General features: G+C 59.3%; 50 protein-coding genes. 27 read left to right on the top strand and 23 right to left on the bottom strand.

Annotation, left to right across the window (positions count from 1 at the left end):
• The 3 genes from VL547_RS14615 to VL547_RS14605 form a co-directional block, all read right to left on the bottom strand.
• Positions 1-407: SDR family NAD(P)-dependent oxidoreductase (locus tag VL547_RS14615; RefSeq protein WP_325579049.1), on the bottom strand; the 407-nt coding region annotated here is incomplete at its 3' end.
• Positions 408-472: 65 nt separating this feature from the next.
• Positions 473-1360, bottom strand: coding sequence for an AraC family transcriptional regulator (locus VL547_RS14610; RefSeq protein ID WP_325579047.1), 888 nt, complete (start codon positions 1358-1360; stop codon positions 473-475).
• 9 nt (positions 1361-1369) lie between these two features.
• Entirely contained in the window at positions 1370-1759 is a 390-nt protein-coding gene (locus VL547_RS14605) for a MerR family transcriptional regulator (RefSeq protein WP_325579045.1), read from the bottom strand.
• 77 nt (positions 1760-1836) lie between these two features.
• Between VL547_RS14605 and VL547_RS14600 the strand changes: the two genes are divergently transcribed.
• The 3 genes from VL547_RS14600 to VL547_RS14590 are packed head-to-tail and all read left to right on the top strand — an operon-like array spanning position 1837 to position 4599.
• Entirely contained in the window at positions 1837-2301 is a 465-nt protein-coding gene (locus tag VL547_RS14600) for an acyl-CoA thioesterase (RefSeq protein WP_325579043.1), read from the top strand.
• Positions 2302-2333: 32 nt separating this feature from the next.
• The gene (locus VL547_RS14595; protein ID WP_325579041.1) at positions 2334-3170 is read left to right on the top strand and encodes a rhomboid family intramembrane serine protease; all 837 of its coding nucleotides are present in this window, start codon (positions 2334-2336) and stop codon (positions 3168-3170) included.
• 1 nt (position 3171) lies between these two features.
• Entirely contained in the window at positions 3172-4599 is a 1428-nt protein-coding gene (locus VL547_RS14590; protein WP_325579039.1) for an NAD(P)/FAD-dependent oxidoreductase, read from the top strand.
• On the opposite strand, the gene VL547_RS14585 is transcribed toward VL547_RS14590, so the two are convergent.
• Genes VL547_RS14585 through VL547_RS14575 form a run of 3 tightly spaced genes read right to left on the bottom strand, consistent with a single transcriptional unit; the run spans position 4567 to position 7329 of the window.
• Positions 4567-5715: a glutathionylspermidine synthase family protein gene (locus VL547_RS14585; protein WP_325579037.1), complete on the bottom strand. Its 1149-nt coding sequence runs from the start codon at positions 5713-5715 to the stop codon at positions 4567-4569. The two genes, VL547_RS14590 and VL547_RS14585, sit on opposite strands and share 33 nt — an antisense overlap.
• A gap of 5 nt (positions 5716-5720) precedes the next feature.
• A complete protein-coding gene (locus tag VL547_RS14580; protein ID WP_325579035.1) occupies positions 5721-6071 on the bottom strand; it encodes a hypothetical protein in 351 nt (116 codons plus the stop codon).
• A 31-nt stretch (positions 6072-6102) separates the two neighbouring features.
• Complete coding sequence (locus VL547_RS14575) at positions 6103-7329, bottom strand: hypothetical protein (RefSeq protein WP_325579033.1); 1227 nt, start codon at positions 7327-7329, stop codon at positions 6103-6105.
• Between the two features lie 110 nt (positions 7330-7439).
• Between VL547_RS14575 and VL547_RS14570 the strand changes: the two genes are divergently transcribed.
• Positions 7440-7982: a DinB family protein gene (locus VL547_RS14570; protein WP_325579031.1), complete on the top strand. Its 543-nt coding sequence runs from the start codon at positions 7440-7442 to the stop codon at positions 7980-7982.
• 9 nt (positions 7983-7991) lie between these two features.
• On the opposite strand, the gene VL547_RS14565 is transcribed toward VL547_RS14570, so the two are convergent.
• Both VL547_RS14565 and VL547_RS14560 read right to left on the bottom strand, forming a co-directional pair.
• A complete protein-coding gene (locus tag VL547_RS14565) occupies positions 7992-8390 on the bottom strand; it encodes a hypothetical protein (RefSeq protein ID WP_325579029.1) in 399 nt (132 codons plus the stop codon).
• Positions 8391-8471: 81 nt separating this feature from the next.
• Positions 8472-9515, bottom strand: coding sequence for a phosphatidylinositol-specific phospholipase C1-like protein (locus VL547_RS14560; RefSeq protein WP_325579026.1), 1044 nt, complete (start codon positions 9513-9515; stop codon positions 8472-8474).
• 201 nt (positions 9516-9716) lie between these two features.
• Here VL547_RS14560 and VL547_RS14555 point away from each other — a divergent pair, with 201 nt between their 5' ends.
• Positions 9717-10514 (top strand): lipocalin family protein, encoded by a 798-nt coding sequence (locus VL547_RS14555; RefSeq protein WP_325579024.1) that lies wholly within the window; start codon positions 9717-9719, stop codon positions 10512-10514.
• Between the two features lie 39 nt (positions 10515-10553).
• Here the strand turns inward: VL547_RS14555 and VL547_RS14550 are convergent, their stop codons facing one another.
• From VL547_RS14550 to VL547_RS14535, 4 genes are all read right to left on the bottom strand, one after another.
• Positions 10554-11405, bottom strand: a complete 852-nt coding sequence (locus tag VL547_RS14550; protein ID WP_325579022.1) for an OmpA family protein — start codon at positions 11403-11405, stop codon at positions 10554-10556.
• Positions 11387-12277 carry a serine hydrolase gene (locus tag VL547_RS14545; protein ID WP_325579020.1) on the bottom strand — a complete coding sequence of 297 codons (891 nt, stop codon included), beginning with the start codon at positions 12275-12277 and terminating at the stop codon, positions 11387-11389. Before VL547_RS14545 ends, VL547_RS14550 begins: the two co-directional genes overlap by 19 nt.
• A 240-nt stretch (positions 12278-12517) precedes the next feature.
• Positions 12518-14401 carry a M1 family metallopeptidase gene (locus VL547_RS14540; protein WP_325579018.1) on the bottom strand — a complete coding sequence of 628 codons (1884 nt, stop codon included), beginning with the start codon at positions 14399-14401 and terminating at the stop codon, positions 12518-12520.
• Between the two features lie 32 nt (positions 14402-14433).
• The gene (locus tag VL547_RS14535; RefSeq protein ID WP_325579016.1) at positions 14434-15531 is read right to left on the bottom strand and encodes a helix-turn-helix transcriptional regulator; all 1098 of its coding nucleotides are present in this window, start codon (positions 15529-15531) and stop codon (positions 14434-14436) included.
• A gap of 102 nt (positions 15532-15633) precedes the next feature.
• Here VL547_RS14535 and VL547_RS14530 point away from each other — a divergent pair, with 102 nt between their 5' ends.
• A complete protein-coding gene (locus VL547_RS14530) occupies positions 15634-16449 on the top strand; it encodes a glycosyltransferase family 2 protein (protein ID WP_325579014.1) in 816 nt (271 codons plus the stop codon).
• Here VL547_RS14530 and VL547_RS14525 read toward each other — a convergent pair.
• Together VL547_RS14525 and VL547_RS14520 are read right to left on the bottom strand one after the other, a co-directional pair.
• Positions 16376-19186 (bottom strand): carboxylesterase family protein, encoded by a 2811-nt coding sequence (locus tag VL547_RS14525; RefSeq protein WP_325579012.1) that lies wholly within the window; start codon positions 19184-19186, stop codon positions 16376-16378. The genes VL547_RS14530 and VL547_RS14525 overlap by 74 nt on opposite strands.
• 9 nt (positions 19187-19195) lie before the next feature.
• Positions 19196-20545, bottom strand: a complete 1350-nt coding sequence (locus tag VL547_RS14520) for a hypothetical protein (protein ID WP_325579010.1) — start codon at positions 20543-20545, stop codon at positions 19196-19198.
• A gap of 63 nt (positions 20546-20608) precedes the next feature.
• Here VL547_RS14520 and VL547_RS14515 point away from each other — a divergent pair, with 63 nt between their 5' ends.
• Positions 20609-21757, top strand: a complete 1149-nt coding sequence (locus tag VL547_RS14515; RefSeq protein WP_325579009.1) for a histidine kinase — start codon at positions 20609-20611, stop codon at positions 21755-21757.
• Positions 21754-22446, top strand: coding sequence for a LytTR family DNA-binding domain-containing protein (locus VL547_RS14510; protein ID WP_325579007.1), 693 nt, complete (start codon positions 21754-21756; stop codon positions 22444-22446). Before VL547_RS14515 ends, VL547_RS14510 begins: the two co-directional genes overlap by 4 nt.
• Positions 22447-22499: 53 nt before the next feature.
• On the opposite strand, the gene VL547_RS14505 is transcribed toward VL547_RS14510, so the two are convergent.
• A complete protein-coding gene (locus VL547_RS14505; RefSeq protein WP_325579005.1) occupies positions 22500-22655 on the bottom strand; it encodes a hypothetical protein in 156 nt (51 codons plus the stop codon).
• 33 nt (positions 22656-22688) lie between these two features.
• A complete protein-coding gene (locus tag VL547_RS14500) occupies positions 22689-22949 on the bottom strand; it encodes a hypothetical protein (protein ID WP_325579003.1) in 261 nt (86 codons plus the stop codon).
• Between the two features lie 67 nt (positions 22950-23016).
• Between VL547_RS14500 and VL547_RS14495 the strand changes: the two genes are divergently transcribed.
• Genes VL547_RS14495 through VL547_RS14465 form a run of 7 tightly spaced genes read left to right on the top strand, consistent with a single transcriptional unit; the run spans position 23017 to position 31394 of the window.
• Positions 23017-24429 (top strand): lipopolysaccharide biosynthesis protein, encoded by a 1413-nt coding sequence (locus VL547_RS14495; RefSeq protein WP_325579001.1) that lies wholly within the window; start codon positions 23017-23019, stop codon positions 24427-24429.
• Positions 24395-26008: a hypothetical protein gene (locus tag VL547_RS14490; protein ID WP_325578999.1), complete on the top strand. Its 1614-nt coding sequence runs from the start codon at positions 24395-24397 to the stop codon at positions 26006-26008. Before VL547_RS14495 ends, VL547_RS14490 begins: the two co-directional genes overlap by 35 nt.
• Positions 26005-26976: a glycosyltransferase family 2 protein gene (locus tag VL547_RS14485; protein WP_325578997.1), complete on the top strand. Its 972-nt coding sequence runs from the start codon at positions 26005-26007 to the stop codon at positions 26974-26976. Before VL547_RS14490 ends, VL547_RS14485 begins: the two co-directional genes overlap by 4 nt.
• Positions 26963-28099 (top strand): glycosyltransferase family 1 protein, encoded by a 1137-nt coding sequence (locus tag VL547_RS14480; RefSeq protein ID WP_325578995.1) that lies wholly within the window; start codon positions 26963-26965, stop codon positions 28097-28099. The genes VL547_RS14485 and VL547_RS14480 overlap by 14 nt, the downstream gene beginning before the upstream one ends.
• Positions 28090-29256, top strand: a complete 1167-nt coding sequence (locus VL547_RS14475; RefSeq protein WP_325578993.1) for a DUF1972 domain-containing protein — start codon at positions 28090-28092, stop codon at positions 29254-29256. Before VL547_RS14480 ends, VL547_RS14475 begins: the two co-directional genes overlap by 10 nt.
• Positions 29198-30481 carry an O-antigen ligase family protein gene (locus VL547_RS14470; RefSeq protein ID WP_325578991.1) on the top strand — a complete coding sequence of 428 codons (1284 nt, stop codon included), beginning with the start codon at positions 29198-29200 and terminating at the stop codon, positions 30479-30481. Before VL547_RS14475 ends, VL547_RS14470 begins: the two co-directional genes overlap by 59 nt.
• Positions 30471-31394: a nucleotidyltransferase domain-containing protein gene (locus tag VL547_RS14465; protein ID WP_325578989.1), complete on the top strand. Its 924-nt coding sequence runs from the start codon at positions 30471-30473 to the stop codon at positions 31392-31394. The genes VL547_RS14470 and VL547_RS14465 overlap by 11 nt, the downstream gene beginning before the upstream one ends.
• On the opposite strand, the gene VL547_RS14460 is transcribed toward VL547_RS14465, so the two are convergent.
• The 4 genes from VL547_RS14460 to VL547_RS14445 form a co-directional block, all read right to left on the bottom strand.
• Entirely contained in the window at positions 31384-32151 is a 768-nt protein-coding gene (locus VL547_RS14460) for an AraC family transcriptional regulator (RefSeq protein ID WP_325578987.1), read from the bottom strand. The genes VL547_RS14465 and VL547_RS14460 overlap by 11 nt on opposite strands.
• The gene (locus tag VL547_RS14455; RefSeq protein ID WP_325578985.1) at positions 32152-33231 is read right to left on the bottom strand and encodes an aldehyde reductase; all 1080 of its coding nucleotides are present in this window, start codon (positions 33229-33231) and stop codon (positions 32152-32154) included.
• 74 nt (positions 33232-33305) lie between these two features.
• Positions 33306-34109: a class I SAM-dependent methyltransferase gene (locus VL547_RS14450; protein ID WP_325578983.1), complete on the bottom strand. Its 804-nt coding sequence runs from the start codon at positions 34107-34109 to the stop codon at positions 33306-33308.
• A complete protein-coding gene (locus VL547_RS14445) occupies positions 34106-35587 on the bottom strand; it encodes a radical SAM protein (protein WP_325578981.1) in 1482 nt (493 codons plus the stop codon). Before VL547_RS14445 ends, VL547_RS14450 begins: the two co-directional genes overlap by 4 nt.
• Positions 35588-35673: 86 nt before the next feature.
• Here VL547_RS14445 and VL547_RS14440 point away from each other — a divergent pair, with 86 nt between their 5' ends.
• Complete coding sequence (locus VL547_RS14440) at positions 35674-36753, top strand: hypothetical protein (protein WP_325578979.1); 1080 nt, start codon at positions 35674-35676, stop codon at positions 36751-36753.
• Positions 36750-37757 (top strand): glycosyltransferase family 9 protein, encoded by a 1008-nt coding sequence (locus tag VL547_RS14435; protein WP_325578976.1) that lies wholly within the window; start codon positions 36750-36752, stop codon positions 37755-37757. Before VL547_RS14440 ends, VL547_RS14435 begins: the two co-directional genes overlap by 4 nt.
• Here the strand turns inward: VL547_RS14435 and VL547_RS14430 are convergent.
• Positions 37747-38856, bottom strand: coding sequence for a glycosyltransferase (locus tag VL547_RS14430; protein ID WP_325578974.1), 1110 nt, complete (start codon positions 38854-38856; stop codon positions 37747-37749). The two genes, VL547_RS14435 and VL547_RS14430, sit on opposite strands and share 11 nt — an antisense overlap.
• Complete coding sequence (locus VL547_RS14425; RefSeq protein WP_325579051.1) at positions 38846-39376, bottom strand: sugar transferase; 531 nt, start codon at positions 39374-39376, stop codon at positions 38846-38848. The genes VL547_RS14430 and VL547_RS14425 overlap by 11 nt, the downstream gene beginning before the upstream one ends.
• Between VL547_RS14425 and VL547_RS14420 the strand changes: the two genes are divergently transcribed.
• The 9 genes from VL547_RS14420 (at position 39306) to VL547_RS14380 (ending at position 45786) form a co-directional block, all read left to right on the top strand.
• A complete protein-coding gene (locus VL547_RS14420; RefSeq protein ID WP_325579053.1) occupies positions 39306-39494 on the top strand; it encodes a hypothetical protein in 189 nt (62 codons plus the stop codon). The genes VL547_RS14425 and VL547_RS14420 overlap by 71 nt on opposite strands.
• A gap of 91 nt (positions 39495-39585) precedes the next feature.
• Positions 39586-40149 (top strand): sigma-70 family RNA polymerase sigma factor, encoded by a 564-nt coding sequence (locus VL547_RS14415; protein ID WP_325578972.1) that lies wholly within the window; start codon positions 39586-39588, stop codon positions 40147-40149.
• A complete protein-coding gene (locus VL547_RS14410) occupies positions 40146-41414 on the top strand; it encodes an outer membrane beta-barrel protein (RefSeq protein ID WP_325578970.1) in 1269 nt (422 codons plus the stop codon). Before VL547_RS14415 ends, VL547_RS14410 begins: the two co-directional genes overlap by 4 nt.
• Before the next feature lie 26 nt (positions 41415-41440).
• Positions 41441-41860, top strand: coding sequence for an OB-fold protein (locus tag VL547_RS14405; protein WP_325578968.1), 420 nt, complete (start codon positions 41441-41443; stop codon positions 41858-41860).
• Positions 41861-41865: 5 nt separating this feature from the next.
• A complete protein-coding gene (locus VL547_RS14400; RefSeq protein ID WP_325578966.1) occupies positions 41866-42237 on the top strand; it encodes a hypothetical protein in 372 nt (123 codons plus the stop codon).
• Positions 42238-42243: 6 nt separating this feature from the next.
• On the top strand, positions 42244-42786 hold the full coding sequence (locus tag VL547_RS14395; RefSeq protein ID WP_325578964.1) for a YceI family protein: 543 nt from the start codon (positions 42244-42246) through the stop codon (positions 42784-42786).
• Positions 42787-42791: 5 nt separating this feature from the next.
• Positions 42792-43694 carry a DUF5777 family beta-barrel protein gene (locus tag VL547_RS14390; RefSeq protein WP_325578962.1) on the top strand — a complete coding sequence of 301 codons (903 nt, stop codon included), beginning with the start codon at positions 42792-42794 and terminating at the stop codon, positions 43692-43694.
• 55 nt (positions 43695-43749) lie between these two features.
• Complete coding sequence (locus VL547_RS14385) at positions 43750-44160, top strand: response regulator (protein ID WP_325578960.1); 411 nt, start codon at positions 43750-43752, stop codon at positions 44158-44160.
• Positions 44161-44190: 30 nt separating this feature from the next.
• Complete coding sequence (locus VL547_RS14380) at positions 44191-45786, top strand: acyl-CoA carboxylase subunit beta (protein ID WP_325578958.1); 1596 nt, start codon at positions 44191-44193, stop codon at positions 45784-45786.
• Between the two features lie 141 nt (positions 45787-45927).
• On the opposite strand, the gene VL547_RS14375 is transcribed toward VL547_RS14380, so the two are convergent.
• A complete protein-coding gene (locus VL547_RS14375) occupies positions 45928-46500 on the bottom strand; it encodes a DUF6580 family putative transport protein (protein ID WP_325578956.1) in 573 nt (190 codons plus the stop codon).
• Between the two features lie 45 nt (positions 46501-46545).
• On the opposite strand from VL547_RS14375, the gene VL547_RS14370 reads away from it, so the two are divergent.
• Positions 46546-46766: YraN family protein (locus VL547_RS14370; RefSeq protein WP_325578954.1), on the top strand; the 221-nt coding region annotated here is incomplete at its 3' end.

Here is a 46766-nt window from a genome sequence, read left to right as displayed (position 1 = left end):
AGCGACGCCAGCCCGGAGGTAACCTGGACGATGCGCGGCTCCGGCGATTGCCGCAACAGGTCTAAAAAAGCCAGCGTCGTCTCGATGACCCCGAAAAAGTTGGTATCGAACACCGTCCGGATCGTCGCCACCGGCGTTGCGTCCGGAGGTTGAGGAAAACCGCCGCTGATGCCAGCGTTATTGATCAATACGTCCAGGCTGTCGACCTGCGCACGCGCCGCGGCGATGGAGGCCGGATCGGCGGTATCGATCTGCAAGGCCTCGACGTTGGAAAGACCTTCTGCCGCCGCACGACCTTTGGAGAGGTCCCTGCAACCCAGGTAAACGAAATAGCCAAGCCCGGATAACTGCCGGGCCACCTCAAGACCGATACTCCGGTTGGCGCCTGTCACTAAAGCTTTTTTCATGCGTACATTGTTTGTACCGCAAAGCTACGCGGCTGGCCTGCCAAGGCATGGACGAACGGAAGGATTCAATGGTACATTTCCCGGATAGTAGCGCGATAGATCGCGGGCGTCTGTCCCGTGAGCCGTTTAAAAAACCGGTTGAAATAGGAGGCGTCCTCGAATCCCAGCTCGAAGGCGATTTCCTTGACCGCCCTCTCAGAATGAAAAAGCAGCCGGCGGGCCTCCATGACAAGGCGTTCGTGGATATGGGTAATCGCGGGTTTCCCGCTTTGCTCCCGGACCACGTCGCCCAGGTGCCCCGCCGAGATGTGCAGCAGCTCGGCATATGCCGCTACTTCGTGTCGTTCGATATAATGCTGGTCGATACAGGCCAGAAAACGTTTAAGAAGTAACCGTTCGGAGGACGGCTCCAAAGAGCTGAACTGCTCTGTATACAAACGGCTGAGGAAGATGAGGAGCACCCTGACATAGGCGGACAACATGCCTTGCTGCCAGGATTGCCTGGACCGGTACTCCGCGATGATCTTGTCGGTGATGTCTTCCATAAACGCCACGTCCCCGTCGGACAACCGCAGCTCGTGTCCGTTGTGCGGATTCCGGATCAACGGCAGACCCCGAAGGAATCCGTTTTCCTCGAGGGAAAGAAAATCCTCGCTGAAACCGATCACGGTGCCCGTCATTGGCTTTGCCTCTTCCTTCAGGTGGACTTGTTGGGGGATCGTAAAATACACCCTGTTGGGCAGGAGCTCATAGGGCACCATGTCAACCCAGTGCCGGCTACAACCCTCGCGTACCAGGGCCAGGAAGTAATAATCCTTCCGGTGGGGGGCCAGGAATTCCTTCTGCAGGTAATGTACCACGCGGTCGACCCGATTAACCCTGAACCATGGGTTACGCGCTTCGGGGTCGGGCCGAAACGACACCGTGGGAATATGGATGTCCTTGACCAACATGCCCCAAAGCTACGCCATCGCTTCCAATACCCCCGCCAGCGGACAACGCCCATCCGCCCCATGGGCCACGATCTCCTGGAGCCGTCCCCTGGCTTCCTGCAGCGCCCCGATCTGCCGGTCGATCCGCTCGATCTTGCGCTGGACGAAGCGGATACCGCGCTCGGGCTCGAGCACCCCCTCCTCGAACAGCACGATCATGCCCAGGGTCTCCTGGAGGGTGAAGCCATAGCGTTTGATCTCCCGGATCGCCACCAGGCGGCGGAGTACCGACTCCGGGTAGTCCTTGGACGAGGTCCGGTGCAGCCGGCAATCCCGGAGCTGGATCAGCCCCATTTTTTCGTAATAACGGATCGTGTCCCGGCTAAAACCCGACCGGCGGGAAAGTTCGCCTATCCGCATAAAAAAAACGCAACGTTTTGACGCCTGTGGACCATACTCCAGGGCGTATGTTTGCGCCGGTCACAATATACTTCATAATGGAAAAACAGCCCTTTTCACACTATTGGGTGCGCTTTAACGACTGCGACCCCTTCGGACACCTGAACAACGCCCGCTACCTGGACTATTGTCTCGACGCCCGCGAAGACCACCTCCGCGAACACTATGGGGTGGATTTGAAAGAATGGGCGACGCGGGGTATCGGTTTTGTCGTCAACCGGCACGAAATCCGTTACCTCCGGCCCGCCAATTATAACGAACGCGTGTGCGTTCAGTCCATGGTCATCGGCCTGGCGGATACCTGGCTGACGGTGGAGATGTCGCTGTGGGACGACGCCCACCGGCAGCTCAAGGCGTTGCTCTGGACCAATTTTACCCGCATCGACGCCAGGACCGGGAAGAAACAGGCGCACGACCCGGAATTCCTGGAGCGGTTCGGCCCCCTCGTCATGACCGTCGAAGCGGACCAGGACGCACGGATCGCCGCCCTCAAACCGAGCTGAAGCCTGCGCAAAAATGGCTATATTTACTGGTCATGAGCACCACCGGTTTCATCGTCGTCCTCATCATCGTCGCCAACATCCTCGTATCGTACCGGGGCTTCAAAAGCTCGTTGTTCTTCGAGCAATATTGTTTCCGGGTGGATGCCATTTTCGTGCACAAAGACTACAAGCGGCTGGTCACCTCCGGTTTTTTGCACATCGACTGGAGCCATTTGATCCTGAACATGGTCAGCCTGTTTATGTTCAGCGGCGCCGTGACGCAGACGCTCGGCCCCCTCGAGTTCCTGCTCGTTTATTTTGTCAGCCTGGTCGGCGGGAATCTGCTGGCCTTGCTCATTCACCGGAACCACGGCGATTACAGCGCGGTAGGCGCGTCGGGGGCCGTATGCGGGGTAATGTTCGCCTCCATCGCCCTCAACCCCGGGATGGTTATAGGCTTCCTGTTACCGATCCCCGGTTTTTTGTACGCCATCTTCTTCGTGTTGTACTCCATGTACGGGATCCGGTCCCGGCGGGACAACATCGGTCACGAAGCGCACCTGGGAGGCGCCCTGATCGGCATGGCGGCCGCGATCGCCCTGCGACCCGGGGTGCTCCAGTACAACTATATCACCGTATTGCTGATCACCGTCCCGTCCGTCGTTTTTATCTACTTCATCGTCACCCGCCCCCACCTGCTGTACGTCGATAATTTTTTTTACAAAACCCACAGGGACCAATATACGATCGACCACAAGTATAACGCGGACCGGTACATCGCGCAGCAGGAGATCGACCGCATCCTCGACAAGATCGCCAAACGCGGGATGAAGAGCCTCAACAGCAAAGAGCGCGAGACGCTGAAGATTTATTCCAAAAAAGTGCGATAACATGGACGTAGACGCAGTCGTCGTCGGCTCCGGCCCCAATGGTCTCGCGGCGGCCATCACCCTGCAGCAGGCCGGTTGCCAGGTGCTGGTCCTCGAAGCCAAACACACCATCGGCGGCGGTCTCCGCACCGAAGCCCTGACCCTCCCCGGTTTCCAGCATGACGTGTGCTCCGCCATACTCCCGATGGCCGTTGGCTCGCCCTTCTTCCAAACGCTGCCGCTGGACAAGTATGGTGTTGAATTCCTCTACCCCCCTATAAACGCCGCCCACCCGCTCGATAACGGCAGCGCCGCGGCGCTGTTCTCATCCATCGAACAGACCGTAGAGACGCTCGGCTCGGACGCCAGTGCCTACCGGAGGCTTTTCGACCCGTTGGTAAAGCACTGGCCACACCTCGTAAAGGACGCCCTGGGCCCGCTTCGCATCCCGCACCACCCGCTGGAAATGGCCCGGTTCGGCTTGGACGCGCTCGCCCCCGCGCTCACCGTAGCCAGGCGCTTCCATACCCCGGAAGCCAGGGCCCTTTGGGCGGGGATGGCCGCGCATTCCATCGTCCCGTTATCGTACTGGGGGACCTCCGCCATCGGGCTGGTGCTGACCACCATCGGGCACACGACGGGCTGGCCGATGGCAAAGGGCGGCGCCGTTGCCATCGCCCGGGCCATGGCCGCGTATTTCGAATCCCTGGGCGGAAAGATCGAAACAAACACCCCGGTAAACACGCTCTCCCAGTTACCGGAAACCCGCGCCGTCCTGTTCGACCTGACGCCCCGCCAGGTCCTGGCCATCGCGGGCGAAAAGTTTTCTCCGCATTATCAAAACCAGCTCAAACGCTTCCGATACGGCCCCGGCGTCTTTAAGATCGACTGGGCCCTGGATGGTCCCATCCCCTTTACGAACGAGCACTGCCGCAGGGCCGGTACCGTCCACATCGGGGGGACCCTGGAAGAGATCGCCCACGGCGAACGGGAAACCTGGGCCGGGCGTCACGTCGACAACCCCTTTGTCCTGCTGGCGCAGCAAAGCCTTTTTGATCCTACCCGCGCTCCCGAAGGAAAACACACCGCATGGGCCTACTGTCACGTCCCCAATGGTTCCACTCTCGACCGCACGGCTATCATAGAGCGCCAGGTCGAACGCTTCGCCCCCGGTTTCCACGACCGGATACTGTCCCGCCACGTCATGAACACGGCCCAGATGGAATCTTATAACGCCAATTATATCGGGGGGGACATCAATGGCGGCGCCATCGATATTCGTCAGCTGTTTGCCCGGCCCGCGCTTCGCTTCAGCCCCTACCGGACCTCCGCGCGCGGCCTTTATATCTGCTCCTCCTCCACGCCCCCGGGCGGGGGCGTCCACGGCCTCTGCGGCTATCACGCGGCACTCGTTGCCCTAAAGGATATAATGCGGCACAAACCGGCTTAGGTTGTCCGTTACCAGTCCCCCGGATTCCCTAATCCCGATCCCCGCGGGTTCCTGCCCGATCACCCAGCTCCCGATGACCGGGTACCCGCCCTCGAAGGACGGCAGCTCGAACAAAGCCTGGTAGATATAGCCTTCTTCCCCGTATTCCCCGTCCGTCCGTGCCAGCAAATCGCCCGAGCGCACCAGCTCGATGTTGGCGCCTTCGCGGGATAAGAGCGGTTTGCGCGCATAGCTCCGCAGCGGTCCGGGTTCGAAGAAGGCGGGCAGCAGCAGGGGATGGTCCGGGAACAGCTGCCAAAGGATGGGCAGGATCGCCTTGTTGGAGAGGATCATTTTCCACGCGGGCTCGATGACCTTGACCGGCGACCCCGCGCCGCCGCGGAAGGGCTCCCGCGCTGCCATGAGGTGCTCGCCAAAGGGCTCCCGCGACAGCCATTCCCAGGGATACAGCTTGAAAAGGTTTTGGATGGGTTCGTTGTCCAGGTCCACCAGCGCGCGTCCGTCCCAGCCGATGTCGTCCATGAACAAATGCCGGGTGGGTAAGCCCGCCTGTATGGCGCAGTCCCGGAGGTATTCGCAGTTGGTGAGGTCTTCCAGGGAGTCGCTGACGCAGGCAAAATGGAGCAACCCCGGGTTGAGGTACGGCCGGAGCCCCGACCAGCAGTCGATGAGCTTTTCGTGTATGCTGTTGAACTGGTCCCTGGAAGGGAAAACGTCCTGTAGCCAGAACCACTGTACGATCCCCGCCTCAAAAAGGCTGGTGGGGGTATCCGCGTTGAACTCGAGCAATTTGACCTGGCCGTCGCGGAAACACAGGTCGAAACGCCCGTAGATCGAAGGCGCATCCCCCTCCCAACCGTCGATGACGTACGGAATAACGGGCGCGGGTATGTGGAAAAGGTCGAACAAACGCTGGTCGATGACATAGTCCACCGCTTTCAGACACATGTCCCAAAGACTGGACGTGGCCTGCTCGATCGTCAGGACCTCGTCCATGCCGAAGGCGTAGCAGGCGCTTTCGTCCCAGTACGCGGCCTCGGTGGTGTGAAAGCCGAACCCCAGCCTTTCTACCGTCTCTTGCCAGTGGTTGCGGGGTTGGAGGGTTTGACGGATCATGGGATTCAGGATGCGATGGTCACCGTTTTGGCCGACAGGCCGAAGCCGCCCCGGACCACCGTGGGAGCCGTGACTACGCCCCCGCCGGCCCAGCCGCCCGGATGCAGCCTCGGCGCCCAGGCCGGGTGGGTGTATACGGGCCGGTAGTAAAAACCTACGTTCCACGAGGGCTCGTAGGACAGCTCGTAGTAGGGCTGTACCGCGGGCGCCGGGTTGTCCTCCCAGTCCACGGGCGTCCGGGATAAGCTGGTGTCCGCCAGACAGCTTTGCACCGGCTCGTTGGGGATAACGACCCGGCTGCACGAGCTGAGCGCTGCCGTGATCAGGACCAGCTGGATGTGTTTCGTTTTTTTCATGAGCCGCAGGTTTTTTTATCTCGTACCCATTTTATCTTGTCCCCACGGAAAGATCGACCGTGAAAGCGTTCCCGCCCATATCCGTCCCTCCATGGTTGTCGTAGTTGATGATGTGGTATTTCACCGCCAGGCCGATGTTCAGCTTGGGCCGCAAAAAATATTTGAACCGGACGCCGTTGTTGAAATCGAAAGACCCTTCGTTGAACGAGCCCCAATGGCGCTCGCCTTCGTCGTTGCTCCCCAACCCGTTGGCGATGCTGAAGTAGTCATAGGCAATGGCGGAAACGACCCCGAATTCATATCGTTTGCGGTGGATGAGGTACCGGGTATAATCGAGCCCGATATAACCGCCGTCATAATAGGTGCTGGTGTACGACGTATCGTTCCGGCTGAAGGTATACGGCTTCACGCTGTTCCCCGGCAACCGGAAGGCCCAGACGATGTCATATTCGTTCCGGTAGTTCCTGCCCCCCACATATATGCCGATACTGGGGTGCGATCCCAGCGTGCCCGCCAGGTTACCCGTGGGCAACCACCACCCCGAGATGAACCCGACTGTCGTGCCCCCTTGTCCCCTTTGCGCCGTGAAGTAGTCTTCATAACTCTGGTGGATGGTGCGTTGCAGCGAATAAAGCTCCGTATACGACGCCCCCGCTTCCTTTAGCGTGGTCCTCGGGTAGACGATTTCACCCGCGTAAACTTTGCACAGGAAGCCCTCCGTGGGCGACAACATGGCCCGTTGCTCCAGCATGCGCGCCCAGGACTCGATCCACAGGATCAACGCCCGCGCGTCCGGCGTCGCGTCATACCGGACCCGGTTGGAAATCTTCAGGTAGTAGCGGAACGGCCCATTCACCGTCTTTGCTTCAACCGCATACTGATCCAGCAACGCCGCGTAGTCCCCCGGGAACGACAGGACCGAAAACTTGCGCTGGTCGATGGCCGCCAGCGTACTGATGGCAAAAATGAATTCCTCGTTGGGGATCGCCGCCACCCGCCAGTGGTCCAGGTAATTTTGCACCTGGCCCCATTCCTTCTCGAGAACGAGCTCCGGCAGGAGACAGGGCGCGCCTTGTATCAAGCGTATCTTTGACTTATAATCGAGGTTTATGATGCGGAGCGAGTCCGATTGCTGGCCCCGGGCCGTCAGACCCAGCAGCAACAACACGAGGGTCGCTGGCATCAGCGTCGCGTGTGCGGAAAGCGACGCCTTTTTGTGGTCGGGCAATGCCCGGTGATGAGCAGGCAAAGGTAGCATATCGCAGTGGCTCCAGGCAGGATGTGGTGTCTGGGGTTAACGATATAAATGTAGTGAGCAGAGTTGTTAAGTTTCTTGTAATTAAGGAAATTTAACAGGTAATACCTTTTATGGCTCAAACAAAATGGTTCGAGCGCCGTTTCGACTTCGGCGGCGCACAGAATATATTCCCCTCCGTCCTCGAACGGTTGAAAGGAACGCCCGCCCGTCTTGAGGAAAAGATGCGCTCCATCGATCCGTCGATCCTGACGTCCCGTATCGGCGACACCTGGTCCATCCAGGAGAACATCGGTCACCTAAGCGACCTGGAGACGCTTTGGCAACAGCGGTTTGACGACATCCGTTCGGGCCGCCCGGAGCTCAGTCCAACCGACCTGCAAAATCGCCGCACGACCGAAGCCGGTCACGATGCGACGCCGCTCCCGGAACTGCTCGAACGCTTCCGCCGCCTGCGCGCGCAAACGGTCTCGATGCTCGAGGGGATAGACGAAGCGTTGGTGTTCCGTTCCGCCATTCATCCACGGCTAAAGACACCCATGCGCACGCAGGACCTCTTCGTGTTCGTAGCGGACCACGACGACCATCACCTGGCCCGGATCACCGAGCTGGCGCGGCTCCATCGTCGTGCTGACGAGGCTCCATCGTCGTATTAACACGGCTCCTTAAAAAGCCTTGAAGCCCCGCTCGGAAATATCCTTGTACAGCAGATCGGTGTGCATCCACGACTGGCTCTTCGCCTTGGGCGGCGTTCCGCTGAACGACCCCGTCGCCCAGGCAAAATACAGGACCAGCAGCAGGAAGACGATCCCCGCGTTGACTTCGCTCATGCGCAGGTTCCGCCAGGGCTTTTTGGGGTATACCAGGAGGCCGTTGACAAGGCTTCCCAGCCCCAGTCCCAGCAGGGCGACCAGCAAGGCATACAAAACCGCCAGGGGTGTAAAAGTCAACCAATTGGTTTGGGAAAGACGACTCAGATCGGGGACATTGATGGCGACTAGCACGCCGAAAACCAGCAGCAAGTTGCCCAGAGTAGACAACAACATGATGTTGAACGTTTTCATTCGGATCGGATTTGGTGTGTTATCGATAAGGTGTCCTTAAAGATAACATTTTTTTATTATCCATCCAAAACCATGCCTAACTCATTGCTTCGCAAATACTTTCCCCATCGCACCCGCGTCATCCACCATCGGATTGGCGCGCCAGTACTCCCCGCCCGCAAACCGTATCACGTAATCGGACCTGAACAAGGTACTCGCCCGGTAATAATCGGTAGAGATGATTTGGGCTCCGGACGAACAAGCCGCGTGAAACCGATTCATATCATTGCGCCGCGCTTCGGTCGTGCCCTCGTCCGCGCGTGTGCGTACTATATATCCTTGCCGGACGAGGTCGCGGATACGTCCCTGGTATTTAATGGGGTCGTTGATGATCATGAAAGCCGCTTCGGGCGTGCCGGGGAGCGCGTTGACAAAAAACACGCGGTTGCGTAAGGAAGGGTGACCCGCAATATATGCGTCGCGTTTCCGACCTTTTTCATCGAGGATAAAGACGAACTTGCCGCGCGACGCCGTCACGGAGGGCCAGCGGCCGTCGAGGACCGCACGCTCCAGGGTGGGGGCGGAGCCGCGCACCTCGTCAGGGGTGAGGAGCTTGTCGGCGCCCAGGCCTTCGATCAGCGCCTTATCGAGCCGGTCGAAGACGTCACCGGTAAACTTTTCCGGGCGGGTCAGACCGGGGATGCGGTCGTCCTTGGCGTTGACCGTGATAAATACTGGCGGGTGTCCCTTGTGCGCGTCGGACCAGGCCTTCAATTCCCGCAGGGCACCGGTCAATGTGAGACAGCTGCTACGGAAGTCGACGTCCTGGATGTGCATGATCTTGAAGCCGGGCTGTATCATTTCTCCTTTCGGGTCATAAGGGAAGTCGTGCGCGGCCTTTCCCTCCCAGGACAAACCCTTCGGGTGCGCGTATTTGCCCCCGTGCTCGTCGGCATAAACGTCGATTTCCAGGTTGCAGAGCCCCATCGACAGCTGCTCGGAAAGCGTTAGATGTGTATAGTCCAGGGAGTTAGCAATGGACTGGTCCATGAACCGAATGATGTTGAAGAGCGGCGGGTCGATGGCTTCCTTATAGCTGTTGTGAGAGCCGATGACCTGGATCATATTGAGGGGTAGGTCATCCATGGAGTGTTTCTCCTTCGCCGAAGATAATAAAACCAATAGAATAACGGGAAGAGCAAGGCGGATCCCGGCTGGCTTCATGATAGTAGGGGTTGGTTCCACAAATATTATCAAGTGTTGTGAACTCATGATAAATACATGGTTACATAATTGTTAAGGTGGTGTCCGAACAGACCCTATCCTATAAATCTGTACATTGCCTGTATGAAAACTGCAGCCCACCTCCTGTGCCTCGCCTTGCTATCCTCCTGCCTCCTCAAGCCAAAACTTACCGGCAAGGTCTGGAACCTCGTAGATGTCACTTCCCCGTCAGGGCCTCATTTCGACACGACCTATCTTGGTTCTTTTATCCGTTTCTATGACAACGGTACTTATACCGGGAAGCTCGACAGGCGTTTTGGGGCCGGTCGATGGGCCCTGAACGGAAATATACTGACGCTGCATCGATGGGAAAACGACGCGCAGGTATACAAAGTGACATCGTTGGGGCCCGGCGAGCTGGTCATACACCCGGACGATCCCAGGACGGCTGTGGACTTCCGATTCGAACCCGGGCCAGCCAGGGAAGATTCGTTAACCGATCCCTTCAGCCTGGTCAACAACAAATGGGAAATCCCGGCCCTTCACCCGGAGCCGGACTCCGCCATCCTGGCTCGCGTCCGCGGCCACCTGCGGTGCGAGCTTTTGTATATCGAGCTGGCGATCGATAGTAAAGCAGAGTCCGTCTCCACCACCGAATTCATCTCCCCGCTCGGATTTTATGGCAACGGCATAACCCTGAAACCCGAAGCCAGGGTCCCCGACGGCTGGACACGCCTGTTCTACGACAGCGCCGGTGCTCACCGGGGTTACGAGGCGCTGCGGAATGCTTTCCGCGCGAACATCGCCGTGCCGAACACGCAAAATACCTTTCTGCTGTACAAGGGAATTCTGTCGCAGCTGTATGACAATGTCCACCTGGACACCAGCGCCATCATAATTAATGCGGTCGCGCCGCGCTGATCCGGTGTCGCGCGCCAGCCACCGCCGGCTTGGTACGCCCTACGGCTTCCACGCCGTGATCTTGATCTGCACCCTGCGGTTCATCTTCCGCTCTTCCTCCGACGCCTCCGCGGGGAAGAGCTTCTGGCTGGCCTGGAATCCCCGGTAGCGCATCCGCGCGGTATCGACACCCTCTCCCCTTAGGTAGTCATAGATGAATTTCGCCCGGGCCGTGGACAGGTTGATGACGTGCGTATCCAGGTCGAGGGCGTCCACGCTGTCGGGGAGGCAACAGACGAACCCCTGGATTTCGATGGAGAGCCCGGAGTGCGTGTTCATAAAACGCAGCAGCTCCCGCAAGGCCTTATAGGAAGATTCCTCGGGATAGTGGTGCCCGCCGTAGAAGTTGACCTGCCGGAGGATGATGCGGGACCCCAGGATATGGCTCGTGTCCTTTAAAACCTCCTCCAGGGTCATGGAGGGTGTCAGCTCGATCGTGGCGGGAGTATCGGTGGCGCCGGCAATAGGCAGCACCGTCCAGCTGATGCTGACGCGCCGGTTGACCGCCCGCTTTTCCGGCGTCCCGTTGTCGTTGACCGGCGCCCGTTTGCCATACACTTCGACACGGACCAGGCTGTCCGGAAGCCCCGCCGCCAATAACCGCCCGCGTACCGCGGCGACCCGCGCCGCCGCCAGGCTGTCGTTGTATGGGTTGCTGCCAATGCTGTCACAATATCCCGCCAGCACATAGCGCACGTGCATCCGGCCCAGGGAATCCACCCGCGCCGTATCCGACAGCATTGCGCTGTTGAATGGGAAAAACACGACCAGGCTGTCCTGCGCCCTGGCAAAAAGACAACAGAGCAGCAGACTACCCAATGCAAGCAACCGTTTTACCGATAGTATCCCCACAATAACGATGATAAGCGGCGGGTCAGCGTCCAGGCTTCGTTGTCGGGTGTCCAGCGCGTATCCGCATTGTTCTTGGTAAATATGGCAAAGAAATAAGGATGGCGGCCGTCATTCACATACGCCACCTCGTTCCGGTTGGCATCCAGGGCGCCGTTCTTATCCGCGACAAATACGCCCGCCGGTATCTGCGACAAGGCGATCTCGTCCCAATATTGCCGCCCCAGCAGACGCAGCATCCGGGCGCTGGCGTCCGCCCCCAATACCTGGCCGCGGACGATCTGGTCGAAGATATGTACGATTTCCCGCGGCGTCGTCTGCCCCCAGCCATACCGCGCCCGTTCCGCCTCCCGGCCGGGCGCATGGCTGTTGTCGCGGGTTTGAGTGAAGCCGAGGCTGTCGAGGACCCGGTTGATTTGTCCGCCTCCACCCGCCAGCCCCTGCAGCCAAAGGCTCGCGCAGTTGTCGCTGATCGTGAGCATCAGCATCATCAGCTTGCTGAGCTCGATGGTGCTGCCCGGTTTGAAATTGGAGAGGATGTCGTCTCCTTCCTTGAGATAGAGGGAATCGGTGTACGTGCACCGCTGGTGATAGTCGAGCGCGCCCGCCCGTATCCTGTCCATGATCCCGATCAGGATCCCGACTTTGACGATACTCGCGGTAGGGAATACCGTATCCGCCCCCAGCGCCGCAAAGCGGTTGCCCACCGGGTCGTATACATAGATACCCACGTCACCATGAAAACCCCGGACCAGCGTGTCCAACCGCCGTTGCAGCCGTCGGTCCGGCCGCGGGTCGGGCCGCTGGGCGCTCAACTCCTGGCCGTGAAGCCCCGTGGCGGTGAAAGCAAGGAAAACACAAAGCCACAAACGCATGCGATCAAATTAAACAAAAATCCGGAACGTTCACCCCCGCCCACCCGTCGGCCACCCACATAATTCCGTCTTCCACCCCAATATCCCCCACCGGCCCCCGCGTGTTTGTACTTTGGTTGGAAATCACCGGCTTCAGCCCGGCAGGGTTACGGAAACGTCCGGCATCCGGGGCGTTCCAGGGTCACCTGGGCGCGCCGGACGGGACCGGACCCTGCCGGCGCTCAAGGCCCCACGAAGCGCTCAAGGCGCCACCGGCACGGCCTCCGTCGTCCGCAAACACCTATCAAAGAACGCCGTATAGTCCCCACCCGTAAGCTCGTTAAAACACCGCACCACGTCCTCCGTGGTCACCGACCCGTACCGGAACCGCGCCTGTATCCCCCGCAACGCCCCGAACCACACCGAATCGTTGCCCACCAGCCGCTGCAATGCAGAAAGCATCAAAACCCCTTTACTATACATATCCCCCAGATAAAAATAATTTACGCCGTACACCCCGATGATCGGCTCCCGGAGACCCGGCTTCTCATGCCGGATATACCGCGGGTTCCCGCGCCCAAACGCCTGATAAGACAGCTCCTCCGCATACGTCGCAAACGACTCATGTATCCACAGATCCGCGAAATCCGCACAGCTCACGCTATTCCCCCACCACTCGTGCGCGCTCTCGTGCCACATCGTCATCGTGGCTTCCGCCGTATCGTACGCGCCGCCGTCCAACGGCGTAATCGGACCCGGGGTAACCGCGCTCTGGTGTTCCATGGGATACGGCGCCTCCACCAGCTTAAAACCGTCCCGCGCAAAAGGGTAGGGGCCGAAATCCCGTTCGTAGAGCCGCATCATCGCCGGGACCCCCGCAAACAAAAGACGCGCTTTCGACAGACTGTACGGCATACAATAGTAGTCATAGCCCGAACTGTCCCTCCAATGCATATAGTCCCCGACGTAAAACGCTACGTCATAGTTTAGAATCGGGTGATGCACATACCAGACAAACCGCCGATGCCCGTCCGGCAATGAAGAAGAATCGACCAGCCGCCCGTTGGCAATCCCCGAAAGACCCGCCGGTACCGTGAGCGCGATCCGCATGCTGTCCGGCTTGTCCGACAAAAGGTCCTTCCCCGGCCACCAAAGACTGCCGCCCGAACCCTGGCAGACCGTTTCCGCCCAAGGTTTCCCCTGTGCGTCGTGAAACCAGATCACGCCGCCCTGCAACACCGACGGGTCGGGGAGAACCGGCGCGCCATGATAGGCGACCGTCAGTTCTCCCAAAAAACCATGCAAGACCCTGGAAGGAAAATGTACATAGACCGCATTGAGCTCCCGCGTGTACGACAACGAGACTCCGTTATACCGGATGCTGTCAATATGCAGGTTCGCATACAAATCGAGCTGCAGGCTGTCAAAATCCCGCACCGCCCGGAAGCGGATACGATTGCTCCCGCGCACCGTCCGCTCAAGCGGTGCCACCGCTACATCCAGGTCATAAAACAGTACATCATAACACGTCCGCGCCGGCAAGGCCGCCCCCTCCAGCGTATCCGCCCGGTCAAATCCCAGGTGCCGGTCGGCCGGATGCGTCCTCAGGACCAGGCGGGGACCCGAAGCCGCCCGCGGCAGGTAGACCTGTACCCCGGTCCTGTGGATCACCAGCCGCTGGACCACCCCATGACGATCGCGGTCGAACGCGTACGTATCGTCCAGCCGTTTGTCGAGCAGCTTGTACATAGACCCCGACAACAACCGGAGCGGGGTGGTATCCGCCAGCAACGGCGACCCATGGATCAAAATATGCAGCGACGGATCGATGTCCTGCCGGTACGAGCCAAGCAATGACGCCGATGGCGTATCCTTGATCCACGTAAACGTCCCCTCCTGATGCAACAGCAAGCGGCCGGCGCTGTCGAACCCGATCGTAATCACCGGCTTGACCCGGTCGAGGGTAAACCGCCCGGGCCCCACGGGCAACATCCGGATATTCCCGTAATGCCCCGTGACGAAATAGTACCCGTCGGTCCGTTGAATGATCTGGAAAAGCGTGGTATCCGCCGTGCCATAGTCGCCGGCAAATTGGGCCAGGGCTGCACAGGGCAGCAGGGCGAGAAAAAGGGATAGGTATTTCATACCCCAAAACAAGCCCCGGCCGCATAAAGGAACTATTCGATTCCGGATTTGACCATAAATTCCCTGGGGGTGACGCCACTTATCGCCTTGAATGCCCGTTGAAAGGTCGGCAGGGAGTTGAACCCCGACTCGTATGCGAGCCCGGCTATGGTCAGGTCCCGGGAGGCGCCGCCCCGCAGCCGCCCCTGTACTTCACGAACCCTGTACTCGTTGACATACTCGTTAAAGCTCTTCCCCAGGTGCTGGTTCAACACCGTCGACAGCGTTTTGGGCGCCACTCCGGCGGACGAAGCCAACAGGGAGAGGTTCAGGTCGGGGTTCCGGTAGAGTTTTTCTTCGGCCATCAGCCGCTCCAATACCTGTACGGTCGGCTGGACCAGGGACACGGGCAGCGGCGTGCCCGGCACCGGCAACGCCTGCGACAATAAATAGCCCTTGATCCCCAGCCAGTAGCTCAAAACGACCAGGGGAATATAGAGGGGATACCATCCCAAATGGTCGAGGAGCCAGTCCCCCGATCCCGGGAGCTCCTGTGGCACCAGGAAAACCAGCCAGATACACTGGAAGACCATAAAACCCCGCAGGAATTGCCGTATCCAACGCGCCGCTTCCGCCGCCGGTGCCTTCCGGAGCAGACGCCATGCCGCCCACACGTAGATCGTCACCGACAACCAACGGGGTATGTCCACATAGTCATTGTAATCGTCGATGAATACGCCCCAGCGCGCGTCGTTTGGCCGTTCCATCCCAAAAGCTACCAGCGCCAGGTACAAAAACACCGTCAACACCGGCACGAGGTCCAGCAAGACGGGCCAGAAATGTCGCCTGTCCTTCCGGGGAAGCTCAAACCGCGGGTCCAGACAGGATTTCACATAGAAATAGACCAGCGGCCCCACCGGCATGATGATAAAAAAGGGAACGAAGTTGGCGATCAGGATGGGGATCAGCCCCTGGTCCCACCATCCCTGCGCGTTCGAATACACCTTGAACGTCGCCAGCGAAATCAGCAGGATCAACACCCCCAGCAGCTTATTGGCCTGCCGGTGCCGTTTCGACCGGAAGAGCAGGACCGCAGCGATGACGCCCTGCATACAGCCCAATAAGAGGATCGTGCCCAGGAAAACCTTCATAGACCAAATCTAAGCAATCCGGCCGAGCGAAGGCCCGGGCGCAAACGCGGCACCGAATGCCCGGGCGCAACCCCCGGCGCCCCAAGCCCGTATCTACAATCGATGCTCCACCATAAAAAAATCGTCGTCGTCCTGCCCGCCTTCAACGCCGCCCGCACGTTGGAACGCACCTACCGGGAAATCCCCTTCGACATCGTCGACGACGTCATCCTGGTGGACGACGCCAGCCAGGACGAAACCCTGGCCATCGCCCACCGCCTGGGTATCCGGCACGTCGTCGTCCACGACCGCAACAAGGGCTACGGTGGTAACCAAAAGACGTGTTACCGGAGAGCCCTGGAACTGGACGCCGACATCGTCATTATGCTCCACCCCGACTATCAATACACGCCCAAGCTGATCCCTGCGATGGCTTCACTGATTGCGCAAAATATCTACCCTGTCGTCCTGGGTTCCCGCATCCTCGGTCGCGGCGCCATCAAGGGCGGCATGCCCCGGTATAAATACTTTTTCAACCGCGTCCTGACCCTCCTACAGAACATCCTCATGGGCCAGAAGCTGAGCGAATACCATACCGGCTACCGCGCCTTCGCCGGGCGTGTCCTGGCCGGCATCGGCCTCCAAAACAACAGCGACGACTTCGTCTTCGACAACGAGCTGTTGGCCCAGATCTGTATGCAGGGTTACGAAATAGCCGAGATCACCTGTCCGACCGCGTATTTCCCGGAAGCCAGCAGCATCCGTCTGAAGGCCAGTATACGGTATGGCCTCGGCGTCCTGCGCGTCGCGGCGGGTTACCGCCTCCACAAGTGGGGCCTGCGCCACAGCCGCCTATTTCACCGGCCTAATGAAGCGTATCCAGCAATAAGTACCGTTCCTCGTCCGGCAGCTGCTCCGATCTGGGATGGGCATCGATGACCATTAATTCCGGCTTCCCCATCTGCAAGCGCAACCACACCGGTAGCCCGGTGTCATTGGGATCGCACGTCTTTATAAAGTTGACAAAATAGGTCTGCATGACCTCGGACGCCTTATAGTCGTCCTGCGTCCAGTCGGACGTCTTTATCAACGGAAGGTTCCCGAGGCAATAAGGGATGTCCGACGCGTGCGGGGCGCCCATCGATTCACGCCCCGGGGGCTTTTGCGCAAAAAGATACCGGTAGGTCGATTTTCCCGTGGTCTTGGTATTCAAATTGAGCCACTTCCACGTCGCATACGCGATAAAACGGTCGGCAGCCAGGTCGGTGGCCGCTTGCCGGACACCTAAAGTGGCGGGATAGGCCTCCAAAATCAAGGGAGCCTTGTCGCCATATATTTTCTGCACGGCGGCCGTATAATTGTCCGCCGTCGGATCGGCGCCACCGAACACCCCGTGATAATCCGTCTCCGCCGAATTCCACCCTGCCAGCAGGTATACATCCATTTGTTTCCCGGTGGCAAACGTCTCGACCGGGGCTTCGGTCAGGAAATGACCATCCACGGTCACCCCGAAGTGCGTATGCGCGGCAGCGTCCAGCAGCGAAGCGGCCGGTATTCTCCGGAGCTCGTCCAGCGACGTCGCGCCCACCGATTCCATAAAGCGCTGACCGTTCGCCTCCGCGGCAGCCAGCGGCTGGGGCGACAGGTTCCCGAGCACGGACCCGCTTTCGCCGATGGCCGCGCGGAAAAGGCCGGCAGACAAGGGCGACGCCATCTGCGCGCACACCGACATGGACCCCGCTGATTCCCCCGCTATCGTCACCTTATCCGGGTCGCCCCCAAAGGCTGCGATATTTTTGCGCACCCACAACAGCGCCGCATGCTGGTCCATCAACCCGTAATTCCCGGACGCCCCCGACGGCAGTGCCATAAAACCAAAAACGCCCAGTCTATAATTGACGGTAACCGTTACAATCCCTTTGGTGGCCATGCTCTCTCCATCATACCGGGGCTCCGAGCCATCCCCCGCCGCAAAGCCCCCGCCATAGAAATACACGAGCACGGGCAGACGCGATCCGGAAGCCGGCGCCCAGACATTGAGGTAAAGACAATCTTCGCTCATTCCAAAGGACCGGAAGATCATGTCGCTATACACCCGCCGTTGCATCGCCTGCGGACCGAAATGATCCGCCTGCCGGACGCCCGTCCAGGACAAAGGCGCAGCGGGCGCCGCCCACCGCAAGGGACCCACGGGCGGTTGCGCAAAAGGTACCCCCTTGAAAGTGCGGATACCCTTCTCCGTTACCCTGCCCTGGAGCAGACCCGAGGCCACGCGGACGACCGGGCCATGAAAAGAAGGGTCGATTACAAAGACCCCCACCGAATGCGCCGGCAGACTGGCCTTTACCGAAGCGTCTCCCCAAACCAGGGGAAACTCCCGCGAAACATGATTATTCGCCACCACCACCACTATCTTCCCATCCGGTCTCCGGAACGCAACGCTTGCCAGCGGTCCCTGGCTTTCGAGCCGGACCGACCCCGCGGGCACGAACTTCGACACCTGCGCGATGGTATAGTATGCCGTGTTGAGCTCGACGCTATCCCCCGCGATGGTGATCGCCCCCTGGCACACGGGACAGCCGCCGTCGTCGGTATGCGGCTTGAAATCCGGGTCCGCCGCGAGGTTCCAAAGCAGCACGTTCCGGCTCCAATTCCGTAGCGCCCCGATGACGATGTGCTCCACGGGGCCCGAAATATTGAAGTGGCCGTGGTTCACCACCATCTGCTCGGTAAAATAAAGGTCCTTCTGGGGAAAGGCGTCGTGCACGGTCGACATCGCCGTGACCGGCCCGGAATACAGGTGGAAGCCCGATCCCGCGACATACGCCGCGGCGCCTGGGTCGTTCAGGATGGAAATGGGGTATTCGGGGTCGTCGCAGTTGTGGTCCCACAACACGATCTTGGTGTGGATACCCGCCGTTTTGAAGGCCGGCCCCAGGTCCTCCCGGATAAACCGCGCCGCCTCCCCCGCCAACACAATCATGCTGGGCGTGTTGCCTTCGTTAAAAGGCTCGTTCTGGATGGTAATCGCGTCGATCGGGATGCCGTGTTGCCGCATCCCCCGGATATATCGCACGAAATAATCCGCATAGACTTTATAATAAGCCGGAAGCAGGCTCCCGCCTTTGGGCTTGCGGTTGGTCTTCATCCACGACGGCGCGGACCAGGGCGAGCCGAGGATCTTGATCGAAGGATTGATGGCCAGGATTTCCCGCAGCACCGGGATGACGTCCCGCAAATCCTCTCCGAGCGAAAAATGCGCCAGGGGAGCATCCGACTGTCCGTCAGGCATATCGTCATAGGTAAAAACGTGATCGTTCATGTCCGACGAGCCGATGCTCACCCGCAAGTAGCTGACCCCGGCGCCGCCGGGACCAAACAACCGGGAAAGCAACCGCGCGCGCGCGCCAGCCGACATCTTCATCATCAGCTCCGCGCTCCCCCCCGTTAGCGCAAACCCAAAACCATCCACGGTCTGATAGGTCCGGTTGGGGTCCACCATAACGACATTGGTGTCCATCGGTGCATTCCAGGAAGACACCGCAAGGCCCGGTTGGGGCGCCAGCAACGATGACCGGTCGTTCGTGGTCAGCCAGCTGGAAACCTGGTTTTGGGAAAACGCGTGCATAGCAAAGAGCACCGTGAGGGCGGCGAACAGCAATCCTTTTTGTGACATGTCACAAATCTAGAGTACTTCGTACAAATAAAGGTCGCTTCCTTTTTCGATAGCCCCGTCCCGGAAGTCGACGAGCCGCACCCGGAAATCCGGGCCCGCCACGCGCTGCAATTCCGCCGGAGCCAGCGTGGACACCAAATATAACGGTCTGCCCAATGGCCGCGCCCCCGCCACGTACCTGTCCGGCCTCCGCAGCCGCGCCGCAAAATCCCCATCCCACCGCAAAAAGCGCCGGGACTCTCCCAGGTCTATACAAAAAAAGGCGCTATCCGTGTACGCCGCCAGCGGATTCAACGCCCAATAATCGCAAACGACACGGTCCCCCGCGGGCACTTCCCCCACCAGCGAGGGCGCTGCGGAAGCCCGCGAAAACGGCCGGTTCCAGTCCTGCCACACCGCAAAAACGCCCCCCGGCAACTGCAACGCCATTAACAGTAATAAAGCCCATCTTCTGCGCACACCCCCCACCCAGCAAGCCGCAATAAACCCGATCCATAAAAATCCCGTGTACCGCGCGCTCGTCAGCGGAAAGACCAACCCCGCGCAAAGTGTCGTGAGCAAATTCACACCAAATAACCATCGCCGCCGCAGTGCCAGCCACGCCAACGCCACACACGCCAATCCTACCAAAACAGCCGACCAGCCGGTAACGAACTCCGTGTTCCACCAATGCTCCTCCCCCCACGCCGGCAGCGGAAAAAACGCCCTTACCGGCGCCTGCAACACCTCCAACACCCGGTGGACATCCCAATGCCCCAGCCAAAACCCGGTATTCATCTGGCTATCCGTCGGCGGCAATATAAAATAGACCGCCGGCAATAAAAATAAAAACCCCACCCATCGGCGCTCAACCACCAGGAAACTAAACGCGAGCAAGAGCCCCAGCAAGTGCGTATTCGACAACAACACCAACAACACATAGTACCTCCAGTCCCTGGACCGCATCAAACAGACACTGAACGCCAGCAAAACCCCCACCGCATAGTTCCTGCTAAAAGCCCCATACTCATACAGCAAAAAATACCCAAACGGCGCCAGCAGCTTCGCCCAAAGGGGCAGGGGAGACCGGTAGAGCAACAGGAATATAAAAGCCGACGCCAGCACAAACTGCACCGGCTGCATCGCCTCCGGCCGGTGTGTAAAACGGGAGACCGCGTACAGGATAAGATACCATACCGGCGGGTGCCCCTCATACCGCATGTTGTGAAACAGCGCCCCCAGGCTGGACGAAGCCTTGACGATATTCCAGCTGTGTATCTCATCCCCCCACAACTCGTGGCGCGCTAAAGTATACCCGACCAGGACAAGGTAAAGCCCGCCCGTCAGGGCCATCAAAATTCGTCGGAGATTGTCTTGCATTTGTCGAATTGCCCCCTTTCTCTCAAATCCGGGGTGTAGTTTTATAGCAAAGGAACGCACAATATGGAATACGATAACGACCGTAAAAGGATGCGCGGCCCCCGGGTCGTTTCTTCCCTCTGGCTGCCGCTGATCCTCATAAGCCCCCTCGTCAACAGCGTCACCCTTTTTCCTTACGACCCGAGGATGTGGATAGTGCTCTTCAACCTCAGCCTGGCCTTCTGGCCCCTGTACTATTTCTACGCCCGCTTCGCGGTCTGGGATAGACCCCGTCCCTGGCTATTCGTCGCCATCACCCTGGGCGCCTTTGCAACGATCCAAATGACGACGCTGCTCGCCTATATGCTGCTCGGCTCCTGTCCACCGATCCTGAAGGACGTTGAAAAAACCTACCTCCGCTACTCCGCCGCCACCTTCGCCCGCGAATCCGTCTGGATCGTCCTCAATCTCTTTGTCGCCTGTGTCACCACGATAGCCCTGCGAACGGACGAAGACAAGACTTCCGTCGCCGAAGCGCAACAGGAAAGCGATTTTTTCAAACTCCGTTACCTCCGCTCCCAGCTCAACCCACACTTCCTGTTCAACACCCTCAACAGCATCTACTCCCTCAGCCTCCAAAAGTCGGACAAGGCCCCCGAGGTCGTGGTGCGGCTAGCCGACCTGATGCGGTACCTCATCTACGAGTGTAACGAGGAAACCATCGAGCTGGAAAAGGAGATCGCCTTTATCCAGAACTATATCGCCCTCGAACAGATCCGGCACAAAGCGGATATCCGTTTCACCGTCGAAGGCGACGTGAAAGGCGTCATGATCGAACCGTTTATTTTCCTCGCGTTTATCGAAAACGGGTTCAAGCACGCCATGGACAGCAGTTATGGCGAACCCTTCATCTACATCACCCTCAAGGTGAGCGGGGAGCGCATCGTGCTCAACGTGATCAACAGCACCGAGGCCGACCTGGAGTCCCAGGCCAAACGCATCAACGGCAAGGGCATCACAAGCAGCCGCAGCCTGCTCGAGCTCCTGTATCCCGGTTCCTATGAGCTCGACATCATCCAGACCGACAAGGAGGCCTCCCGCCAGAGCGAGCTGCGTCTCCAGCACGCCCGGGAACGGCTCGAAACTCTCTACCCGGACGCCTATCACCTCGACATCATGCTTAAGAAGAATGCCTTCACCGTATCTTTGATCCTCAAATCCAAGGTGGCTTGATCCGTTGTATCATCGTGGAAGACGAGGCCCTGGCCCAGGAGGTGATCCGCCGGCACCTCCAGCGCATCCCGGAGCTCGAGCTCGCCGGTGTTTACCGGACGGCCCCCGAGGCCGAAGCGGCGCTCCGACAGCAGGACATCGACCTCATGTTCCTGGACATCCGTCTCCCGGGTATGAGCGGTCTGCATTTCCTGAGCCTCCTTCAGTCGCCGCCCCTCGTCATCCTCACGACCGCCTATTCTGAATACGCCCTCGAAAGCTACGAGTTCAACGTCATCGACTACCTCCTCAAGCCCATTTCCTTCGAACGCCTGCAACGGGCAGTCCAGAAAATAGACCCTTCCAGGCTGGTCAGCCGGGAGCCGGCCCCTTCGGGGGACCATATGTTTGTAAAATCGGGGGGGAAATTCTTTAAAGTAAACTACACGGACATCATCTATATCCAGGGTATGCGCGACTACCTGAAGATCCGCACCGCGGATTACACCCTGGTCACGTTACAGACCATGGGGGAGATGGAAAAACAACTCCCGCGGGACCGCTTTATCCGGGTCCACCGCTCCTACATCGTGGCGATCGCCCGTATCCGCAGCATATACGGCAACAACATCACCCTCGACAATGGGGAAATACCGATAGGCCTCATCTACAGGGAGGCTGTCTTGGGTTTGCTCGGCAAAAAGCCGTAAGCCGCCGCACGTCGCGTGCACGGTCGCGGTTATCTCCCGCGTGTCGCGCCCGCTTAGCTCCCGCGGGTCCCGCCGGTCTTCATGATCTTCTTGCCGCCGCCCGTAGCCTTGGAGGTGGGCTTGCTGATGAACTTCGATCCGCCGGCAGCGCCCCCAGGACCCTTGCTGTCCTTCTTTCCTTTGCCTTTGTTATTGACTGGTAATGACATACGTTTTTTTTAGGTCTGTAAATATACAGGTTTCTACGCCCCTTCGAGGGCCTTTTTCAGTTGTCCCTCGATCTGCCCGCAGGACAAAAAGAAGGGCTTATCCTCGATATGCACCTGCAGGTTCTGTCCCTGCAGCGCATAGGAGCCGGTGATCTTGCCCACCGGCGTGGACAGGGAGAACTGGCCCGTTGACGCGTCCCCGGTGAAGGTCCCGCCAAACCCGGTGATGGATTTGCTCATCTTCTCCACCAGGCTGTCGGGGCTCGTTTGGATGGGAAAAGTAAAGTCGCACATCCGGCAAAGATAATAAAATCGCGCCGCGGGCAACCACAAAGGCTATCCGCCGTACTTAAAGACGGCAATGCCCCGTTTTTTCCGACATATCTCGGCCAGCGCTTTTCAGTTCGGGCTAAACCAGGCCCTGGGGGTGGTGATGTTCTATGTCCTCTCCCGGGGGTTGGACCGGGACCTTTTTGGGGAATTGAACTGGGCCCTGGCGGTCAGTCTCACCGCCTTCACCCTCCTGGGGGCGGGACTCGACGCGCTGGTGGTAAAGCGCATCGCCGCCGGTGAAGCGGCAGCCCCGCTGCTCAGGCTCTACCACCGGCACGTCGGCTGGGTAGGGGCGGCCGCATACGCGCTCCTTTTCATCGCCAGCATGGAGTTCCCCGCCTTTTTTCACGAGCACTTGTTCCTGCTCGGTATCGCGCTCGCAAAGACGCTGCTCTTCCAGGCATTACCCTATAAGCAACTGGCCGCCGGAAAAGAGAGGTTTGGTATCCTTATGAAGATGTCTATCGGATCGGCTCTCGCCAAAACCGCAGCCTTCCTCTGCTGCTGGTTCACCCGGCAATGGGACGTCCGGTTGGTGATGGGCATCTTTATCGTTTCCGACCTGGCCGAGTGGCTGATCAGCCGGTATGAAGGGAAAAAGCTCCTGGAGCGGGAACCGGTGCGCAGCGCGCAAAACTATCTGTCGCTCTTGAAAACCGCCCTGCCACAAGCTGGCACCGTCCTTTTCTCCTCCGCGCTGGCGCGTTTCGATTGGATCTTTATCGGGCTTTTCGTGTCGGCGGCCAAGCTCGCCGAATACAGCTTCGCCTACAAAGCCTACGAGGTCTGCTCGCTCCCGCTACTGGCGATCGCGCCCCTGCTGGTGCCGGCCTTTGCCCGCGGGGCGGCCATCGACCGGAACCGCCTGATCCGGCTGGAGCTCTCGCTCGCGTGGGCGACGGTGTTATGTCTCAACCTGCTGTGGACGCCGGTGGTCGATCCCCTGACCGGTGGGATGTATGGCGCGGTCAACGCAAAGACCATCTTCCTGTTGTCGCTCGCCCTGCCTATTCTCTACCAGAATAATTTCCTGTGGACGCTGCACTTTGCGGAGGGAAGGCTCCGGTGGATACTGGTCACCTTCGCGTGCAGCTTCGCCGTCAACGTGCTCGGTGATGTGCTCCTGATCCCCCGGTGGGGGAACGAGGGCGCGGCCGGGGCATTCCTGGCGGCTATCGTTTTGCAGACGCTCATGTATCAAAAGGATATTTTAGAAAACGGTTGGTGGACACAGGCGATCTGCGCTCTGAGCGCCGCCGGCGCGGCGTTGGCAACCGCGGGCATAGCCAACGTATGGCTGCGTCTGTTCATCGCCAGCGCGTCCTATATTATCGGTTTGATACTGACCCGTCGTCTCCGTCGCGACGACCTCGTGTATATGTCGAGTCACCCGCAACCTCCCGCAAGTGTCTCTCGTATACAATATCGAGATGATCGATGAATTGATAAAAGCTCCTGTTCCCGCGTCGTCGGCGGCTACCACGGCCAGCGGGAAGGAGCGGCGACTGGTGTGGTCCGTACCCTTTTTACATGGCCCGGTAGACATGGGTTTGCTCCTTTTCCTTGTATTGCTCCTGGACGTAAAGCTGGCGTTGAAGATACCCGCGCTCGTTATCGCGTGTCTTTGCCAGCCCCGCCTGGAGGCGCTGCGTCGTATTCCCCGGTTCTATTGGATCATCCCGGCGCTCACGCTGATCGGCTGGCTGCTGGCCCGGCCGGGCGCACCGCCGCACTACGATATGGTGGCCGGTGTCGCGTTGTTCACCTGGTTGTTGTGCCTGTGCGCGGCCTGGCAGGTCCGGGTCTTTGCGGATCGGGAAACCGTGGCCGCCACGCTGCAATTGTTTTTTCTCCTCAACGCTCTCGTATCCTTCGCCCAGCTGGCCGCCATCGCGTGGGGGATCAGGGACGTAAACCCTTATCTCTACCAGGGGCAGTTCCAGAAATATTTTGTCCGAACCGGCGACTATATCCACGGGCTGTCCTTTGATACGTCGACCCTCAACGCCCTGATCAACGCGCTCGGCGTTATATTCTTCCTGAACCGGAAAAACGGGTGGATGGCGTTGTGCTGTACCGCCTGCCTGTTGCTCACGATGAGCAACTTTACGAACATCATCCTGCTGGCGGTGCTCGCGCTGGTATACCTGGCCCGGCGTGACCGGGAAGTCCGCGGCGGCATCATCCTTTGCGTCCTGCTCGGCGCGGTCTTCCTGGGCAAGGTGTCCCCACAGAACCTGGACTACGTAAACGAAACCTTTGCGCGTTGGATGCGCCACGACAAAACCGCTTCCGGCACCGCGGCCGGCGACGCCGAAGACCTGCGGCGAACGATCATCGCCCGTCGTTACCTCGACAGCGTGCGCAGCCTGATGTTCGTCAAGAGGTCCGGGACGCCCCTATGGACACCCAAACCAGAAATCCCGGCGCCCGATATCAATACCGCACCCTACCAAAGCCGCCCGGATACCACCGACCTGCAACGGGCCCAGATCGACTTCGTGACGGCGCACCCGATGCTCAGGGCGGCACAGCCCGGTCTCCCCGACGGCGGACGGATACCGGGCAAGCTTTTGGCGCTGGACGACATCCTGCGTTATAACCGCCAGCATCCTGGCCGCATACCCTTCGGCGCCGGCCCCGGCAACTTCTCCTCCCGGCTGGCCTTCCGCGCCACGGGCTTGGGCATGGACGGCAGCTGGCCCAGGAAGTGGACCTACATCCACCCCGACTTCCTGCGCAACCACCTCGACCTGTACCTGGCCTATTTCGCCAAACCCAAGGAGAACCACTCCCTGGTGCATAGCCCCGACAGCGTCTTCGCACAGATGTGGGGGGAGTATGGGCTGATCGGCCTGATAGCGTTCCTCGCATACCTTGCATACTTCGCACGCCGGGCGAACCGCCGGTCCTGGCCGCTATTGCTCGTCATGACGTCCGCATTCTTCGTCTCCTATTGGTTCGAGCAGCTCTCCCTCGTGGCCCTTTTCGAACTCATGTTCTATACCGAAAGCGTATGACAGATCAGATAAAACTCACGGTCCTCATGCCCGCTTACAACGCGGAACGCTACATAGCCCAGGCGGTGTCTTCCGTCCTGGGGCAGACCTTTGGCGACTTCGAGCTCGTGGTGGTGGACGATGGGTCCACCGATGATACCGCGGAGATCGTGCAGTCCTTTGGCGACCCCCGGATCGTGCTCGTCCGCCAGGAGAACCAGGGGATCGCCGGCGCGCTGAATACCGGCCTGGCCCGGGCGCGCTCCGGTCTGATCGCGCGCTTCGACGCCGACGACATCTGCTACGCCCAGCGGTTGGAACGCCAGTACCGCTTTATGCGGGAAAGCCCTGACTACCTGCTGGCGGGCTCGATGGTAGACTACGCGGATATGGAAGGCCGGTATCTGTTCACGTACCGCCCGCCGGGCAGCACCGACCGCATGATCCGCGGGCTGTCCTACCGTGTCTGTCCCTTTATACATTCGAGCGTGATCTACCGCAGGGCCGCGGTGCTGGCCCTGGGCGGGTACAACGTGCACGCGCATGGTTTCGAAGACCACCTGCTCTGGAGAAGGCTGATCCGCATGGGCAAAGTGTACAACATCCCCGAGGTATTGATGCGCGTGCGCTTCAACCCCCGGTCGCTGACCATGGACGAGACCTGCAGGAGCCAGGTTTACCTGGCCACCAAATATGAGGCCTTGCGCAAGGGCGTCATCCACGCCGGCGAAGGACAACTGTTGCTGGAGGTCATCAAGGCGCAGGAGCAAAGCGGTGAACGCGAAGAGGCCTACCACGTCCTGCTCGCCAAGAAATACCTCTGGAACAACGGCCAGCCCCGGAAGGCCAGGGAGCACGCGCGTCGCGTACTGTCGACGCGGCATTTCACGCGTCAGGGGCTCTACCTGTTGTGCTTGTCGTACCTGCCAGGACCCATGCTGGTGTTTTTGTACCGGATGTTAAACGTAGCCCGATATGAACGCAGCTAGGAAAACCATATTCGTGGACGCGCACAGCCTGGACAAAGGATACCAGGGAACGCACACCTTCCTGCGGGAGCTCTACCGGGAGCTGCTCAGCCGTTATCCCGACCTGGATATCTATTTCGGCACCTATGACCCGGTGTCGATACAACGCATATTCCCCGCGCTGGCTTCCGACCACATACTGGCGTACAGGGCCTGGCGGCCGCAGGTGCTCCGCTTCCTGTATGACATCCCGCGTTTCCTGTGGCGATACCGCTTCGACTACGCGCACTTCCAATACCTGGGCGTGCCCTGGCGGACGCGCACCCGTTCCATCGTCACCCTCCACGACGTACTCTACGAGGACTATCCGAAGGACTTCCCAACCTTATACCGGCTCAGCCGGAAGTGGCTTTTTGCCGGCAGCCTGCACCGGGCGGACATCAAGACCACCGTCTCCCGTTACTCCCGGGCGCGGATAGCCGAACACTACCACGTGCCGCAGAGCGAGATACACATCATACCCAACGGCATCGGGCCCGGGCCGCTCCGGAAGCCGGATGCGGTCCATCATATCCGCGACGCATACGGCGTCGAGGGTTTCCTGCTCTACGTCAGCCGCATCGAACCCCGCAAGAACCACCTCCTGCTCCTCGATGCCTACCTGGAGCTTCAACTCTACCGCAAGCGCATCCCGCTGGTGCTGATCGGCGCCGAATCCATCCGTGTCCCGGACCTGCGGGACCGCCTCGACCGTCTCAGCGCCGAAGAACGCCGGTGGATCCACCGCATAGACAACGTGGGACCGGAAGACCTGAGCGCCTTTTACAGCGCCTGCCGCGTCTTTATCTATCCCTCCCGGGCCGAAGGCTTTGGCATACCCCCGCTGGAGGCGGCGCTGTGCGAAGCCCCCGTGCTTTGCTCCCGGGGCACGGCCATGGAGGACTACCGCTTCTTCGACCCTTTTACCTTCGACCCTTCCGATCGTGAAGAGCTGAAGGATAAATTGCTGGAGATGATCCAGTCCCCACCCGGCGCCGACTTTTTGAAGCAGGTATCCGAAAAGGTCACCCATCTATATTCCCGGGCGGCAAGCGCCCGCGCCTTTTATACAATCATACAGCAAAACAGCCTGGCATGGAACTAAACATCGGCATTCTCGGCACCAGGGGTATCCCCAACCACTACGGTGGTTTCGAGCAGGTAGCGTCCTACCTCTCCAGGGGCCTCGTGGAAAAAGGACACACGGTCAGCGTCTATTGTCCACACGACCATCCCTATAAAGAACCGACCTGGGAGGGGGTCAACCTCATCCGGCGCTACAATCCCCCGGGTACGACGGGGCAGTTCGTCTACGACCTGGAATGTCTGCTGGACGCCCGCCGGCGCCGCTTCGACGTCCTCCTCCTGCTGGGTTATACCAGCAGTTCGGTCTGGGGCCGGCTTTATCCCAAAGGCCCCGTCATCATCAACAACATGGACGGCCTGGAATGGAAACGCGCCAAGTATTCGCGCCCCGTCCGCGCCTTTCTCAAATACGCCGAAAGCCTGGCCGTAAAATATGCCGGCCATTACATCGCCGACTCCCTGCCCGTACGGGACTACCTGCAATGGCAGTACGGTATCCGGAGCCGGTACATACCTTACGGCGCCGAAATCTTTACCAACAAGGACGAGGCCTATCTCTGGAAGTGGGGACTGACGCCGGGGAGCTATTCCCTGGTCATGGCCCGGATGGAACCGGAGAACAACATCCACCTGGTCCTCCAGGGTTTTTCCCAATCAAAGTTCGCCGGCTCCGCCACCGACGGCCGTGCCGGCCACAAGCTGCTCGTCGTGGGCGACACTTCCAACGCCTACGGCAAACACCTCGTACATAAGTATGGCGAGACCCCGGGGGTGATCTTTGCCGGCTCCGTGTTCGATCAGGCAGCGTTGCATTCGCTGAAAACCTACGCCCGTTTTTATTTTCACGGTCACAGCGTGGGTGGCACCAACCCGTCCCTGCTCGAAGCTATGGCCTCCAGGGCGCTCGTCGCCGCGCACGACAACCCGTTCAATAAGGCCATCCTGGGCAGGGACGCATTTTATTTTTCCGACCCGGCGGGCGTGGCCCGCATCCTGGAACGGCTTCCCTCCGTTCTTATTGAAGATGAGATGGTCGAAAACAATCTCAGGAAGGTTAGAACCTCCTACAATTGGGAAAAGGTCATCGACGAATACGAACAATTCATGTACGCGTGTTATGCTGAAAAACGTCAGCTATTATCTCATCCTCCTGTTCCTGGTCTGTCTCCCGCTTGACCATTTCTACAGTGAGGTAGCCCTGATCGCGCTGGTCGCCCATACGGCGTTGCTGGCCCGCAGGGAGGACTTCAGGAAGCTCCTGGACCCACGCGTCCTGGTGCTTCAGTCCCTCTATGGGGTGACGTTGATCGCTACCGTCTACACCCGGTACCGGCCGCTGGCGCTGGAAGACTGGTTCCAGCAGCTCCCGCTGTTGCTTTTTCCGTGGTTGTGCGCCGTGCTCCAACCGGTACTGGTACGGAACCGGGACCGCCTCCTGGGCGGCCTGTGCGTGTCCTGTCTCCTGGTGCTGTTGTATCTCTATGCGGGCGCGCTGCGCACCATCCTCTACTTTCACCTGCCGCCGGGTGAATTGTTTTCGGACCATTTTACCAACCGCGACTTTACCGCGCCCCTGGTGACGCACCCCACCTATCTCTCGATGTACTGCGCCTTATCCCTTTTCTGGTGTATCAGGAAAGGCTGGTTCGCCCGCCGGCCGGTCATGTACTTTGCCGCCGCCCTCCTGCTCACCGCGGGGCTCATCCAGCTGTGCGTCAAGTCGGTCTGGCTGGTGTTGATCGGTATGGTGGTGCTGGGGCTCCCGTATTTCCTTTTCGAAGGTCGCCGCCGGCTGACCGCGTTTGCCGTCTCGGGCGTCGCCATGGCGGTGCTCACGTTTGTCCTGCTCAATGGGGCCTTCTTCCACAAACGCATGGTCGACGACCTTTCCAGCGACCTTGTCGCCGACAAAAGCCTCAACCTCGAACACCAGTCCCGCCTGGTCCGCTGGGAAGCCGCCTGGAGCCTTATCAAAGCGGCGCCCATGTGGGGCTACGGGAGCGGGTCGGAGATGCCCCTCCTCCACGACGCCTATTTCCGCCAGGGTCTGTACGAGCCATTCCTGCTGCGTCTCAACAGCCACAACCAGTTTATCCGCTGGTGGATCACCGCCGGTCTGTTCGGCGTCCTCGTCTACGCCGCCCTCCTCCTATGGAGCCTCGCCTCGGCCATCCGCGCCCGCGACCTCCTATGGACCGCCTTCTCCGTGCTCACCCTGACCGTATCCTTCACCGAGAACCTCCTGGATGTCCAGCAGGGCCTCTTTTTCGTAGCATTCTTTTTATCGTTTTTCTTTTTCGCCAAACGCGCGACAGCGCCTGGCCGCGCCGCTGCCTCTGGTCGCGCTGCCGCCCCCTCCGCCCCTGTCACCTTTAAACGCCCCTCCGCCTATGGACAATAAATCCGCCATCCTCGCCACCCTGGCGTATTTCGACCTCTTTCAATACCCCCTGACGGAGCGCGAGATATACTTCTTTTTGTCCCGCCACATCTCCCCGCCCGCCTTCGAGCAGGCCCTAGGCTCGTTGCTGGCCGAAGGACGCGTCTTTGCCATGGAAGGTTTTTACAGCCTCCACGGCGACGCCGGTCTGATCCACCGCCGCCGCGCCGGGAACGCGCTGGCCGCGCGCATGCTGGGCACCGCCGACCGCATCACCGGCCTGCTGTCGCACTTTCCCTTCGTCCGCGCGGTAGGCGTTTCGGGCTCGCTGTCCAAGCAATACGCCGACAAGGACTCGGACATCGACTTGTTCATCATCACCGCCCCCGGCCGGCTGTGGATCGCGCGCACGCTGCTCCACCTGCTCAAAAAGGCGAGCTTCCTGTTCCGTCGGCAGGACTGGTTCTGTATGAATTACTTTATCGATGAAACGGCGCTGGCGATACCCGAGCAGAACCTGTACACCGCGATCGAGATCGTCACGTTGCTGCCCCTGAGGGGCGCCAGGGCTTTCTCCGCCTTCCGTAAAGCCAACGAATGGACCGACGGCTACCTGCCGAACAGCTATGGCCGCATCGTTTATGCCGGAGACGACCGCCCTTCCTTATTCCGCCGCGCCCTGGAGAAATTGTTTGCCGGCCGCGCCGGCGACCGGCTCGACCGCTGGCTGATGACCACCACGGCGCGTCGCTGGCGCAAAAAAACCGAAGCCGGCCGCCGCAACAACCACGGCATCCTGATGACCATGGACGCCACCCGCCACACTGCCCGCCCCGACCCCGCGGCCTTCCAGGGGAAATTGCTCGACGCCTACGAGCGCAAGGTAGGAGAGCTGCTCCGCACCGCCCGCCCATCGCGGCCCCTCAACGCATAGGCCCCGTCGGCGCCCGCCCAAACCGCTTCTTGAACGCATACGAAAAATGCGACAGGTTCTCGAACCCGAGCTCGAAATATATATCCGACGGCTTTTTGCGCTCGCGCTCCAGCAGGAAGTGCGCCTCCTGTAACCGCCGGTCCACCAGCCACCGGCTGGGCGTCTCCCCGAAAGTGGTCTTGAAATCCCGTTTGAAAGCCGAGAGGCTTCGCCCCGTAAGATAGGCGAAACGCTGGATGGGTATGTTGAACCGGAAATTCCGGTGCATGAACTCCTCGAGGTTGATCTTGGCCGGTACGCCGAAGTCAAAAAGGATGTCCGCCAGCGATGGCTGTCCCTCCAATAGTAACCGCAGCAGCTCCGACCGCAGGGCATCCGCGTTTTCGCCGTCATACGGCGGAGTCAGTGCCGCGACAAATTCATGGATACGATCATCCCTTCTCAGCTGTAGAAAAGTGTCGCCCGGAACGTGCCCTGTTGAGGTCACCCCGTGGCGCTCCTGAAATCGTTTTAAGAAGGCCTCGTCGAGCATCAGGATCACCTTTTCGATCTGTCCGTTCTCCAGCTCCTTGTTATACCGCACCAGCCGGTTCTTCCGAGCCAGGCAATACTCGCCCGGATGCAACGTGTAATGACTGCTGCCATCAAAACCATTCAACCGGCCCTTCGCCATGTACAAAAAAAAATGCTCCGCGACGAATTGCTCCGGCGATATCTCCGGGCCGATATAACAGGATTTTATTTCGGTGACCCTCATTTATTTCACGCCCCCGACGGGCGCCCCGGTTGGCACTTTCCCAAAGGTAACCAAACATTCCGCCGTAGCCATAATCGCCTCTTCCTTGCTCCTGGGTTCCCAACCCAGCATGGTGCGTGCCTTCTCTGTACTAAGGTTCCGGTTGATCCCGAGCATCGGCGCCACCATCTTCGCCTGCGCGCTGAACGGCGCCGCCATCCGTACCACCCAGTCCGGCAGGATCTTCGACGATATCGGAAGGTTCGGCATCCTCGACTTGATCAACGCCGCTATCTCCGCCAGCGACGTCGACGCCCCCGACTGGCAAAGGAACCGCTGACCCGCCGCGGCGGGATTCGTCATCGCGCGGATATGGAGGTCAGCCACATCCCGCACGTCCACCACCCCCAGCTCCAACCGCGGGAACCGTTTCACCTTTCCCGACATGATGTTCTCGAGCATCTGGAACCCCGACGGAAAATCCGGCCCCAACGCCGGCCCCAGGATGGCCACCGGGTTGACGACCGCCAGCTCCATGCCGCCGCCCTCCTTTTGGATAAAGTCCCATGCCGCCCGCTCCGCGAGCACCTTCGACTTGTTGTACGGCGAGAGCCCCGGCTGATGAGGGTCCGTCCAGTTTTCTTCCGTGATAGGAGCGCTCCCGCGATAACTATAACCCACCGCGCCAAAGTTGGACGTCACCACCACCCGTCGCACTCCCGCATCCCGCGCCGCCCTCAGGACCCTGAGCGTCCCATCGACCGCCGGCCTTATCAGCTCGTTCTCATCCTTTGGCGAGTGCATCGGCAGCGGCGATGCGACATGCAGCACATACTCCACCCCACGCGCCGCCTCATCCCAACCAGCGTCCTTCGTCAGGTCGGCCTCGACGAACCGCACCCGGTCCCCCGCTCCGACACCGCCGCCGCGCGGCCCCACAACATCCGCCACGCCGCCATTGCGCAGCATATCCAACACTTCCTCCCTCCGCCCCATCGAACGTAGTGTGGTCTTGACATTATACCCCTTTTGTAACAGCTGCAGAATAGCGTGTATCCCCACAAACCCCGTCCCACCCGTTACCAGGACCCATTTTTCCATAGTTCATTTGTTTTGTACACCAAATTTCCGATGAAAAAAGGGAGGGGACTTTGTTGAAAAGTCCAATTTCCGACTCAGGACTTCTTCTGTAATGTAATGATGTAATAATCCCCGATAACCCTCCAGGGCCACCGCCGCCGGCGCTTCTCCTCGAGCCCCCGCAGGTAGTCGTAAAGCCCGGGCCTCTTCTCCGCGAAACCCTCGATATAGGACGGCGGCACTAACGTACAAAGCCCTTCGAGGTCCAGTACTTCGAATGAAGCCCCCAGTGACCGACGCACTGAAGAAGGCCAGTAGTACCAGCAACGGAAAGGAAAGCCTTCCACCCGCGCCTTGCGGCCGCCGCCGGCGAACCAGCGCCGGAAGGCCGTGCGCACCTTGCCCTTGAAAACCAACAATGTCTCCCATAGACAAAATGGGGGCAGGATGACGAGGGTCACCAGGCCATCCGGTTTCAACAGGGGAGAAAACGAAGCCAGCACCTTGGGCAGGTCGCCGGTGCAGTTGAGGCCCGCAAAATTGGAGAAGATAAGATCGAAGGGCCCCCGCTCACGGAGGGTATCCAATGCGGTGTAGGAGCAAAGCTCATGCGAAATCCGCCCGTCGAGGCCGCGGGCGGTCACCTTCTGGGACAGCTGCTCCAGCATGCCCCCGCTGAGGTCGGTAGCGTGGACGTGGTGACCGAGCCGGGCGAAAAAGATCGCGTCTTCCCCCGTCCCGCAGTTCAATTCCAGGATTTGGCTGTCGGGCGCCAGAAAGGACAACACGTGACGGCGAACGCGCTCACGCTTGTATTGCACGATGGTATTCCCCGAATACAAGGCGTCGAAAATGGCCGATTGCTTGGAGAAGGCGGCTTCTGTTAGTGCTTCGTTCAATGGTCTAAGTGTTGCAACTTTAATTTTGCCAGACGGGCGGCGGGCAAATAGTACAAGATCGATGCCATTTTTTTCAACCGGGACATGGAAACCCTCAGGGGTTTACGACCCAGCTCCGACAGGTAGTGTCTGGCGACCGACTGCCGGTGTACGCGGTGTACGTACCGGTAGAGCTGCCGGTAAAACGCCGCGGGGTACGCTCCCGCGAACATCATGGCGAGGTCGTCCGAGTCCGTCCAGTTGGCCTTATCCCCGAGCGTGGTCTTGACCTTTTCGTAAAAACCGGTGCCGGGGAGCGGGTAGGATACCGAAATACCGATCTCATACGGCAATAACCGCCGGATCATTCCGACGGTCAGGGCGATATCCTCCTGCGTTTCACCCAGGTATCCGAATTGTATGAAAAAGCTGGGCTTGACGCCGTGCTCCTTCAGCAACCGCGTCGCGTGCCCGATCTGCTCGATCGTCGTGCCTTTGTCCATGGCATCCAGGATTTTTTGGGAGCCGCTTTCCGCCCCCATCCACACGTTATCGCAACCCGCGCGCGCCAGGTCCCTGATCTGGTCTTCCGACAACAGCAGGTCCGCCCTCGACTGTATCTTGAACCGAAAGGACAATCCCTCGCGCTCGACCGCATCCGCAAAAGCCTTGACCCAGCCCGGTTTCAGCCCGAAGATGTCGTCGCAGAACCAAACGTGGTCGAAGTCATATTCCCGTTTCATCCGCGCCAGCTGCCGGACCACGTGCTCCGCCGACCGGGCCGTATACCGGTTCCCGTAGATCGGCTTGGCGCACCAGTTGCAGTGGAAAGGGCACCCGCGCGTCGTGGCGACGTTGAGGGAGAAATAGCCCGCGTTTTTCATCCAATAATGCCGGTACCTGTCCATATCAACGAGGTCGTATGCGGGGTAGGGGAGGTATTCCCAGTCTTTCATCACAGGCCGCGGCGCGGTGAGCACCAACGAGCCGGCCGCCGCCGGCCCACCGGCGCCAGCCTCCTCCATAAACGCGATCCCACGCACGGAGCGGACATCCCCGCCAGCCTCGAGCGTCTCCAACAGCTCGACGAGCGTTTGCTCCGCCTCCCCATTGATCACATAGTCCGCGCCCCGTTCCAGGTACAGCTCCGTGTGGTCCGTCGAATCCGAGCTGGAAACGATCACGGTACATCCCCAGTCGCGGGCGATCTGGATCATCCGGAGGGTTTCGTCCCGCATATTGGTCAGACACATCTTGGTGAGGTAGTTAAAACCATCGGCATACACCACGAAATAATCCTGACGTTTAGCCTCCAATTCCGGTAACATTTCGGAGGCGTTCCGCGCGAACATGGCGTCGAAAAGGGACACGGTATACCCTTTCTCCCGCATCAGGGAGGCCGCATACAGCGTGCCCAGGGGAGGATAAGGCAGGCCGGCTTCCGCCTGTTTTGAATCCAGCCCTAAAAAATAGGGATGGGTAAAAAGAATATGTCGCATACAAAGGTGGGCAGAAAAGACTATATACGTCCGTTCGCCCGAAAGGTTGCGCAACCTCCTGGCGCCCTCCCACGTATTTAATCATAATGATAATTTTGGAAAACCTCCGCACGCCCGCCGGCGCCGCCCACGCGCCCATCCGCCTCGGAGCCGCCCCGCCGCACCGGGCCCTGGACCTTGCCGGCGCCCTCGTTTTCCCCGGCCTCGTCAACTCCCACGACCACCTCGAGTTCAACTCTTTCCCCGCGTTGGGCGCCGAGCGCTACCCCAACTACGTCGCCTGGGGCCAGCGTATCCACGCCCACTACAAACCCGACATCGACCGCGTACTCCGCATACCCCTGCGACTCCGCGCCGCCTGGGGCGTCTACAAGAACCTCCTGGCCGGCGTCACCACCGTGGTTCACCATGGGCCGCCGATGCCCATACACGACGACAGCGTCTTCAAAAACTGCCAGTCGATCCATTCCGTCCAATTGGAGCCGCTCTGGAGACTCAGACTCAATAATCCCCAAAAACGCCCCTGCGTCATCCACACCGGCGAAGGTGCCGACCAGGCCTCGCACCGGGAAATCGACCGTCTGACCCGGTGGAACCTCTTCCACCGCCCCCTGGTGGGTGTCCACGGTATAGCCATGACCCCAGGGCAGTCCGAAAAATTCCGCGCCCTCGTCTGGTGCCCCGGCTCCAATATTTTCCTGTACGGTCAAACCGCCCGTGTAGACCGTATTCAAACCACGCTCCTCTTCGGCACTGACTCCACGCTCACCGGCTCCTGGGATTTCTGGGAACACCTCCGCACCGCCCGCGAAACCGCCCTGATCCCCGACGCAAACCTCTTCGACGCGCTCACGACGAATGCCGCCCGCATATGGGGACTGCCCACCGGGGCGGATTATACGATCGCGCGCGCTGCCTCCGGATGGGACGCCTTCTTCGCCCTCGACCCCGAAGCCATCGAGCTCGTCGTAAATCAAGGCCGCATCCGTCTTGTCGACGAACGCTGGAAGCGCCCGCTCGAGAACCTCGGCCACTCCTTCGAAGGCTGGAGCCATGTGCGCCTGGGCGACAGCAACAAATACGTCCCCGGCGACCTTCCCAAAATCGCCCGCGAAATACGCGCCTATGACCCGCAAGCAATTTTCCCCTTCAAAGACCCAAAATGAAAATAGAGAGCCAACCCTGGACAAGCCCGACCCCGCCCCGCCGCGTCCTCGCCATCCGCCTCCAGGCCATGGGCGATGTCGTGATCTCCTTACCCTATCTTCAGAAAGTCCGCGAACAACTCCCCGAGGGAGCAACATTCGACTTCCTCGTCCGCGCGGAATCGGCAAGCCTTCCAAAAAACCTCAACCTCTTCGACAAGGTCTTTGTCATCGGCGGCGGCCGCCGTTTCAAGCTCCAGCTGGCCCTCGCGATAGCGCTGTTGCCCCGCCTGCTCCTGCGCCGCTACGACCTCATCCTCGACGTCCAAAACAGCGAGATCAGCCGCCTAACCAGGAGATTCCTATGTCCCAAAGCCTGGTCCCAGTTCGATAAAAAATCCACCCGCCCCGCCGGAGAGCGGACGCGTCTCACTATCGAAGCCGCCGGTCTACCCTTCAACCCGCCGAGCACAAAGCTCGTGCACAAATCCGACCTGGATACGACGGCGCTGCTACGACGCAACGGCTGGAACGGCGAGCCGCTCGTACTTCTCAACCCCGGCGGCGCTTTCCCGTCCCGCCACTGGCCAACGGAATATTATATCGAATTCGCCCGAAAATTCAAGCGCCGGTACCCCGATACCCGCTTCCTCCTGCTGGGTATCGCCCGCATGGCGCCGCAAGCGGCAAGTATCGCCGTCGCCGTTGAAGGGACCATCAACCTGGTCGGACAAACCACGCCCGCCCAAGCCTTCGTCCTGATGCAAAAAATTCGGCTGACCCTTTCAGAGGATTCCGGTCTCATGCATATGTCCTGGGTCTCCGGCGTTCCCACGATAGCGCTCTTCGGCGCATCCCGCAGCGACTGGGCGCAGCCCCTGGGGCCAAAGGCCGCCTACCTCGACGGCAAGCCTTTCGATTGCTATCCTTGTATGCAGGAAAACTGTCGCTTTGGCGACAATCGCTGTCTGACGCAACATACCCCGGAAAAAGTACTGGCGATGGCGCAGCGGCTCATCGGCTAGGCTCCGCGGTGTGCGCGCCCAGGGCATACACCACCGGCGGCGCCACCCCGAACAACCGCATCACCTTCTCTGCGTTGTCCTCCATCAGGAACGGATGCACCGGGCTGTAATCCGTATGCGGATCGTTCAAAAGCTCCAGCGCCTTGGCTTCCATTTCCTCCGGGCTATAGACCCGGTGCCAGTGGTCGATGGGCGTACTCGTGGGATAGGTAAAACTGATAACATGAGCGCCCGCGTACAATGCCTCCAGACAGGCGGTGCTAAAGCCTTCGTAAGAAGAAGGGTGCAAAAGCACTTTTGTACGCTGCATGAGCCCCAACAGGTCGCGGTGGGGAAGCTCGCCGGCCAGCGAGACCGAGCCCGACAACCCCTCTGAGCGGATGACCTGCTTTAGTCGTCCCGCTTCCGGTCCTTTGCCAACGAGCGTGGCCCGAAGCCCCGGCCGTCTGGCCGCCATCGACCGGACGATCTCCATCCAGAGCGTATATCGCTTGAGCGGTTTGAGCGTGCCCGCGCCCAGGACGTCGATGTCCTTGGCCACGGAAGTATACGGGAATAGCGCCGGGTCGATACCGTTGGGCAAAATATGCCGGGGCTTTACCGAGTGGTGGATATGGAAGGTGTCCGCCACCGACTCCGAAATCGCGAGCAGCTCTTCGGCGCGGGGACGCGTAAACGCCACGTAGCGGTTGCCCTCCCGTGCATCCTGTCCCAGCACCCAGTTGAAGTGCTTCAGTCCGTGAAGCAGGGCAAAATACTTCCCAACGAGCGCGCACTCCCCATGCCAGAAGCTGAAAACCCCGATAATGTCATTTTCACGACGCAACTGCCGCATCCGGCGCCAGACGCGACCCCACATCAGCCAGCGGTGCTGCCTGCCGCGGTTGCGGTTGTCAAAGGGATAGACTATGTTGCCGCCCCACCGGTAGGTCTCGCGCGTGAAGGGGTATTCGAACGTAAGGATGACGAACTGTACAAAAGGGTATTTCTTCTTCAGCGCCCTTACCATCACCTGCTGGGCGGGCAAACAGGCGCTTTCGTCCTCACACGAAGGGAAACCGGGGGTCAGGATAAGCAGCGTCGTTTTCTTATGCCTCATGCGGGGTCGGTTTTAAAAAGCGAATCGTTGAAGCCATGATCCGCAGGTCCAGGACGGGGCTCCATTGTTCTACATAGGTGAGGTCCAGCGACAGCCGTTTTTCCATATCGGCGAGGTCTTGGGTGCCTCCAAACAGGCCCGAGGCCTGGGCAAGCCCGGTGATGCCCGGTTTGACCCGTGCCCTGGCGGCATATCCGGCCAGGATGTCACGATAGCGCTGGTCCTCCGATAACATATACGGCCGGGGCCCGACCAGGGACATGTCGCCCCACCATACATTAAAGAGCTGGGGTAGCTCGTCGAGGTGGGTACGCCGGAGCCAGTGGCCAAACCGCGTTATACGCTCATCGTACATCAACGCCACGCGCCGGTCCGCCTCCATATTTATATACATGGTTCTCAGCTTGATACAAAAGAACCAGGCATTTCCCTTCTTCCTTCTTTTTTGTATGAAAAAAACGGGACCCGGCGAGTCCAGCCTCGCCAACAGCGCCAATAACGGCAGAAGCCAGGACAACACCCCCAGGATCAGGAGGGTCGACAGCCCCAGGTCCATAGTCCGTTTTATCATCCTACCGGGCAAATTCAACATGATAACAGAGGATACGTATCCCCTGGAGCCCCGGTTGCGCGGCTGATTATCAATAATTTGGAAAAAAGATCGGTCCGAGACGCAACTTTTGCCTACCGTCCCTCGTATCTTACTGCGGGTGCTATCCCTAAACCACTTTGGAAGAAATAGATCACATAATCGAAGGCTGCAAAAGAGGCGAGCATAAGTATCAGCGGATGATATATGAGCATTATTATGGATATGCTCTGAAAACCGTCTTCCGGTACATTTATCGCTACGAGAAAGCGGTAGACGTCGTCAACGACGGTTACGTAAAGCTCTTCTCCCACTTCGCCCAATTTAAATGCGCCGACGCGGTTCACGTCGAAAGGATGTTGATGGGATGGATCAGGCGGATCATGATCAACACGGCCATCGACGAGCTGCGGAAAAACAACATGATCCCCGAAATCGGCGGTCTCCCCGATTATGTGTGGGAAGTAGCCGATCATTCCCAACATTCCGATCAAAAGGTCGTATATAAGGAATTGATAACCTATGTGAAAGAGCTCCCCCCGGCCTACCGGGCGGTTTTCAACCTCTTCGTCATCGATGGGTATTCGCATTATGAGATAGCAGACATGCTCGGTATTTCCGTGGGCACTTCGAAATCGAACCTCTCACGGGCCCGGCTGCTCCTGCAAAAATTTTTAAAAAAGAGTGAACAACTAGAAGCATGAACTTACCAGAGGACCATATGGATGAACTGTTCCGGAAAGCGGGGGAAATGTATCCCCTGAAGACGGACGGGGCTGACTGGGACAAGGTGATGAGCCGGCTTCAGGAGGTGAAATCTGATAATGAAAGCGCACTGGCCCCCGCAGGCGCCCGTACGTCCCGGCGGTGGTGGTGGCTGATGTTATTGATCGTACCCTTTGCCTGGATCTGTACCCGCTACACTACCCATACCACAACGTCGACGCCGCCGTCAAAGGCGACCGCTGTCGCGTCCAAGCCTGCGCAACACGCTGCATCGACCGAGTCTACGCCATCGACAGCGCCAGCGCAAACCGTGGCCACGCCCTCCGCAACCACACCGTCCGCTACCCCGCCGCCCGCAACCCTGCGGCGCCCACACGCTTTCGGCATGGATGATGTCGTCGCCAATGGGCGCGCCGGCCGCCGCACCGCTGAAAACGATCGCGCCGACGGCAACGCCTCCGCCTTCGATAACGGCAGCGCACAACCGCAACCCCCTACGGACGTCGTCGCCTTCGACGCCGCCTCCCTGGCGCTCACCCCCGGCGGCCCCGACGTCGCTGCGACGCATGGCAACACCGACATCGACAAGAACCCCGACGACCTCGCCCGCCCCGCACATCAGGAAGCGAAGAAGACGGTAAAATATACCCCGACGAACGGCCTCTACGCAGGCATCGTCGCCGGTCCCGACCTCAGCAACGTCAAGTGGCAGCAGATCACCAACCCCGGCTACACCGCCGGCGTGGTACTCGGCTACCGCTTCAACCGCCGGCTGAGCGCGGAGACCGGTCTGTATTGGGCCCACAAGGCGTACTACACCGACGGCGAGTATTTCGACAAGAAGAAAGCGGACATCCCGGCGGGCTGGAACGTGAATTCGATGAACGGCACCTGCGGCATGTTCGAGATACCGGTCAACCTCCGTTGGGATTTCGCGTACCTGAAAAATGGAAGTTTCTACGCCGTAGCAGGGCTTTCTTCGTATATGATGAAGAAGGAAGCCTACAAGTACGAAGCATCGAGCGGTTCGAGCTACTGGCCCGAAAACGCCTCTTACTCGAATTCGGGGAACAACTTCCTGTCGATCATGAACCTCAGCGTGGGTTACTCGCTGCACTGGGGTAAGGTGGGAGACGTCCGGATCGAACCCTATTTCAAGATACCGCTGAAAGGCGTGGGGATAGGCAGCTTGCCGATCACCAGTACCGGAATTTACCTGGGAATCACCCACAGCTTCCGTTAGACAAAAACATACGAAAATTTGAAACGATGCGAAAGAAGTATATTTTAATCGCGGGGATCGTCGTATTGGTTCTTGTGGCCGCGGGCGCCGGCTGGGGCTGGTACCTGTACAACAAGCCCCACCAGGGCGTAAACAGCGAAACCGCCAGCGCCAGGCTGGAAGCAAAAAACCTTTACGCCGCCTTTCAAACCGACGAGAACAAGGCCAACGGCCAATACCTCGGAAAGGTCGTGGAGGTAAAGGGAAAGATCAGCGCCAAAACGAGCGGCAGTCTCCAGCTGAGCTGTGGCGACGCCGCGACCGGCGGCATCAACTGTAGCCTGGCGCCCGGCCAGACCCTGCCGGGAACGGACAGCAGCGCGATCGTCACCATCAAAGGCCGCTGTACCGGTTACCTGATGGACGTGAACCTCGTAGATTGCATCATAGAACAAATCGAACAATAACATTTATGAGAAAGAGCATCGCTTTGTTGGTCGTACTGGCCCTTGTCATCGCCTATTCCTGCAAAAAGGGCAGCCAGGACGAATTGTCCGGTGGCGCAACGTGTGACACCGTGGGTATGAAATACGCAACGGATGTCGTCCCCATCCTCCAGGCGAACTGCTACAGCTGCCACGGGAACGGGAACACCTCGGGCAGCGGCGGGATCCTCCTGGAAGGCTATGCCAACATCAAACCCTACGCCACCAACGGACAACTGGTCGGCAACATCACCTGGGCGCCCGGCTATGTCGACATGCCGTACGGCGGGTCCAAGCTGCCGAGCTGCGAAATCAACACCATCGTGGACTGGGTAAAAAACGGAGCACTCAACAACTAAACCTACATGAAAAAGACATTGCTGGCAGCCGCCTGCCTCATCCTGACCCTGGTCAAAGGATACGGACAACAGTACATGACCCGTAACGGTTTTGTCGGATTCTATTCCAAGACTCCCGCCGAAGACATCAAGGCCGAGACCCGCCAGGGCTTCGCCATCATCGACGAGGGCAAGAAGAACCTGGCCTTCGCCGTCCTGATCAAGGGTTTTACCTTTCCCAAGGAGCTCATGCAGGAACACTTCAATGAAAACTATATGGAGAGCGACAAATACCCCAAAGCGACCTTCAACGGTTCTTTCGCCGGCGACCTGGCGCCTGGCAGGGACGGCGTCTACCATGTAACGGTGAAGGGTAACCTCACCATGCATGGGGTGACCAAACCCGTCGAGATGCCCGCCACCATCGAGCGCAAGGGCAACCAGCTCATCGGTCACGCTGTCTTTCATATCTCACCCGAAGAATTCAACGTCAGCATACCCTCCCTGGTCCGCGAAAAAATCGAAAAATCCCTGGAGGTTCACGTAGACATTCAATGCGATCAAAAATAATGCTTATGCGCTTCCCATTAATGATAGGTCTCCTTTTCCTGGCGTCCGCCGTAGTCGCGCAGGACACCACCTTGCTGAGCCAGGTCGGCGATTCGCTGACTAACAGCACCAAGCCGATGCCAGTTACAGGCACCTTCAAAGGCATCTACCTGATCCAGCTCCAAACCAACGAAACCATCGCCGCCGGCGCCCTCAATTTCGAGATCCAGCACCGTTTCGGCCAGCTCAACAGCGGGGCCTACCAGTTCTTTGGCTTGGACAATGCCACCCTGCGGCTGGGTCTCGACTACGGCATCACCGACTGGTGGACCGTGGGCATCGGTCGCAGCTCGTATCTCAAAACCTTCGATGGCTACACCAAGTTCAAGCTGTGGCGCCAGCAGGACGGCGGCGGTGGGATGCCCATCTCCGTTACCCTGATGGGAACGATCAGCAACTATACCCAGAACTTCCCGGACGAAACCTATCTCAACGCCAACTATCGCACCGGCTACGCAACCCAGCTGATCCTGGCGCGGAAGTTCAAATTCTTTTCGCTGGAGCTCGTCCCCTCTTATATCCGGAACAACCTCGTTCCCACGGTGGCGGACAAGAACGACATGGTCGCGCTGAGCGGCGGCGCCCGGGTCAGGATCACCAAACGCATGAGCCTCGATGGTGAGTATAACTACCTATTCCCCAACCAGGTCGTTTCCACCAAGGTGTACAATGCGCTGTCCTTTGCCTGGGAAATGGAGACCGGCGGTCACGTATTCCAGCTCGTTTTCACCAATGCCCAGAGCATGGTACCCACACAGTTCATCTCCGGTACCACGAGCAGCTGGGGTAACGGCGGCATCTACTTTGGATTCAACATCGCGCGCAATTTCAACCTCACCTCCCACGCCAAAAAGTCTGTTAAATACTAATATTTGTGCGGCTTGACCGAATACCCTTATCTTTATAGGTATAGGTACTGCCTGGATGGAGCCGAAAAAAAAAATATTGCTAGCCGACGACGACCGCGAGGATCAATTCATCATCGCGGAGGCGTTCGAAGAAATCGGGGTTAAGGACGTCCTGCATTTCGTGGAGAACGGGGAGAACGCGCTCACCTGGTTGGAGGCCTGCGCCGCCGACGGATCGCTCCCTGAGCTGATCGTGCTCGACCTGAATATGCCAAAGATGAACGGGACCCAAACGCTGCTTCGCCTCAAAGAGGACGAACGGTTCCGGCACATACCTGTTATCATCTATTCCACTTCCCTCAATAATATCGAAAGGGATGAATGTATCCGCCTGGGGGCGCATTCCTATGTCATAAAGGGAATTACCTTCAACGAATGCAAGATCATCGCCAAGACACTATACGATTGTTGCACGGAGCTATCCTGACATATGGATCATCCTACTAACTCGCCAGCCATGCGGCAGGCTCTGGATACCCTTCAACGGAACTTCGAACAGGTCCGGAAGGGGGGCGGCGCCAAAGCCATCGCCCGTCAGAAGGAAAAGAATAAGCTTACGGCGCGGGAACGCCTCGACTATTTGCTCGACAAGGACAAACCCTTTACCGAGATCGGCGCCTTCGCCGGTTGGGACATGTATCCCGCCGAGGGCGGTTGCCCCGCCGGTGGCACCGTGGGTGGCATCGGTTATGTCAGCGGACGGCAGTGCGTGGTCGTCGCCAACGACCAGACCGTAAAGGCCGGCGCCTGGTTCCCCATCACCGGCAAGAAAAACCTCCGTCTCCAGGAAATCGCCCTCGAAAACCGCCTCCCCATTATCTACCTGGTGGACAGCGCCGGTGTTTATCTCCCCATGCAGGACGAAATTTTCCCCGACAAGGAGCACTTCGGCCGCATTTTCCGGAACAACGCCCGGATGAGCGCCCTGGGGATTACGCAGATCGCCGCCGTCATGGGCGCCTGTGTCGCCGGCGGCGCCTACCTCCCCATCATGAGCGACGAAACGCTGATGGTAGAGGGCGCGGGCTCGATCTTCCTGGCCGGTCCCTACCTCGTCAAGGCCGCCATCGGCGAAGACATAGACGCCGAGACCCTGGGCGGGGCCGTTACCCATACCGAACGCTCGGGCATAGCCGATTATAGGTTTCCCACCGAGGAGGCCTGCCTGGATGAGGTCCGCCGTATCATGAGTCGCCTGGGAGCGCCCGCCAGCGCCGGGTTTGACCGCGCCACGCCCGAAGCCCCCGTCAAAGACGCCACTGAGCTATATACCATCCTCCCCGAAGGCGGTGCCAAAGCCTACGACATGCGCGCCGTCATCGAACGCCTCGTCGACAAATCCGGATTCGACGAATTCAAGAAGGACTACGGCAAGACCCTCCTTTGCGGGTACGCGCGTATCGACGGCTGGGCCGTCGGCATCGTCGCCAACCAGCGCACCATGGTCAAGACCGCCAAGGGGGAACTCCAGATGGGCGGCGTCATCTACCATGACAGCGCCGACAAGGCCGCCCGTTTTATCCTGAACTGTAACCAAAAGAAAATACCCCTCGTCTTCCTCCAGGACGTCACCGGCTTTATGGTCGGCAGCCGGAGCGAGCACGAAGGCATCATCAAGGACGGCGCGAAAATGGTCAACGCCGTAGCCAACTCCATCGTCCCCAAATTCACCATCGTCATCGGCAACTCCTATGGCGCCGGCAACTACGCCATGTGCGGCAAGGCCTATGACCCCCGCCTGATCTATGCCTGGCCCACCGCCCGCATCGCCGTGATGGGCGGCGAACAAGCCGCCAAAACGCTCCTGCAGATCCAGGTCGCCTCGCTGAAGTCCGAGGGTAAGGTCATAGAAGCGTCGGAAGAGAAGGCCCTCCTGGATAAAATCACCCAACGCTACCAATCCCAAACGACCCCGTACTACGCCGCCGCCCGCCTCTGGGTAGACGGCATCATCGACCCGCTGTCAACCCGCGGGATCATCTCCGAGGGTATCGCCGCCGCGAACCAGAACCCGCTCACCGATCACATGCGCGTGGGCGTGTTCCAGGTCTGACCCTCCGCTTCCCCCCTGATCATGCACCTTGCTGAAATATTTGATATAGAGAGTTGATAGGCCAACTCCTGGAAATCCCGGAGAAGGTCCGGGAAAATAGCTATAAGAAATTTAAGAACCAGGACGATGCCGAACTGAATTTCAGCCGCGCGCATGCGCATGCGCCACCGCCTGCCGCCGCCGCGTCAGGAGCGCGTACCCCCCATAAAGAACCACCGAAAAAATCAGCGTAGCATACAAGCTCCCTTTGAAGAAAGGCACCCCATCCTCCATGGCCTGGGCAAAACCCGCCCAGGTATGCGGCCTGTGCCAACCGAGGCCCGCCGCCCACGTCGAGGAATTGGACGCCAGGAAATACAGCACCGGGCCAAAAAGCGCCCCGATGAATATCTGGAGCGGCTTCCGTTCGGAAACGAACCAGCCCACCACTGTCAACCCGGTAAAAAGGATATAGTTCATCCACTGGCCGTCATAGAAGCCGGGCGTGGCGCCGACGCCCATGGAAAAAAGTACCTGGAAGATCAGGTCCGAAAGGAACATCGACCCCAGCGGCAGCAAAAACGACAAGCGCTTGTCCTTGACCATGGAGCCCGAAAACATCGCAATCGCGATCTGGGGCGCAAACCCCCAGGGACGGTTGGGTATGAGCCGGTAGAGCGCGCTCACAACGAGCAGCGCAACAAAGATCCATACGAGCCGACTATATTTCTTCATGATTGACGATGGGTTTCCTGCAAAATTAAGGATTAATTTTGACGGATGAACGATGCCCTGGATACCGGACGAAACGGCGAAAACCTGGCCGCGGACTATTACCGCTCCCGCGGCTTTGACGTGCTGGCCGTCAATTGGCGGCATTCTTACTATGAAATCGACCTGGTCGCCGCCAAGGGCCCCATCCTCCACATCGTCGAAGTCAAGACCCGTCGCGGCGCCGATTTCGGATTCCCCGAGGAGGCCATCGGCCACAAAAAGCTCTA

Origin of the sequence: Dinghuibacter sp. (genome assembly GCF_035492835.1) — a bacterium.
Lineage (GTDB): Bacteria > Bacteroidota > Bacteroidia > Chitinophagales > Chitinophagaceae > Dinghuibacter.
This window is presented reverse-complemented; position numbering and strand designations above follow the sequence as displayed.

Excerpts from the sequence above, each read along its gene's own strand:
- VL547_RS14480 (WP_325578995.1), top strand. The coding sequence starts at position 26,963 with ATGAACGCAGCTAGGAAAACCATATTCGTGGACGCGCACAGCCTGGAC.
- VL547_RS14420 (WP_325579053.1), top strand. The coding sequence starts at position 39,306 with ATGAAAAAAACGGGACCCGGCGAGTCCAGCCTCGCCAACAGCGCCAAT.
- VL547_RS14430 (WP_325578974.1), bottom strand. The coding sequence starts at position 38,856 with ATGAGGCATAAGAAAACGACGCTGCTTATCCTGACCCCCGGTTTCCCT.
- VL547_RS14395 (WP_325578964.1), top strand. The coding sequence starts at position 42,244 with ATGAAAAAGACATTGCTGGCAGCCGCCTGCCTCATCCTGACCCTGGTC.
- VL547_RS14580 (WP_325579035.1), bottom strand. The coding sequence starts at position 6,071 with ATGAAAAAAACGAAACACATCCAGCTGGTCCTGATCACGGCAGCGCTC.
- VL547_RS14590 (WP_325579039.1), top strand. The coding sequence starts at position 3,172 with ATGGACGTAGACGCAGTCGTCGTCGGCTCCGGCCCCAATGGTCTCGCG.
- VL547_RS14545 (WP_325579020.1), bottom strand. The coding sequence starts at position 12,277 with ATGCGTTTGTGGCTTTGTGTTTTCCTTGCTTTCACCGCCACGGGGCTT.
- VL547_RS14390 (WP_325578962.1), top strand. The coding sequence starts at position 42,792 with ATGCGCTTCCCATTAATGATAGGTCTCCTTTTCCTGGCGTCCGCCGTA.
- VL547_RS14470 (WP_325578991.1), top strand. The coding sequence starts at position 29,198 with ATGCTGAAAAACGTCAGCTATTATCTCATCCTCCTGTTCCTGGTCTGT.
- VL547_RS14605 (WP_325579045.1), bottom strand. The coding sequence starts at position 1,759 with ATGCGGATAGGCGAACTTTCCCGCCGGTCGGGTTTTAGCCGGGACACG.
- VL547_RS14525 (WP_325579012.1), bottom strand. The coding sequence starts at position 19,186 with ATGTCACAAAAAGGATTGCTGTTCGCCGCCCTCACGGTGCTCTTTGCT.
- VL547_RS14435 (WP_325578976.1), top strand. The coding sequence starts at position 36,750 with ATGAAAATAGAGAGCCAACCCTGGACAAGCCCGACCCCGCCCCGCCGC.
- VL547_RS14575 (WP_325579033.1), bottom strand. The coding sequence starts at position 7,329 with ATGCTACCTTTGCCTGCTCATCACCGGGCATTGCCCGACCACAAAAAG.
- VL547_RS14465 (WP_325578989.1), top strand. The coding sequence starts at position 30,471 with ATGGACAATAAATCCGCCATCCTCGCCACCCTGGCGTATTTCGACCTC.
- VL547_RS14475 (WP_325578993.1), top strand. The coding sequence starts at position 28,090 with ATGGAACTAAACATCGGCATTCTCGGCACCAGGGGTATCCCCAACCAC.
- VL547_RS14495 (WP_325579001.1), top strand. The coding sequence starts at position 23,017 with ATGCCCCGTTTTTTCCGACATATCTCGGCCAGCGCTTTTCAGTTCGGG.
- VL547_RS14600 (WP_325579043.1), top strand. The coding sequence starts at position 1,837 with ATGGAAAAACAGCCCTTTTCACACTATTGGGTGCGCTTTAACGACTGC.
- VL547_RS14610 (WP_325579047.1), bottom strand. The coding sequence starts at position 1,360 with ATGTTGGTCAAGGACATCCATATTCCCACGGTGTCGTTTCGGCCCGAC.
- VL547_RS14380 (WP_325578958.1), top strand. The coding sequence starts at position 44,191 with ATGCGGCAGGCTCTGGATACCCTTCAACGGAACTTCGAACAGGTCCGG.
- VL547_RS14460 (WP_325578987.1), bottom strand. The coding sequence starts at position 32,151 with ATGAGGGTCACCGAAATAAAATCCTGTTATATCGGCCCGGAGATATCG.
- VL547_RS14440 (WP_325578979.1), top strand. The coding sequence starts at position 35,674 with ATGATAATTTTGGAAAACCTCCGCACGCCCGCCGGCGCCGCCCACGCG.
- VL547_RS14505 (WP_325579005.1), bottom strand. The coding sequence starts at position 22,655 with ATGTCATTACCAGTCAATAACAAAGGCAAAGGAAAGAAGGACAGCAAG.
- VL547_RS14565 (WP_325579029.1), bottom strand. The coding sequence starts at position 8,390 with ATGAAAACGTTCAACATCATGTTGTTGTCTACTCTGGGCAACTTGCTG.
- VL547_RS14530 (WP_325579014.1), top strand. The coding sequence starts at position 15,634 with ATGCTCCACCATAAAAAAATCGTCGTCGTCCTGCCCGCCTTCAACGCC.
- VL547_RS14570 (WP_325579031.1), top strand. The coding sequence starts at position 7,440 with ATGGCTCAAACAAAATGGTTCGAGCGCCGTTTCGACTTCGGCGGCGCA.
- VL547_RS14595 (WP_325579041.1), top strand. The coding sequence starts at position 2,334 with ATGAGCACCACCGGTTTCATCGTCGTCCTCATCATCGTCGCCAACATC.
- VL547_RS14410 (WP_325578970.1), top strand. The coding sequence starts at position 40,146 with ATGAACTTACCAGAGGACCATATGGATGAACTGTTCCGGAAAGCGGGG.
- VL547_RS14500 (WP_325579003.1), bottom strand. The coding sequence starts at position 22,949 with ATGTGCGACTTTACTTTTCCCATCCAAACGAGCCCCGACAGCCTGGTG.
- VL547_RS14540 (WP_325579018.1), bottom strand. The coding sequence starts at position 14,401 with ATGAAATACCTATCCCTTTTTCTCGCCCTGCTGCCCTGTGCAGCCCTG.
- VL547_RS14405 (WP_325578968.1), top strand. The coding sequence starts at position 41,441 with ATGCGAAAGAAGTATATTTTAATCGCGGGGATCGTCGTATTGGTTCTT.
- VL547_RS14375 (WP_325578956.1), bottom strand. The coding sequence starts at position 46,500 with ATGAAGAAATATAGTCGGCTCGTATGGATCTTTGTTGCGCTGCTCGTT.
- VL547_RS14520 (WP_325579010.1), bottom strand. The coding sequence starts at position 20,545 with ATGCAAGACAATCTCCGACGAATTTTGATGGCCCTGACGGGCGGGCTT.
- VL547_RS14535 (WP_325579016.1), bottom strand. The coding sequence starts at position 15,531 with ATGAAGGTTTTCCTGGGCACGATCCTCTTATTGGGCTGTATGCAGGGC.
- VL547_RS14485 (WP_325578997.1), top strand. The coding sequence starts at position 26,005 with ATGACAGATCAGATAAAACTCACGGTCCTCATGCCCGCTTACAACGCG.
- VL547_RS14555 (WP_325579024.1), top strand. The coding sequence starts at position 9,717 with ATGAAAACTGCAGCCCACCTCCTGTGCCTCGCCTTGCTATCCTCCTGC.
- VL547_RS14400 (WP_325578966.1), top strand. The coding sequence starts at position 41,866 with ATGAGAAAGAGCATCGCTTTGTTGGTCGTACTGGCCCTTGTCATCGCC.
- VL547_RS14385 (WP_325578960.1), top strand. The coding sequence starts at position 43,750 with ATGGAGCCGAAAAAAAAAATATTGCTAGCCGACGACGACCGCGAGGAT.
- VL547_RS14445 (WP_325578981.1), bottom strand. The coding sequence starts at position 35,587 with ATGCGACATATTCTTTTTACCCATCCCTATTTTTTAGGGCTGGATTCA.
- VL547_RS14560 (WP_325579026.1), bottom strand. The coding sequence starts at position 9,515 with ATGGATGACCTACCCCTCAATATGATCCAGGTCATCGGCTCTCACAAC.
- VL547_RS14515 (WP_325579009.1), top strand. The coding sequence starts at position 20,609 with ATGGAATACGATAACGACCGTAAAAGGATGCGCGGCCCCCGGGTCGTT.
- VL547_RS14455 (WP_325578985.1), bottom strand. The coding sequence starts at position 33,231 with ATGGAAAAATGGGTCCTGGTAACGGGTGGGACGGGGTTTGTGGGGATA.
- VL547_RS14585 (WP_325579037.1), bottom strand. The coding sequence starts at position 5,715 with ATGATCCGTCAAACCCTCCAACCCCGCAACCACTGGCAAGAGACGGTA.